The sequence below is a fragment of the Gordonia oleivorans genome (assembly GCF_040044975.1).
Lineage (GTDB): Bacteria > Actinomycetota > Actinomycetes > Mycobacteriales > Mycobacteriaceae > Gordonia > Gordonia oleivorans.
This window is the reverse complement of the sequence record NZ_JBDZDI010000029.1, coordinates 1-53,465: the sequence shown is the minus strand read 5'-3', so window position 1 is coordinate 53,465 and position 53,465 is coordinate 1. Positions and strand designations below refer to the sequence as shown.

Here is a 53,465-nt window from a genome sequence, read left to right as displayed (position 1 = left end):
ACGCCGTCGACCGCATCCTCGACTGGACCCTGTGGCGCCGACGTCACCAGAAACGCGCCCAACAATGCCACCAAAACCGCAGGTCACAACAACAATAAACCCGATCTACGGCTGTAGTACTAGGCCTTCGAGCGCACTCAAAGGCAAGACCCGCTTCGGTGAGACCTCAGTAATCCCGCCCCACCGGCACCACCGAGATGAGTTCCTCACCGGCGGCGAAGCGTCCGATGTTGCGCGCCACCCACGGTGCGAGTTCGCGGGTCAGTCCCGACGCCGGGTTGGCGATGTGCGGGGTGATGATGCAATTGGGCAGCGACCACAGCGGGTCGTCGTCCGCCGGCGGTTCGGGGTCGGTGACATCAAGTGCGGCACCGGCGATTTCGTTGCCGCGCAGCGCCCAGTACAGCGCCTGCTGGTCGATCAGCGGTCCGCGCGCGACGTTGATGACCCACGCATGGCCGGGCAGCGCGGCGAGGCTGCGGGCGTTGATCAGGTGATGGGTTTCCGGTGTCGACGGTGCCGCGAGGATGACGTGATCGGTGGAGGTCCACACCTCATCCATCCGCGACGACGGCAGCGTGGCGTCGGCCCCCTCGACCGGGCGGCCTGACCGATTGACCGCGAGAACCTGTGCGCCGCAAGCCTTCAGACGCGGCATCAGCGATGCGCCGATACCGCCGGCGCCGACGATCGCCACCGTTGCCCCACGCAACGTGCGGACCGCGGTGTCGATGCGGTCCTTGTCCCAGCCGTCGCGGATCGAGGTGTGGATCTGCCGCAGCCCGGTCAGCAACAGCGCCAGGGCGTGTTCGGCCACGTTCTCGGCGTAGAAGCCGGACGCGTTGGTCCAGATCCGCTTCTCGTCGAGCACGCCCGCGTCGACGAACCCTTCGATGCCCGCGGTCTTGAGCGCCACCCATTCGATGGTGTCGGGCAAGTCGGGAAATCCGGTGGGGTCACCGAGCCAGACGAGCACCCGGGCGTCGGCGAGGTCGACGATCCGTGCGCCGGTGGATTCGACGGCGGCCACCACATGCTGGTCACGCACCGGCTCGATGGCGACCGCAAGGTCACTCATGACCGAACTCCGGCGATCTCGCGGGCCGCCGACGTGGCGAGGCGGTCGGCGATCTCGTTGTAGTGATCGCCGTTGTGGCCCTTGACCCAGCGCCAGGTCACCTGGTGGCGCTTCTCCTCCTCGATGAGCCGCTTCCACAGATCGGAATTCTTGACAGGCTTCTTGTCGGCGGTCTTCCAGCCGTTGCGCTGCCATCCGGCGACCCACTTCATGATGCCGTTGCGGACGTAGCTGGAGTCGGTGTACAGGATCACCGTCGACGGCCGGGTGAGCGCCGCGAGGCCCTCGATCGCCGCCTGGAGCTCCATCTTGTTGTTGGTGGTGTCCGGGGCGGAGCCGGAGATCTCCTTCTCGGTGCCCTTGAACCGCAGCACCGCTCCCCAGCCGCCGGGGCCGGGATTGCCGAGGCAGGCGCCGTCGGTGGAGATCTCCACCACGGAGTCGTCGGTTGCCGGGTCGGGTGCGTTGTCCTGCGGGTCACTCGCCATTCCTCAGAGGTTACCCAGCGGGGCTAGGGTGAAACCATGCCCGTCTGGGACCCCGATCGCTACCTCCAGTTCGCCGACTCTCGCACCCGGCCGTTTCTCGACCTGATCGCCCAGGTGCCCGGCGCACCCGCCTCGATCGTCGACCTCGGCTGCGGCCCCGGACACCTCACCCGGCATCTGCGGGCCCGCTGGCCGCAGGCACGTATCCTCGGCATCGATTCATCGGCGGAGATGATCGACGAGGCGATCCGGTCCAACTTCGATGCCTTCGCCAGTTACGACGCGGCCGACGTGACCACGTGGCAGCCGAACGGGCCCGTCGATCTGTTCGTCTCGAATGCGATGTTCCAGTGGGTTCCCAATCAGCTCGAGGTGATCGCCCGTCTGCTGCAGTTCGTCGCGCCGGGCGGCACCTTCGCCGTGCAGGTCCCCAACAACGCCGACTCGCCGACGCATGTGACGCTCGCCGAGGTGGCGCAGCAGGAGCCCTTCGCCCAACACCTCACTCACGCGCGTCGTCTGCCGACCACGGACCCGGCGCTCTACCTGGAGTTCTTTGCCGACCGCGGTTATCTCGTCGACGCCTGGGAGACCACCTACCTCCACGTGCTGCCCGGTGCGGACCCGGTGTTCGACTGGATCTCGGGTACCGGTGCCCGGCCCTATCTGCAGGCGCTGCCCGACGATCTCGTCGCCCCGTTCACCGACGAGGTGAAAGTTCGGTCGCGGGAGGCATATCCAACCCACTCGTGGGGCACCCCGCTACCGTTCCGCCGTACCTTCGCCGTGGCCACCAGGCCCTGATCCGGGCCGGATACCGGTGTAGACGCCCTCCGGACGGAAGCGCAGGCGCGGCTCCCGGTACTCCTCGAGAGCGTGTGCGGTCCACCCGACCATCCGGGCAAGCGCGAAGATCGTCTCGGCGGCATCGGGGCTCATCCGGTAGCGCAATGCGATGGCGGCCAACGCGAAATCGGAGTTGACGAACTGCCGTGGACCGAGGTGATCGACGATGGTCCGCACCGCGGGCATCACCCGCCGGTCTCCGGCGCCCATGGCGCCCAGCCTGTGGATGATCTCCTCTGCCCGAGGATCGGAGTGCCGATAGATCACGTGACCGGTCCCGGGGATCGGGGTTCCGGTGTGCAGTGCATCGGCGAGGGCTGCGGTCGGGTCGTCGAGGGCACCCGCGAGGAATCGGTAGGCCAATGTCGTTGCGCCACCGTGGCTCGGGCCGTCGAAGGCGCCGAGACCGGCCCCGATCACCGCGTAGACACTGCCGCGCGCACTCGCGGCGACGCGTGCGGCGACCGCACCGGCCGAGAGGTCGTGATCGGCGAGCAGCACCAGCGCGGCGTTCAGCAAGGCCAGGGTCCGCCGGGTGGCCGGTTCGTCGGTGAGCCGTGGCCAGAGTCGTTGTGCGACTGCACCTTCGGATGGACCGTCGCCCAGCGCTTCGACGGCGGCGGCGATCACGGACACGGCCTTGGTGGTCACCGCGTCGGGATCGGTCTGATGGCGCAACGGATCTCGTGCTCCGGCGAGGTCGACCGCCAGCCGAATCCGGTCCACTCCCCGCGCCCGGATACCGGCGACGCGTCGCACCGCGACTCCGATGGCCCGCTGATCTGCCGGCGACGACGGGGCGATCCACGGATGGTCCCACAGCAGCGCCGCGACGTCCTCGAACGACGACGTTCGCGACAGGTCGACGACGTCGTGGCCACGATAGTGGAGCCGGTCCCCGTGCAGGAAGGTGAGTTGGGTGCGAATCCGTTCGGCGACACCGGTCGGCGGACGATGGCGGGTGCGGTCGAGGAGCCCGTCGACCTCGTCGACGGGGAACATGCTGCCGTCGTGGCCGTCGATGCGCCGGCTGCTCAGACGCCCACGGCTGACATACGCGTAGACGGTGGACACCTTGACCCCCAGCATCTTTGCCACCTGCTCGGTGGTCAGATAGTCCCGCCCGTCGTGGTGGATGGGCGTCGGATAGCGGCGGGTGTGGGCGCGGGTCACATATTGATTGAATCAACATTGACCGGCCTGCTCAATACGGTTCATCGTCGTGGGTATGACCGAACAACTCATCGCTCCAGCCGGATTGCAGAACGTGATCGTCGCCGACACCGAGATCGGTGACGTCCGCGGCGCCGAGGGTTTCTTCCACTACCGCCAGTACTCGGCGATCGAGTTGGCGCGCACCCGCAGTTTTGAGGAGGTCTGGTACCTGTTCGTCCACGGCCATCTCCCCGACGCCGCCGCGTTGGCCGAGTTCATCACGCGGACAACCGCCCTGCGCACCCTGCCGGACGAGCTCGCCGGCATCCTGCGCACCGCAGCGCTGCTGGGCGGTGAGCGCGAATCCCTCGCCGGCCTGCGAACCGTCCTCTCGGCCACCGGACCTGCAACCGGCGCCCGCCCACTGTGGGATGCCGACCCGCGGCAACGCGTCGACGACGCCCTGCGCGCGACGGCCCTCACCCCAACGATCCTGGCTGCCCTGCATCGCATCCGCGCCGGTTAGAGTCCCCTGGAGCCTCGCGCGGACCTCGGTGTGGCCGCCAACTGGCTGTATCTGATCTCCGGTCGGGAACCGACGGCGCAGGAGGCGCGCGCCATCGAGCATTACCTGATCGCCACGATGGATCACGGGTTCAACGCCTCGACATTCACCGCCCGGGTGATCGCGTCGACCGGCGCGGACGTCTTCGGAGCGGTCTGCGGAGCCCTGGGCGCCTTCTCCGGCCCGCTGCACGGCGGGGCCCCGGATCGTGCGCTCGATGCCCTCGACGAGATCGCCGACCACGGGGATGCGCGTACCTGGGCGGCCGAGCAGGTGGCCGCGCACCGTCGGATCATGGGATTCGGGCATGCCGTCTACCGCACCGCCGACCCTCGTTCGATGATGTTGCGCGACATCGCACTCGGGTTCGGTGGACCGCTGGTCGACCGGGCGGTGGCGGCCGAGGAGGCGATCACCGATGTCCTCGCACGGGCCCATCCGGAGCAGCCGCGGTATGCCAACGTGGAGTTCTATGCGGGTGTCGTCATGGAATGCTGCGGCGTGTCCCGGTCGATGTTCACACCGACGTTCGCGGTCAGCCGCATGGTCGGTTGGTGCGCGAACATCCTCGAGCAGGCGCAGAGCCGCAAGATCATTCGGCCCGCGGCGCGCTATGTGGGCCCGAGTCCCGACGTGCAGCGGCCGTGACGTGCCACACTGAGGCATGGCCTCGCTCCCCCACATCTTCCTGGTTCGCGCGATCAACGTCGGTGGCGCGAAGTTGCCGATGGCCGACCTTCGTTCCGAGGCAACCGAACTCGGCGCCACCGAGGTCCGCACGCATATCGCGTCGGGCAACCTGATCTGCATCCCACCGACGTCACCGGCGGCATTCGCGAGCGCCCTCGAGGAACTGATCGAAGCGCGCCACGGATTTTCCCGTGAGGTCATCGCGCGGTCGGTCGACGAGTTGCGGAATGCGGTGGCGGCCTTCCCCTTCGAGGCGGACGACGAGAAGTTCGCCCACCTCTACTTCCTCACCGGAATCCCCGATCCGGACAAGACGAAAGCCTTCCTCGACACGGATTTCGGCGACGATCAACTCGCCGTGATCGGCGCCGATCTGCACATCTACTACGCCGGCGGCGTCGGCAAGAGCACGCTCAGCTCGCCAAAGATCGCCCGCGGGCTCGGCGTCGCGGGCACCGGACGCAACCTGCGGACGGTGCGGACACTGATCGAGATCGCGGAGGGCACGACGTGATCTCGGATCAGCCCTGAGGGCCATCGGTGATACCACGAACGAGCGCAGCCACCACCGCTCGACGTGTGTCTGCAGAGGTCGGCCAGCCTGGCGCAGCAAGAACACACTGCTGCGCAAGCAGTTCCACATTCATCGACCCCATCCGATCTCGCAGCACCGCCGCCTCTTCGACGCTCAAGAGCGCCAGCATCTCCGCGGCAAGCAGTGCCGCTGCGCCTCGGTGGAGATCAAAGTCTTCCCGTTCGAGGGCCCAAAACGCATCGCCCCACAGGTCGTCGGACCGGAGCGAGGTCCAGTGAATGCACAGCGCGAGGTCCTGCGCATCCTTGTATTCGTACTTCTCCAGCCGATCGAGCCAGGCATGAGCTTTCAACACGGCGTATCCAGGGAGGGTGGGTATTCGAATGCGAAGAGCATCGTTGAGCGCCAAGACGTCTGCAGCGTCGAAGACGTCGGCAAAGCCGTGGACATTCAACTCGATCCTGCCGATCTCGCGCGAGATCGTCCCACGAGGCTCTTCAAGTGCGCCGAAAGGCACAACGTCGGTGGGTATCCCTGCAATCATCATTCTCTGCCACGCACGTTCCGTGGATCCAAAGCGAGCGTGAAGTTCCTCAAAAACTGACCAGTCAGGGATGGCCACGGCAAGATCTGTGTCGTTGGTTGCACGAAACCGGGCACCATCCGCAAGCCGCGCATGGAGGATGTCTCGACAACGCGCACCCACCAGCATGATCTGCGCCGGATCGATAACGTCGGCGATCTCGGCAACCACCCTGGCTATGTCCGCATGCTCGCCACGATAGGCTCGATCTCCTTGATCCATCCCCGCCTCACCCCTTCTGCGGCCTCACGTTGCCGCTCCTCATTGGAGCCCAAGAGATCGGCGTAGACGATCGGTGTCGGCGCGACGGCGAATCCGTCGGCTCTCGTGTGCATCCCCTCAATACCATTCCAGAACCATTTGCGGAGGTGAACATTCGGCGTTGCGCTTTTCCTCCAACGGTTTTCTCGGATGAGGTCTACCGGTACCGGTTGCGTTGGGCTGATGTTGACGTAGGCGGTGAGTGTTGGAGCGCGGTGGATCAGCTCCGGAACAGCGCGCTCTCCACTGAGGAACAGTCGGGTGCCCTTGGGCACAACAGGATTCACCGTGCCCTCACCGTCGAAAATCGTGTCGACCTGGTTCGCATAAGACACGGCCCAGGAATCGAGGAGCGCAACGAGGTTGCCTGGCCTGCGATGCTCACCCCATACCTCGACGAAGGCGGTATCGACCAGATCATCCATCAGGTTCTTGACCAACCCGACCGAAGTACCCGAAAACTCCGAGAGCACGCGCAGCGGCGCATCCACCAACCTTGGATCAGCGAGGATCACTGCAACCACCTGAGACCGCTTGCGGGTGAACAAGGTTGATGACCGTGATCTGGATACCGAGATCTGGTCCAGCAGCTTCGTGGGCCGGCTGCGACCTCGGACGTCGACCACCAGACCGGGTGCGCGCAAGTACGCGTTCCCGGCGCCGTCGGCGAACCAGATATTCAGGGAGCGAAGGGTTTCGGCACTCCGCGGGTGTATGTACGGCGCGATCACCAAGACCTGGGTCCCAGCCTGTCGCTGCCCCTCGGACATCCGACCGATCTCCCCCAATCCCGCCATGGAGAATTCAGTTAGATAGCGTCCTTCGACGGCCATCTTCTCACCGCCGACGATCGTGAGCTTGATCGTCCCGCTCTCGTTCTCCGCCAGATCGCCCAGCGCCGACGAGGTCAGCTGCACCCCATACGTCTCCAGCCAATGCCGCACCGATGTCAGCAGTGCAGCGGGGATCACATCCGACATGCGTTCAGAATAGCGCAGTGTTCACAAAAACTGAACACTCGACAAAACTGAACGCCCGAGGTGGTTCAGGGCACCACTCGATCGATCGTCCCGATGACGGCATTCATATCGTCACGCTGCTGCGCGAACGGCGCTTCCCATAACTGCCGGGGCAGCTCTTCGAGCGCCTTGACGGCGGTCTCGAGTTCCTCGAGTCGTTCGGTCTTCTCGTCGCCGCTCAGCGATGCCGCAGCGATGAGCTGATCGTCGAGTTCGAAGACCTTGTCGTCGAGACGATCTCGCACCGCAACGGTCTCGTCATCGTGCGGGATGGCCGGATTCTGGTGCACGTCGGCAATCGCGTAGCGCACCCGCCGGTGCAGCAACGCCTCCGGGCTGGTGTCCGTCGTCCACGCCTTGGGAGCACGACTCGGTTTGCCGGGGATCAGATCGGTGGACCGGGCGAACGCGCGGATGCGTTTGTCGGAATCCCAGGCGAACCAGATCGCACCACCGAGGGTGAACAACGCGACGGCAACAATGACGACGATGACGATGATCGCGACGGGCGACATGACCTCGACCCTATCCCTCGGCCCGGGCCGCGGGCCGTTCGGCGCGCACGGCGGCCGCATTCACCCGGGTCAGGACGCCATGGAGTTCTTCGAGGTCGGCGAGGTCGACGCCGAGGGCGTCGACGACGGCGGGCGGGATGTCGAGGGCCTTCGTACGCAGGGCGCGTCCGGCGTCGGTGAGGTCGATGTCGACGTTGCGTTCGTCATTGTCGCGCCGACGCCGTTCGATCAGTCCGTTCGCCTCGAGCCGTTTGAGCAGTGGTGAGAGCGTCGCCGAATCCAGTTGCAGCACCGCGCCGATCTCCTTGACGCCGCGCGGGGCGGATTCCCACAGCGCGAGCATCACCAGGTACTGCGGGTGGGTGAGTCCGAGGGGATCGAGGAGTCGCCGGTAGATCCGCAGCACCGAACGGTTGGCCACGGCCAGGGCGAAGCACACCTGCCGTTCCAGTAGCAGCGGATTGTCCGGTTCGGTCATTCTCCCATCGTAGGCTTGCCCGCCACCAGGTCTTCCACGTCGAGGCCCCAGCGACCGAAGCGGGCGTCGAACGCGCTCGCCCGGTCGCGGGCGCGTTGCTTCTTGGCGTCGGAGTAGTGGCGGCGCGCCCACCGCGAACCCGGCCGGGCGAGGCGTACCGCCCCGATCCATCCCACCGGCGGGATGAAGGCGGCCACCGCGGCGGTCGAGTACTTGCCCTTCGCCACGCACACCAGCACGCATGCGATGTGGACGGGTAGCACGACGAGGAGGCCGAGGTGCCCGACCGCGGAGAGGTCGTCCTCGGTGAAGGGATCGATGCCCAGTGCGAGCAGGCCGAGGAGTGCGACGGTCAGGCTCACCACCTGCACCGACAGCTGTCCTTCTTTGGTCCAGTACACGTCGGTGAGGTGCAGGATCAGCGCGAACTCGTCGAGGACGAGGCTGGCGCCGACACCGATGAGGACCGCCGCGATCAGCGATCCCGGTGCGTGCCCGGCCGCCGCGACCGACGTCACCGCGCCGATCAGCAGCAGGATCAGACCGGGGACCGCGTGGTGGATGTGCACGCCGCCCTGAATGTTGTTGCGGAACGGACCCTTACCGGCCCGGATCAACCGCGTGATGGTGCGGGTGATCAGGAAGGTCACCAGAAACGCGACGAACAGCAACGCCAACGGCACCTTCGGCTCATTCCAGAACGAGTCCACCTCGGCGACCTCCTGATCGGTGCGCTCAGGCGCCGGCGGTGATCCCGGTGCGGGCCTGTTCGATCTTGAGGCAGCGGTCTTCGACGTAGAGCAGGCCCGCGTCCTCGGCGATCTGGCGTGCCTCCGGCGAGGTGATGCCCAGTTGCAGCCACAATGCGCCCGCCCCGGCGGCGACGGCCTGCCGGGCGATCTCCGGGGCGTCGGCCGACGGACGGAAGACGTCGACGAACCCGACCTGCTCGGGCACTTCGGCGAGGGTCGGATACACCTGTTCGCCGACGATCTCGGTGGCCGTCGGATTCACCGGGATGATGCGCCAGCCTTTGGCCTGCATGAGGGCGGGAACCTCGTTGGCGGGCTTGTGCGGATTCGCGCTGGCGCCGACGACGGTGATGGTGTCGTAGGTGTTCAGGATCTTCTCGACGATCTCGTCTGTGCTCATGACGACGAGTCTATGGTCGGTTTCATGAGGCGCACCACGACCGAACCGTTCGCCGAGCTGGACCTGGCCGCCCTCGCCGGGACCCGCGCGGTGGTCACCGGAGCGACGAACGGACTCGGCATGGCCACCGCACGAGCACTCGCGCGGGCCGGCGTGTCGGTGGTGATACCCGCCCGGGACGTCGAGTTGGGTCGGGCGCGGGCCGACGAGTTCGGCGGCGACTGTGCGGTGGTACCGCTCGATCTGGCCGACCTGTCGTCGGTGCGTGCGTGCGCCGAGGCCATCGACGGGCCGATCGACTTCCTGATCAACAACGCCGGCATGTTCCCGACCGGTCGCGGCGAGACCGTCGACGGCCACGAGCGAACCATCGGCACCAACTTCCTCGGGCCCTTCGCCCTCACCAATCTGCTTGCGCCCCAGATCCGTCGACGGATCGTGTGCGTGGCCTCCGACGCCCACAAGGTCGCCCGGATCGACCCCGATGATCTGAATCTGTCTGCGGCACAGTGGAGTCCCCCGCGCGCGTATGCGCGGTCCAAGCTCGCGGTGATGTTGTGGGGCCTCGAACTCGACCGCCGATTGCGGTCGGCGGGCTCACCCATCGAGACCATGCTCACCACTCCCGGCTGGGTGGCGTCCAACATCTCCAACAAGCCGCACCTCGGTATCGCGCATCGGATCGTGCAGGGCGGTGCGCGACTACTGGCGAACGACGTCGACGCCGGCGCGGCGACGACGCTGTACTGCCTGACCGAACCGATCGCCACCGGCAGCTACGTCGGCGTCGACGGGTTCGGCGCACTACGCGGTGCGCCGGTGCTGTTCGGCAGGTCGCGCACCGCCTGCGACTTCGGGCTCGCGGGCCGGTTGTGGGATACGGCCGAGAAGGCCACGGGGACCACGCTTTCCGTACAGTAGGTCACCATGCGTCCACTGATCTATTACGTTGCAGTCAGTCTCGACGGATTCATCGCCGACACCGACGGCAACTTTGACGCCTTCGACGCCGAGGGCGATCACATGGCGACCATCCTGTCCGACTTCGCCGACGCGCTACCGAAACCGGCTCTCGACGCGCTCAGCATCACGCCTCCGACAACGGTGTTCGACACCGTCCTGATGGGTAGCGCCACCTATGCCGTGGGCGCGGATGTCGGCCTGTCCAGCCCGTACCCGCATCTGCGGCAGTTCGTCTTCTCGTGCGGTCCCCGACGACGTGACGGTGACCGCCGAGTCGCCCTCGGATGTCGTCGGCCGACTCAAAAGTGAAGAGGGCCAGGGTATCTGGTTGTGCGGTGGTGGCGTGTTGGCGGCCTCGCTCATCGACGACATCGACCGGCTGATCCTCAAGGTGAATCCGATCCTGCTCGGCGCGGGCATCCCGCTGTTCGCCGGCACTCCGATGCTCACCGACGCACTGTCCGGTGTGCGTGGCTTCGACCTCACCCGCAGTCGCGCCTACGAGTCCGGGGTGCTCATCAACGAGTACGAGCGCAGAACAGCGGTGGTCGAGCCCGAACCACGGTGACGACCGCGCGGACCAGCACGCCACCTCCGCGGCGGCGCGGGGATCTTGTCACTGAGTGCGTTTCGTCCCGCTCATCCCCTCGAAGGGGTTCCAGGAGCGCGACTTCGCACGGACGTGCAGGTAGTAGGCGTAGTTCGCGGTGGAGCCGGCGAGCGCTCCCATCGCGGCGGCGACCGGCGTACTCAGCGACGGTGGCAAACCGCCCACTTCCATGACAACCCCGACCGCCACGCCGATGGCGACGAGAGTGAGCCCCTTGCGCCACATCCCCTTGACCGCGAAGTAGATCGGGCCGAACAGAAAGGCCAAGACGTTGAACGCCAACCGCATTCGTCGCCCGAATGGTAGCGCCCGAAACGCTGCGCGTCCGGCGGGATCAGCCGGGTTGCCATGGGCATCGTAGAACGCGAATCGGCTCTCCCAGTGCGATGGGACAGATTGCGAGCGTGGAAATCCGGTGTCGGTCATGGCCTCGTATCCGCGATGGTGGGAATGAACGTGTCGACTCCGCTGTCACTGACCCGCGTCACCTCGACCGGATCGAGTCCGCGCCCCAGCAGCAAGCTGTTGGTCAGCGCCATCCAAGGAACCAGATCACCTGGTGCATCGGCGATTTCGCAGGCGATCAGCGACGGCGGCACCGCGTCGGCGGCGACGAGGTCAAGCCACGTCGCATACGGCACCTTGAGGTATTCGAGGGCCGGTAACCGGCCCAGCGTCTGCGTCATCCCGGTGACGCTGCCGGACGAGGGATCCAACAGTCCGGACTCGAAGCGGACGGACGCGAATCCGGGCTCCTGGAACACGCACGTCCCGGACATCGAGCGGCTGAGATGACCTGTGACCGCAACGGTGTCGGTCGACGCGATGTCGGCGCGGGCGTCACGCAGAGAACGGATGATCGGTTCCCAGGAGGCAAGCGACGTCAGTGAGCGATTCGGCACGAGACCTGTGATATCACGGCGCCGGGACGGCTACGCCGGTCGCCCATCCACCCGAATGACGTCCCGCCTCGGCGCAACGGAGTACAGGAACTTCCGAATCCTCCGCGGTGCCGGCGTATGAAATGACGTGACCCGCATGCACGTCGGATCGGCCGGGCGTCTGGTGAACAGCCACCGGGTACGGGTAGGCATCGAGGTCATCAACGCGTCGGTTCGCTCCCCGGGGATCAGCGTGAATCGATATACGGTCGCGATCCTCACCCCGTTTGCGATCTCCTGGTCGACGTCGATTCGGACGATGTCCGACCACGCCCACTCACGCAGGGCAGGATCGTCGATGGCGCACAAAGTGATCGACGTGTCGGTGATGACCGCGAGAGCCTCTCCGCGCCACCAGGCGAGACCGATCACCACGACGGCGACGAGGAGAAGCGCTCCGCTGATCGCGGCGACGAGGGACATGACGAAGAAGCCCGGATCGGAAGCCGTTGCCATCAAGGTAATCCCGGCGAACGTCATCACGACACCGATCACGAGGTTGACGCCGAACAGCACCGCACCAGTGGGCCGCACCCCTGCCCGGATCACGAGTTCGGTTTCCCCCACGGCATTCACGGTCGCCACCATATCGAGAGCATCTCGGCAACGAGGGATCTCATCGCGGGCGACGAGCGCGATTCCCCGAACGCCGTGTCCCCGGCACCTTCCCGGCCGCCTCCCGGGCCGCCCGTTTGGCGGCCGCCTTCTCCTTGGCCGACCGTTTCGGCGGTGCGTCGGTGGCGCCACGAGACGAGGTGGCCTTGCGGCCGCGGACGATCCCGATGAATTCCTCGGCCGCCTCCGACGTCGGATCGGGCCACAGTAGTCCGACGGTGCTCGTCGGCAGACCCGCGACCGGTCGATAGTCCAGGTCGCGCCGGTGATGTAGCCGGGCCAGCGACTGGGGCACCACCAGCAGTCCGACACCGGCGGCGACGAGTTCGATGGCGTCGGCGGTGGTTTCGGGGCGATGCTCGATCGCGGTCCCGGGACGGTCGGTCACGGCGAGTGGTTCGTCGAGCGGCCACAGCACAGCCTCGTCGGCGAGGTCATCGGGCTGTAGTTCGTCGCCCGCGCTGAACAGATGGTCCTTGCCGAAGACGACCACCGTCGTCTCCTCGTAGAGCGTGATCGTGTGGTGTGGCCCGGGATCGGCGTGGGTGAGCGCGTCGGGCAGGCGGGTGATCGCCATGTCGGCGTCGCCTCGTCCGATCACCGCGGCGGTGTCGGCGACCTCGACCGAATTCATCTCGAGCGGGATGTCCGGGTGGCGCTCACCCCAGATGCGCACCCATTTCCCGGGGGTCGTGCCCGGCACGTAGGCGAGCCGGAACACCGCCGGGCTCGACGGGTCGGCATCTGCGGGCGGATTCACGTCCCGAGGCTACCCCGGAGCTTGACCGCCTCGGAGAATCGCGGCAACGGCGATACGCTGCGAGCATGAGCTCGCAGTCGATGAAACCGGCCACCGCCGCCAAGAAGCTTGACGTCTACCTGCCGGCGACGCCGGAGGAGTTCCGCGCCGGCCCGATCACGCGGGCGCAATTGGCCGCGCTGCAGGCCGACCCGCCGCAATGGTTGCGCGACCTGCGCGCCAACGGTCCGCACCCGAAGAACCTCGTCGCCGCCAAACTCGGGATCTCGAACTCCGGCCTGATCCGGGGCGAGATCACCGAAGCGCTGACGACCGACCAGATCAACGCACTCCTCGACGAAATGCCCGACTGGCTGGCGGCCGAACGTACCAAGCACGTCGAGGTGCTGCGTGAGGAGCGTCGCATCAAGTCGTTGCACGCTGATCGGCGACGCGACGAGGCGGAGACGCCGGACGACGCATGATCCCCACCCGTCGAGTATGTGCATGGCGGCCTCGATCGAGGTAGTTCGCCCTCACGCCAACCGGCGGTTGAGATCCGCCGAGATCTCGGCGACCCTCTTGGACGTCTCGGCGACCTGACGCTTTTCCGAACTCGCCGCTGCCGTGACGGCATCGTGTGCGAACGTCTCGAGCGAGACGTTCGCACGCTCAGCGGCCTCACGCAGCTCCTGAAGCTCGTCGTCGCTGAAGGTGAGGTTGAGTGAGGGCATCGAGGGACCCTTTCCGCGTGGTACCCGGAAGGTACCGAATACGATACCTCCGTTGTGTTCATTCACGCCCGTGACCTGCTGCGTCCGTCGTTCGTTTGGTCGAACGATTGGCCGACACTCGCGGGACGACCCTCTACTGTGGCGACCAGATGATTCTGCACGACCTGATGAAGCACACAAGGCAGGTACCACCAGAGGGAGAACGAGCACATGGACCCGTTGGCGATGGTGCTCCTCATTGTCGCCGCCACCGGATTGTGCCTGAGCCTGCTGTCTCTCATCGGCCTGGATCTGGGGCCGATCGACGTCCACATCGGGGATTCCGGTGTCGGCATGCTCAGTCTGCTCACCCCCGGCGTCACCATCGGCGCCGGCGTCAGCGGACTCATGCTCCTGGGGGACACGGCACCGACGATCGTGGCCCTGGCAGTGGGGGCGGCGGCGATGGCCGCCACCATGGTCCTCATGTACCCGGTGCTGCGGATGTTGCTGCGCGCCGGCAAGGAATCCGAGCCCACCGAACTGGCCGGGCACAAGGTCAGCATGGTCGACGGTCTGGACACGCCGCAGCGACTGGCCCAGGCCGAGGCCATCACGCCCAATGGCTCGCAGCTGATCACGGTGTGTCTGGACCCCGATATGACCGCACGCGGCCTGACCCTCCGACCGGGTGACACCGCGTACCTGGTATCGCCGAAGAACCCCGACGAACAGATCTGGTACGCCACGTCGCTCTGGTCGATCGATCGCCCGACGACGGGTTCTGACTGACCTTCGGGCGATGACATCGGCTCTGCCGAAGCACTACCCGTGACGGCACAACCGCGCCGGACGGTCCGAGATATCAACTCCGAGAAACCAACCCAGAGAAGGAAGCACCGTTGTCCAGCATCATCGTCATCGTCGGGGTGGCCGTCGCCGCACTCGTGGTCCTGATCGTCGCCCTGATCTCGCGCTACCGGGTCCCCGGCGCCGACGAAGCCTTCGTCGTCACCGGCACGGGCAAGGGACAGACCGGCAAGGTCTACCGCGGCACCGGCACATTTGTGCTGCCGGTGGTCCAGAAATCCACCCGTGTCTCCCTGAGCTCAGTCCAGGCCACCCTCAACACCTCGACCCCCGCCAACGATGGCATCGAACTGGCCGTGTCGGCCACTGCCGTCGTCAAGGTCGGCGACGAGCCCGAGGACGTGCTCAAGGCGGGTCAGCGCTTCCGTGACGACACCGACAAGATCAAGGCCTTCGTCACCCAGCAACTCTCGGGTGAACTGCGCTCGATCGTGGGCACCATGACGGCCAAGGCCATCCTGGTCGACCGCAAGGCGCTCATCGACCAGGTGGCCGAGGCCATCAAGACCAACCTGCGCACGCAGGGTCTGGCCCTGGACTCCTTCTCGATCAACGAGGTCTCCGACGCCGACGGACGTTACTTCCAGGACCTGGCCGCCGCCGAGCGCGCCGAACAGTCCCGGATCGCCCATATCGCCCAGGCGAACGCCGAGAGTGCTTCAGCCATCGCGGCGGCCCAGGCCGAGCGTGAGGCCGAGCAGGCGCGCATCGCCAATCAGCAGGCCGTGATCGAACAGCAGCGCCAGCTCGACGTCGAACGCCAAGAGGCCCGCAAGATCACCGAGCGCGCGGCGGCCGAGGCCGATGCCGCCGGCCCGCTGGCCGAGGCAGAACGCCGGCTGATCCAGACCGAGAAGGACAACGAGGTCGCCGCCAAGGCCGCCGAACTGCGCCAGACACAGCTCGACGCCGAGGTCAAGCGCCCGGCCGAGGCCCGCCGCTTCGAGACCGAGCAGAATGCCGCCGCGGAGAAAGCCCAACGCATCGCCGAGGCCGAGGCGCAGGCCCGCACCGTCGAACTGCAGGGTGAGGCTCAGAAGAAGGCCAAGATCGCCGCCGCGCAGGCAGACGCGCAGAGCACCGAGCTCCGGGGTCGTGCCGACGCCGAGGCGACCCGTTTGCGCGGTGAGGCCGAGGCGCAGGCCATCGAGGCCCGTGCCAAGGCGCTGGCCGAGATGGACACCGTCGGTCAGCTCGAACTCATCCTGACCAAGATGCCTGCCATCGTCGAGGCCGCGGCCAAGCCGCTGGCAGGAGCCTCGGTCACCCTCATCGGATCCGATACCGACGGGATCACCCAGTCGGTGGCCAAGAGTGCTGTGGGCGCACTGGATACGATCCGCTCGACGACCGGTATCGATCTGGCCGAGATGCTCGGCGGGATCAGCAAGGCTGCCGTACCGGCTGCGCAACCCAAACCCAGCGGAAGCGGAGGGATTTGAACCCTAATCAGCCCTCCTGGTCAGGTGCTGATATGGCCTCTCACCTGCGGTTTAACATCATCCAAGGTCACCGCGGATCACCCGGTTTCGTGGGCAAGTGTGGGCAGAATGTGGGCAACGACGGTGCGGGTCAGTCTTGGTCGCGCGTTAAGTTATCGGGATGGGCAAGCGTCTGTATGCGTACATCGACGAGACTGGCGACCGCGGCACGAACGTCGGATCGAGCCCGATCTTCGGGATGGCTGCGGTCATCGTGGACGACGCAAGTGCTCGCACGCTGCGCGAGGCCGTCAAACAGCTCCGCTCGGATTTCGGGGTACCTGATGGCAAGGTCATGTCCTGGAAGGAGCACGTCAAGAATCACGACCGCCGGAGGCGTGCGGCCGCAGTCCTCGGCAGCGTTGCAGGACTGACGGTTTGCCTGGCGTATGCGGACAAGTCCGCACTATCACCCAGCTCCTACCGGTCCGACAAGGTGCGCTTCTACAACTACGTCGCGTGGATGACCTACAAGTCGATCCTGTGGTCTGCTCGCAGCCTCGGTGGCAACAGCGCCGAAGTGTGGACCCGATTTGGCCACGTTAAGCATCATGACCACGAAGGCACTAAAGAGTATCTTGAGCGCGAAGCTGAGCGCGACGACCGCGTTCCACACCAGATGGAACAAGGGCTGCGATGGGTGTCCGCCGACCAGTACCTAGAAAGTCAGGCCGCTGACCTGTACGGGGGGTTTATGCGCGCGGCCCTGTGGCCGACGGAATGGAACCTCGTCGAACCTGCCTACTTGCTTGCGGTCTGGCACCAGCTACGGAACTCGCACGACTGCGCGATACCGCTCGGCTTCATGTCAATGCCGGATTACAGCAATCTGTACTCACGGGATTGGTTTCCCTGCGCCACTTGCAAGCGCAAACCGGCCCGCTGAGGGCCTCCAGGGGCCGATCCAATCAAGGAGGGCGGTGGCAGCACCGCAGGCGATCCCTGACAAGCCCTCAGCGGGCCGGTATTTACAAAGTGTGCCTTAGTAGTCCGACAATATCGAGACCAAGGTGAGCTAGTCGGGACGGACGACCTCTCCAGACGGAGGTGATTCGGGCAGGTCAGCGCCAATATTTCGGTTCCGTGGCGGTCGCTGTAAAAAAAACTCCTTGCCCCGCGACCGCAGAGGTCAGGTTGTGGGGGTTGAATGTATTAACCCGTCCCCGCTGACGGCCCGAGGCCCCGCCTGCGAGCTGGAGCTCAGGCCTGAGTCAGGCCTCGACCGTGACCAGCCGGTCACCGACGAGCCGGAACCTGCGCTCACCATGAATGTCGAACCGACCGGACGTCTTGCCCGTCACCTGCGACTCGACGAACGCGAGGTAGTCCTCGGCGGTCTCGGCGTCCGATGCCTCGACGGCCTGCACACACTCGCCGATCGTGCGGCCGTCGTGCGGTGTCCACCGCTGGCGGAACTGGCGTTCATACTCGGCGAGCAGTTCGCGCACGTACACACCGAGAGCGGTGTCGCCCGACGTCTTACGCGCCACGGCCCTGCCACCTCGCATTCGCCGCCCTGCGTGCCTGCACCGACCGCGGGCCCGTCACCTTCGGTACCGGCGTCTCATCCGGCACGGCGAGGTCGATTCGGGCCAGCAGAGAGGCGATCTGGGCGCGGCACGCACGAGCCTCCGACAACATCGGGTGTGCAACCGGCTGGCCCTGGCTGCCCTTCACCACCAGACGGTCGTCGGTGATCATCTCGGCCTCGATGCGGGCGAGGTCATCGGCGGTGGCGCACGCCTGACGCAGGAGCTCGAGCTCGCGGGCGTCCAACTCCATCCCGTCATCAGCAACCTGCACCGTGATCGTCCGCCACAACGCGCGGCCGGCCTTCGCCAACAACGACGGCGGGCGCGGCGGCTTCGAATCGGCCATCAGGCCCTCCGATCAGTCAGAAAAACGGTGGTTGAGCATGTCGCACGCAGGACGGGGAAGGCTATGTGTCTCGGGGCTGCACGGCACGCGGGGCAGGGTGTCCCCCCACCCGGGTGCGGGTTGCGGGCCCTGTGTGGCTGCTGAGCGCCGTTTGCGGGTGTTGGCATTGTCGGTCGAGAGTGGTTGCGCCTGTGTAGGTTTCATGGCTCTCTCGGGTTCTATCGTGACAACGTGCTGGTCAGTGGATTTGGGGGTCCGGCCGGCGGGAGCCGTGACCGAAGCGGCTTCGACCGCCGGCCGGGGTCTGCTGTCGACTGGGCCCTGCAGTCACAGTGCGGCAGCAGGTCTTGGGTCAGCCGGTGAGCACGCGGTGGGTCCGTGCGTGTTCGGCGGCTTGGTGTTCGCGGTATTCGGTTTCGGCTTGGGTGAGGATCTCGCGGGCTCGTGTGACGGTGTTGAGGGTGATCGCGCTGGCGATCTGGTGCCAGCGGCCGGCGCGGGGGTCGCGCCAGGCCTGAATGAACCTGTCGTCAGCGTCGGCGAGGTCTGCGACGGTCGCGCCGGCGGGCACGATGTCGGCGGCCGCGGCGATGGCGGTGCACGCGGTGTCGAACGCGGGGCGAATGCTCTCGATGATCTTGTCACCTGCGGTTCCCGCGACGAGGGCGGCAAACCGTTGGGCCAGTTCGTGTTTGGCGGTGACCTTGAGATCGGCAGGCTGCCGGTTGGGTTGGACGAGTGCGGAGTCGAGGATGTCGCCGGCGTTGGTGGCGGTGAGTTCACCTCGGCGGCACAGGCTGGCGATGTCGGTGGGTTGGGGTGGCGCCCACGCGTTGACGGCGGCGATCGCGTCGGTGATGACGGCGAGTTCGGCGGGCAGGCGCCCACCGAGGGCGGTCACCTGATCGGTGAGGGCGACGAGGTCGCCGGGGCGAACGGTGGCGCTCACTTGGCTGCCTTCGGGTTCCAGCTCGCCGGGTACGCGGCGGCGGCGGCCGTGGGCTTCTTCTTGACCGGGGGCGCGGCCTGGTCGTCGGTGTCAGTGTCGCCGGCGTCGTCAGCGGGCTGGCGTACGCGAGCGACGAGATCGGCCCACTGGTCATCGGTCAGCTCGGAGAGCATCTGCTCGACGCCGGCCAGGAGCGCGGCAACGGGGCTCTTGCCGCTGGGTGGTGCTGTCATGGTGTCTTTCCTTCTCGGTAGTCGATCACGTTGTGGCGGTGGAATATCCACCGTCGGCCGATGCGGCGTCCGTCGAGGTCGGCGGCGATGCGGCGGACGTGGCGGGTATTGCATCCGAGGATCGCGGCCGCCTGGCAGCTGTCGATCTGCTCTGGCTTCGAGTGTGCGGGTGCGGGTCCCGTGGCTGGTCCGTTGGCGGACACGAGCAACCGTTGCCGCAGTGTTCGGGCGGCCGCCGGGACCGGTTGCCCGGCGATCCGGCGGCGACGCTCGAACTCGGCGAGGACAAAGACCAGGAGCCGGGCGTCAGCCTCTGTCAGTTCGGTCACGGTCCCGGGCCCCGGTGCGCTTCGAGTTGTGCGACGGCAGATCAGACAGCAGGGGCAACGGCTCCTCGGGCGGGTGGTCGCCGAACACCTTGCGGTCCAAGCACGTTCGGCACGTCCAGCCGTGGAGTGACCCGGCGTACGCGTGGCACGGCCCACCGCAGTCGACGCACACGAATGGGGTGCTGCGGTCGCGGGGATGGGTCGGGGTGCTCATGCGGTCCTGCCTTTGCTGCGGAGGGAACTACGAGAGCGGCGGCGCCGGCGGGCCTTGAAGCGGTGGCGGGGCCACTGGTCGCCGGCTGGTCGCGCCTTGCCCTGGGACCACGCACTGGTGTCGACGTCGTCATCGAAGGTCATGCGGCTGAGTCCTTTCGGGGTCGGCCGGGGTTGCCCGGCAGAGCGGGGCGTCGGCCGGCGATGACGGCGTTGGTGTCGGACTGGTCGGCCCAATCGCGGCAGGCGTCGAGGACCGGGCAGGTTCGGCACAGTTCGGCAGCTGCCTGGTGTCTGTAGTCGGCGTCGGCGGATTCTTCGTCGCGGCCCTTCGGATCGAATAAGGCCTCACTACCGACGCAGGCGGCCCCGGACAGGCTGGTCGTGCCCTCGAGGATCGCGGCCAGCAGCGACACCTCCCCGGGATCTCGCCGGGCTCGCTGGCTCACTGGTCACCCTCGGTCTGCGTGTCACCGGCGGCGGCGCATCGGACGGACCAGGCGTTGCGGGCGGCGTCGGCCAGCTGTACCCGCATGTCGTAGTCGCTTGCTCGGGTTTCGATGACCTCGAGCAGCGGCGCGACGATGCTCTCGGCGAGGGTCTCGCAGGCCTCGGCGAAGATCAGCATGAGGTGATCGATGTCGCGGACATCGGAGAACAGTTCCGACAGGATCTGTTTGGCTGGCAGGTCGCGGGACACGAGATCGAACGCCAGCCGGGTTCCCCAGATGGCCTTGGCGTTGATGCTCGGCAATCCGAGCATGCCGACGACCATGCCGTCCTGATCGGTCGCGGGGAGTGCACCGACCGTGTCGAGCCACGGCTCGTCGGTGCGGGCTTGGGCGCGTTCGGTGTCGGCTTGGGCGCGCATGTCGGCGAGGCGTTGCGGTTGGGTGTCGCGCGACTGCTCGAGGTGCGCGAGCAGTCGGCGGGCCTCGGTGGCGGCGTGGTGGAGTTCGTCGAGTCGGTCGTCGAGGTCGGTCGGGTCAGCGGATCGGGCGCCGGCCTCCTGCGCGAGGATGTCGGCGGCAGTACGGAGGGCATCGTGGTCGGTCATCGGGTCTCCTTGCGGTCGGGGATGGACGGGTGAGGGATGCCGAGGGTGTCGGCAATGCTGCTCGGGACGATGAGCGCATCCCCAACGACTTCGACAAGTCCGTTCGCGTCGGTGGCAAGCGGCACGACGCCGTCGTTTGTGACTCCCCATGCGACGAGGGGTTCGCGCCACTCTTCGTCTCGGTTGCCGGCCTTGTAGATGACTTCCCATCCGTGGCCGGGGATGAGTTGCGATGGCTTGTCAGCCTCACTGGTGAGCGGCCCGATGGCCTCGACGAGTCGGCCGGTCTTGTAGTCGATGACGAGACCGCGGCCTTCGTCAGACCAGGCGACGACGTCGCGAAGGCTTCGGTCATAGCAGGGGTGGGTGTTCGGGATCATCGGGTCTCCTGGTCGCTTGTTACGAGGCGGATCGGTTCGGGCATTGGGGTGCGTGACCCTGGGTTTCGAGGTGCCATTCGCAGTGATGGCAGCGGCCCAGCGCGGCGCGTTGGTCGGGCGGGATGACCTGAACCAAGCGGGCCTTGGCGAGCGCGGCGGCGACCCGGTCGGTCTGGCCGGGAGAGTCAGGTTTGAGTTCGCCGGGCGGCTCAGAGCGCACCAGGGAGCGGTCACTCGCTCCCTGCTCCCTGGGCTCCCTGGGGTGGGTTTGCGCTCCCTCGTTACCCCCTCTGACCTCCCAGGGAGCGGAAGGGTCCCCAGGGAGCGGTGTATTTGAGTCCGCCCCCTGGGTGGGACGGTCTGCTCCCTGGTCTGCCGACCAGAACCACGGCCCCGGAATCTTCGGCTGATACGCCCGGATCACCTCTCGGCCGGCGCGGCTGTTCTGCCGGGCCTTCGATCGCTTGATCTGATCCTTGGAGTACCCGTTGGCATCGGCGGCCGAATAGACCTCGGTCGCCTTGACCGGGCCGCTCCCGAGGTAGTCGATCAGCCACGCATCTTCGGGGTGACCCTCGTCGTCGGCCGGAGATGCCAGCAGTGCACGCGCGTCGCGTTCGTCGACTCCCAACCATTCGACGCGGGCCACGCCGGTCCCGGCGTCGACGAGCCGATACCGCAGAGACTCCGGCGGTGGCCCCAGATTCGACTTCGTCGACGCGAGCACCCGGACACTCGGATCGTCGGGATCCGCGGCGACGAGCATCCCGGCGCGGGCGGCCCCGACGATGCCGATAGACCCACCACCGCGGTACATAGGGTCACCGCCCTTGGCCTTGTTCAGATGACGCAGCAGCAGCACCGTGCACCCGGTCTCATCGGCCATCGCCGACAGCCTCGACAGCACCCGCCGGACATCCTGATCCTTGTGGGAGTCGGTGCCCGTGGGTAGATACGCCATGAGGACGTCGACGACCAGTAGCCGGGCCTTGACCCTGCGGACCAACTTCGTCAGTTCGTGGATGTCGGCGAGGGTGGGCGGCACCAGCGTGCCGTCGGACAGCGGCACACCCTGCACGGCATGAATCATCGTCACGTCGGCCCCGGCAGCATCGGCACGCGGCCGGACGGTGTCAGCGAGACCGTCCTCTGCGGACAGCAACACCACCGCACCCGGATGCTCACACCTGGTGTCGTCGGGCCAAAGGCCGCCGGTGGTGATCGTGGCGGCGAGACTCAGTGACAGCGTCGACTTACCGAGGGATGGGTCGCCGTCGAGGGTGACCAGCTTCCCGGCAGGGATTCGGCCGGGCCACAGCCATGACACCCGCTCGGGAGTGACGTCGGCCAGGCACACCACCGACAGGCCGGGCCGTTGCTCGACGATCACCAGTTCGGAGAGATCCCGGCCGGCGGCGACGTGGTCGGCGGCGTCCTTGCCTTGGGCGGCCTCGACGATCACCACGTCCGCGGCGATTGTCTCGAGGGCAGCGACGACCTGGGTGGCGTGCTTGCGGCCGGTCTCGTCCTTGTCGGCCACCACCATCACCGTCTTGCCCTTGAGTGGGGACAGATCGGCGAGGTGCACCTTGCCGGCACCTTGGGCGTTGCAGACCGCGGTACCGCCGGCCGATTCGACCGCGTGCACGTCCTTTTCGCCTTCGACGTAGTAGACAACCTCGGCGGCGGCTATGCGGTCGGCGCGATAGAGGCTGCGGCCCTTGGTGTTTCCGGCCTGCCGGAACTTCTTGTCAGGGCTTCGGCGGACCAGACGACCGTCGGGGTATTCGTAGCCGATGCCTCGAGGGTCGTCGTAGAGTCCGGGGTCGCGGCGGCCGCCGGGAAATCCGAGCTCGACGAGGACGTCGTCGGTCGGCTCAGAGTGCGAGTGCACCAGGACGCTGCCCTCGGTGCGCGTGACGACGACGCTACGGTCCTTCGGTGAGTGACCGGGTGCCTGGCAGTTCGCCCGGCCACCCTGGTCGTCGACAATGAGACCCTGCTCCCGGAACGCGTCGAGGATGCGCTCGTACGCGGTGTCACGCATCGGCCACCGCCTTACGCCGGCAGTCAGGGCCGACGCCGAGAGTGCGGGATCGCACCGACGTCAGCGGTGCACCGCACACGAGGCAGCGGACCGCGAGGACGTATCGACCACCGCGGAGTGCGGCGAGCATGAGCTTGTCGGCGGGATCGATGATCGACTCGAGATTGGTAGAATCGGCGATGAGATTCCCGTCTCGTTCGCCCCCGGTGTCCCAGCCGGGGGCGGCATCATTTCTGGGGACTTTCGTTGGCCTGCTGGAGATTCCCACTTCGCGTGGACCTTTCGTGGTTGATGAAGGTGGACCGGCGCGGTGTGGTGTCGAGCTCGCTCGGGTGGATGAGCGCAGGCTCCCAAGCTCGACACCACAACCACTCCGACTATTCGGGCGTATTCAGTTGTCGTTCAATGGCTTTACGCCAAGTGCTGCGTTCGGCGTCGACTCCTTCTGCGCGGCCCACGAGGTAAGCGACGGTGAAGCCGACGACGTACGCGAGGACCAGAATCACGATGGCGGTCACTTCGTCCCCTCGATAAAGCCGCGGTTGGCGATGAGATCAGCGCGTGTTGCCGCTACGGCGACCGACAGGTTGTGCGCCAGTTCCTCGGCGGCGTCGAGGTCGAACGACAGCACGTCGGGCCAGCCTCGAGCGGTCTCCGGGCCGACCATCAGCCGAACCCGGTAATCGAGGCACGGCACATCGAATCCTGGGGCGTTGTCGGCGTAGCGCTCGACCGAGATGTGGACCGGCCGCAGCTCACCACAGGTTTCTTCCTGGGTCGGCGGGAACCCGACCGCCACCGACTCGTCGACATGCTCTGCCCACGGGGCGGTGTGCGCGCCGATCGGCGGCCATGCGAACGCGTCGTCGCGGTCGACAATGATCTTGGTCATGATGGTCATCGCGACACCGCCGGAATCTCGGCAGCGCGGAGGCCAGCGCGAACGATGGCCAGGCCGAACCGGATTGCCGAGATCGGGTCGTCCAGGTCGATGCCTAGTCCTCCTGTTGCGGTGCCAGCGAAAATCCGTGGCTGGAGAAGACTCCCCGCGTCGCTGTCCTCTGGGTCCGGATTGAACCGGTACACGTAGACGGTCAGCGATTCCCCGGCATCGTTGGCCGCGTTCGTTCCGGCCAGAAACGACGCGGTGAGCGGTGTCGTCGCCACGGGGTTGGTAGGTATGGTGGTCATGGTTTCTCCTGATGCAATGTGGTGTTGTTCCGGTGGGACCTGGGCCTCGGAATCGGTTGCCGCCGATCCGGGGCCATCTTCTTTCGGGTGTGCGTGCCGGTACTCGTCGGCGCGGTTCTTCGCGGCGAACGCAAGGTCTCTCGTCATGTCGAACAAGTCGGTGTCGCGGGCGGAATCCATGCGCGCCCAGGCACGTTCAGCGGCGGCGTCGAGACGACGTTGAGTCGCAGCGACCACTTCCTCGTGATGCTCGATGCGCTCGACGGGCCGGGTGAAGCGGGCCATGTCCGGCTCCTCGGCACCGAGCCCCAGGTCCGCGTGGTCGTCGAGGCTGTTCACGCCGCGTCCTGCGGATTGACGGTGTTGGACTCGAGGTACGCGCGGACATCGGCCCAGCGGTAGAGCACGCGACGCCCGTGCTTCACGTACGGAATGCCCGTTCCGTGGTAACGATCTTGCGCCAGGGACGCACTCGTGGTGTGCAGGAACTCCGCCACCTGAGACGGAGTCGCCATTTCGGGAATCGGAGCATGCACGGCAGGCGAACCAGCTTCCATCCTGTTCTCTCCTTATCTGATCGTGAGTGACTTCAAAAGTGAAGTACTGACAGTTCAAGTAGACAGACACATTCCGCTGATGTCAAGCACTTCGGAAAGGAAGTGGCGCCGCGTAGGCTGTGTCACATGCCAAATGAGTTCGCGAAGGTTGTTGGCGCCAACTGCCGTCGGCTGAGAGCGCCAGCATCGATGGAGGAGCTCGCCGACGTCGCTCGCCGATTCGGAATGCGTTGGAACAGTGGGAGTATCGCGAAGATCGAAGCAGGCTCCCACAAGATGACGGTTCAATCCCTCGTCGTGCTGGCCGCTGCCCTGTCAGCACTGCACGACGATCCGCAGATACGCGTTCCTGAGTTGCTCACCACCGACGACGCCGTCGAGATCACCCCCGATGTGTCAGTGGCCAATGGAGAGATCCTGACCGCCATCCTCGCTGGAGAGACCACCCTCGACGAACCTGCGGAGGACTTCATCAGCCGCAAGGTCCGAGACACACTCGCCCAAGCCGAGCGGAGGCCCCCGGCACTTGGACCACTGCCACCCGGATTCACACTCACAGCAGCGATCACGCTGCGCGACAAAAGTACTCAGTCCGAGCGACGCATCGCGCGATCGATGGGCGCGAACTTCGTCTGGTTCGGTGCGTGGTGCCAACACCTCTGGGGAAGATCGTTCACGGAAGAGCGCGACCGTAGGGCAGGCCCTGGGGCGAACGCTCAAAGCCGAGGAAGAGTCACCCGCGACCTGAAGACCGAACTTCAATCAGCAATGGATCGAGAACATGGCGACGATCGAGACCTATAACACCAAGAGCGGCAAGCGATATCGGGTCCGCTACCGCACGCCGGATCATCGCCAGACCGACAAACGCGGTTTCCGAACGAAGCGCGATGCGGAGGCCTTCGCTGCGACGGTTGAGGTCGAGAAGCTGCGCGGCGAGTACGTCGCACCGGCACTCGGTCGCATCACCGTGGGCGAGCTCGCACCAACGTGGTTGGAGCGCAAGGAGTCCGATCTGAAACCGTCTGCGTACCGGCCGCTCGAGGTCGCGTGGAACAAGCACGTGAAGCCACGCTGGGGAACGGTCAGCATCGTCGACGTCGACCTCGACGGTGTCGAGCGATGGATCGCCGACATGGGCCGTACCGTCACCGAGGCTGACGGCACCGTGACCAAGAAGGGATCTGGTGCGACGGTGGTCCTCCGGGCGTACGGCGTCCTGGCCGGCATCCTCGATTCGGCGGTGAAGGCTCGCCGTCTCGCGTCGAATCCCGCGCGCACACCGGAGAACCTGCCACGCAAACGGCCGAAGCCGCGCACGTACCTCAGCCACGACCAGGTGGCCGCGCTGGCCGCCGAGGCGAAGTACCCGGCCCTGATCCGACTGCTGGCGTACACAGGCCTGCGCTGGGGTGAGGCGATCGCGCTTCGCGTCGACCACCTCGATCTCCCCCGCAAGCGGATCACCGTCCTCGAGAACGCCGTGCAGGTGGACCAGGAGCACATCGTCGGCACCCCGAAGTCCGGCGAGTCTCGGACGGTGTCGGTTCCTGAGTTCCTCGTCTTCGAACTGGCCGCACTGACGAAGGATCGGCCCGGGGACGCGCTGCTCTTCGACGACGGGTACGGCCGCTACCTTCGGCGGCCGGTGTCGTTCAGCGGCTGGTTCGCCGGTGCCGTCGAGCGCTCGGGTGTTCCGAGGGTGACGATCCACGACCTTCGGCACACCGCGGCGAGCCTCGCGGTGTCGGCCGGCGTCAACGTCAAGGCCCTGCAGCGCATGCTCGGACACGCCTCGGCGGCGATGACACTCGACGTCTACAGCGACCTCTTCGACGACGATCTCGATGCCGTGGGAATCGCGCTCGATCACGCCCGATCGACAGCGAGTGTGGGCAAATCGTGGGCAGAAGCACCCGCCGACACCTCGGCCGGATAGCAGAAAAGCCCCTGACCTGCATTGACAGGCTGGGGCTCTTTGCGGAAGCGGAGGGATTTGAACCCCCGGTGCTGTTTAGGCACGCTCGCTTTCAAGGCGAGTGCATTCGGCCGCTCTGCCACGCTTCCCTGCGCAAAAGGGTACGTGAGAGGTCACACGGGGACCGAATCGGCTCCCGGCCCGAGCAACGCGTTCCGAGCGGAGACAGAGGTCGGGTACGGCGACTACCATCGCAACCACCCGCGGTAGGAGTCGACATGGGTCTGATGGACATGTTCCGCACGGTCAGCAACCCCGTGCGCGGTAGCGCGCAGGTGGTCTCGACGTCACGGCCGCCCTACACCGCCCACACCGCCAGCTGCGGCATGCACCTCGTCGTCTCGGTCCCGGGATACGCCGCCTTCCCCGTCGACGACCAGTTCCTGGTGAAGGTGGACAAGTGGCCCGCGCCGGGAACGATCCTCCCCATCGTGGCCGATGCGACCAACCCCCGATGCTTCACCATTCTCTGGGACGAGGTCGCGTCGTGGCAGCAACGTGGCGCCGCAACGGCCCGGCAGATCGCCGATCAGATGAACCGAACCGGAACGGCCACACCACATTCCGCAGGCGCGGCGTCGGTGATGATCAACGGACGACCGGCCTCGCCCGAGGAGATCGGCCGGTTCGAGGCGGCGACCGGGATGGACCTCAACCGCGACGGTGTCGTCGACGGAGCGGCGGACAGTGACGCACGGCTGGATGCCCTGGAGCGGCTCGCCGCCCTGCACGCCAGTGGCGCGCTGACCACCGCGGAGTTCGAGGCGGAGAAGCGGCGCCTGCTCGGAACGTGAATCCCGCTGGGGCGCAATCGCTCACGCGGCACGTTCGCACCCACGCCCGCAGTGCAATGACCGCGCGTACGCGCAGGTAGCGCGCGACCGAACAGGCACCGCGTCACCGACCGGACGCGCAGTCCGGGACTGCCGGCCATCACCGATGTGCCACCATCGACTCATGCGCGCGGTCACCGTCTCCGACTCCGGCGAACTGAGTATCGCCACCATCGACGATCCGGTCGCCGGACCCGACGAGGTGGTCATCGACGTTGTGTCGGCCGGCGTGAACCGCGCCGACCTGCTGCAACGACGCGGCCTCTATCCACCACCCCCCGGGGCGCCCGACACCCTGGGACTCGAGGTGTCCGGACGCATCCGGGCGGTCGGCTCCGATGTCGTCGGCTGGGCGCCCGGCGACGAGGTGTGCGCGTTGCTCGCCGGCGGCGGCTACGCCGAGCAGGTGGCCGTGCCCGCCGCCCAGGTCCTGCCGGTCCCGGCCGGGGTGTCGGTGGCCGACGCCGCCGCCCTGCCCGAGGTGGCCTGCACCGTCGTCTCCAACGTCATCGAGGCCGCCCACCTGGTCCCCGGCGAACTCCTGCTCATCCACGGCGGGTCGAGCGGGATCGGCACGCATGCCATCCAGTTGGCGCGAGCCCTCGACGCACGGGTCGCGGTGACCGCCCGCACCGCCGACAAACTCGACCGTTGCCGCGAGCTGGGCGCCGACATCACCATCAACTACGCCGAGCAGGACTTCGTCCAGATCATCTCCGAGCATGGCGGCGCGGACGTCATCCTCGACATCGTCGGCGCAAAATACTTGGCGCGCAACGTTTCTGCGCTTCGAACGGGTGGGCGGCTGGTGATCATCGGGATGCAGGGCGGCACGAAAGCCGAACTGTCGATCGCAACACTGATGGCCAAGCGGGCCTCGGTCATCGGCACCACGTTGCGCTCCCGGCCGGTGGACGGCAACGACGGCAAGGGACACGTGGTCGCGCGCACCCGGGAACTGACGTGGCCGCTGATCGAGGCCGGAAAGGTCGTCCCCGTCATCGACAGCGTCTTCGGCCTCGACGACGCCGACGCCGCCCATCAGCGCCTGGAGCGCGGCGAGTCGATCGGGAAGGTCCTGCTGCGGGTGTCGGACTGAGAAGTCAGTCGCAGGCCTTGCGGATCCGCTCGAAGGCATCGCCGATGGATTCGTACTGCTCGGGTGCGACCACGTCGACGACGAGGCGTTTGATCAGACCGTCGCGCACGCTCAACTGCCGGTCGAGTTCCACCCGCCCGGCCTCGGTGATCCGCACCAGCCGGTGACGGGCGTCGGCCTGCGACGCCACCCGCTCGAGGATTCCGTCGTCGATGAGTCGGCTCACGATGCGCGAGACGGTACTGACGCCGGCGTGCAGGGTGGCAGCCAGTTCGCTGATACCGATCGCGTCGCGGGGCGCGAGGATCTCCAGCAGGCGCATGTCGGTCGCCGAGAAACCGGCTGCGGCGAACCCTGCGGTGACCTGGGCCATCAGTGCCCAACCACCGTCGACGAAGTTGTGCCAGACCTGCTGCTGACTCTCGGTGAGACGGCACGGATCACCTGTGGGCGCGTGGCCGCGCCCCGACTCGGGCTCCCGCATATTCACTGTGTCGAAGATAGTGCGGTGTGCGTCGATTTACGAAACGGTGTGGGTCGTCCGACCGACACCCCGACCGACACACTGTCGGACACCGCGATAATTCAGGCGAGGGAGCCGAGTGTCCTGACCAGATGATCCACTTCGTACGGGGTGGAGTACGGCCCGAGGCCCACGGTGACCGCACCACCGAAGTCGCCGGCACCCATCCGCGTCAGCGCCCGGCTGGGAAGGTCGGCCAACGCGCAGATCCCGTTGTCGGCGAGCCGGCGGACCACGGTGTCGGCACCGACCCCGTCGACGGCGAAGCTGACGAGCGGGACGCGGTTGTCGCTCTTGCCGATGACCGAGACGTGATTGAGCTGGTCGAGTGTGGTCACCAGATAGAACCCGAGTCGCTGCAGGTACTCCGACACGCCGTCGAGGGCCGCGACGACGCGTCGGCGGCGTTTGCCGAACGCGTCCGGGTCCAGGGCGGCCAGATGCTCCACCGACGCCACCAGACCTGCGAGCAGTGCGCCCTGGTGTTCGCCCACCTCGAGACGTTCGGGTCCGACGGCATGGGGATCGGACGAGAGTGACGAGAGGTTGTCCATCGCCCGTGGGTCGGCGAACACCATCGCCGCCATCCGCGGACCGCCCCACCGTTCGGCCGACACCACCAGGACGTCGGCACCGAGCTCGGTGATGTCGAGGGGCACATAGGGCGCGGCGCTGGTGGCGTCGACGACCAGCCGCGCACCGACCGCCCTCGTGCGTTTGGCGATGTCGGCGACGTCGGTGAGGGTGCCCAACGTCGACGACGCCAACGGGACGGCGACGACGGCGGTGCGATCGTCGATGAGGTCGTCGTACTGCCAGGTGGGCAGCTCGCCGGTCTCGACGTCGATCTCCGCCCAGCGCAGCTGGCCACCCACCCGACCGAGGGTGCGCACCCACGGCAGGATGTTCGCTTCGTCGTCCTGGCGGCTGACGACGACATTGCCCGACAGCCACGTGTTGGGTTTGATCGCCTCGGCCAGCGTCCACAGCAACATCGACCGGGACGGGCCGAGGACCACGCCGGAGGCCTGAGCGGCCACCATGTCGGCGATCGCCCGACGCGCACCGTCGAGGGCGTCGGCGGTGGCGCGGGCGGCGGGATACCGGCCCGACGGCGCCGCTCCGAGCTGGCGAAATCCCGTCGACACCGCACTGGCGACCGAATCCGGGATCACCATGCCGGCCTGCGGATCGAGACGGATCCAGCCGTCACCGAGCGACGGGAACAGTCCGCGCGCATGGGCGACATCGAAGGCCATGGGCCCCACCATAGACGGGCGTCATCGCGTCTCAGCGAGGTATCGCCGACGGGTATCGCCCCGACCCGTCGACGGCTTGGGCACAATGGGGGCATGGTCATCGACGGCACACCTGCGAGCCCCTTCGGTAGTCCCGATCACGACGGCGCGTCCGAACCCGGCAACGATTCCATCGTGGTGGTGGGTGCGGACGCTCCCCTGGGCACCGCCGCCGCCTCCGCCGAGTCGTCGGACGACGGCACGAGCGTCGCCGACATGGTGGAGCAGCCCGCGAAGGTGATGCGCATCGGCACCATGATCAAGCAGTTGCTCGAGGAGGTGCGGGCGGCACCTCTCGACGAGGCGAGCCGCAACCGGCTCCGCGAGATCCACGAGTCGTCGATCCGTGAGCTCGAGGACGGGTTGGCGCCGGAGCTGCGTGAGGAACTCGAGCGTCTGGCGCTGCCCTTCACCGACGACACCACCCCGTCGGACGCCGAACTCCGCATCGCGCAGGCACAGCTCGTCGGCTGGCTCGAAGGCCTCTTCCACGGCATCCAGACCGCACTGTTCGCCCAGCAGATGGCCGCCCGGGCGCAGCTCGAGCAGATGCGGCAGGGTGCGTTGCCGCCGGGAATGATGCCGGCTTCGGGGAGCGGCCACGGGAGTACCGGGCAGTACCTGTAGAGAACCTCTGTGCCGGGCGCCCACATGAGCGCTCTGTATGCTCAAGCCTCGTGTCAGCGGAAGTGATCGAGGGGCAGGTGCCACCGCCCCCGCCGGGCGCGGGGTCTCGGTCGATGAGCCGGGCCTTCGGCGACCTGGCCGAAGGTATGCGGTCGCGGGAGCTGTGGCTGCATCTGGGGTGGCAGGACATCAAACAGCGGTATCGCCGCTCGGTGCTGGGTCCCCTGTGGATCACCATCGCCACCGGCGTGACCGCGGTGGCGATGGGCCTGCTCTACGGCGAGCTCTTCCACATGGACATCAAGACGTTCCTGCCGTACGTCACGCTCGGGTTCATCTTCTGGAACTTCATCCAGAACTCCATCCTCGAGGGGGCGGAGGTCTTCGCCAAGAACGAAGGCCTGATCAAGCAGCTACCCGCGCCGGTGAGCGTGCACGTGTACCGGATGGTGTGGCGGCAGCTGATCATCTTCGCCCACAACATCGTGATCTACATCGTGATCCTGATCGTCTTCCCGCAGCCGGTCAATTGGACTGTGGTGCTGGTGATTCCGGCGATCATCCTGTACGTCATCAACGGCGTGTGGGTGTCGATCGTGTTCGGCATCCTCTCCACCCGGTTCCGTGACATCGGGCAGTTGCTGACGACGGCGGTGCAGTTGGTGTTCTTCATGACGCCGATCATCTGGACGACGCAGAGCCTGAGCCAGGTCGGCGGGGAGAATCCGCGCCTGCGGCTGGTGGAACTGAACCCGATGTATCACTACCTCGACATCGCGCGGGGGCCCCTGCTCGGCCAGTCGGTGGCGTTCTATCACTGGGCGATCGTCATCGGCTGCACCGCGATCGGGTGGCTCGCCGCGTTGGCGGTCATGCGTAACTACCGGGCCCGCGTGGCGTATTGGGTGTGATGGCGATGAGCAATACCAGTTCGGTGCGCGTGGACACGTGGGATGCGTGTGTGGACTTCCCGATCTTCGATGCGAAGACCCGGTCGTTGAAGAAGTCGGTGATGGGTGCGGCCGGCGGGGTGATCGGCGCCAACGACTCCAACGTCATCGTCGTCGAGGCCCTGAAGAACATCAACCTGCACCTCGAGCACGGTGACCGCGTCGGTCTGGTCGGCCACAACGGTGCCGGCAAGTCGACGTTGCTGCGTCTGCTGTCCGGGATCTACGAGCCGACGCGTGGGGCCTGCCGGGTGACCGGACGGGTGGCCCCGGTGTTCGACCTCGGCGTCGGCATGGATCCGGAGATCTCCGGCTACGAGAACATCATCATCCGCGGCATGTTCCTGGGACTGACGCGCAAGGCGATGCTGCGCAAGATCGACGAGATCGCCGACTTCTCCGAACTCGGCGACTACCTGCAGATGCCGCTACGAACCTACTCGACGGGTATGCGGGTGCGACTCGCCCTCGGCGTGGTCACCAGCATCGATCCGGAGATCCTGATCCTCGACGAGGGCATCGGCGCGGTGGACGCCGAATTCATGAAGAAGGCCCGAATCCGGTTGCAGGCCCTGGTCGAACGGTCCGGCATCCTGGTGTTCGCCAGCCACTCCAACGAGTTCCTCGCCCAACTCTGCGACCGTGCGCTGTGGATCGATCACGGCGAGGTCCGGATGGACGGCGGAATCGAAGAGGTCGTCGGCGCCTACGAGGGTCCCGACGCCGCCGCACACGTCCGCGACGTGCTGGCCGGGATGAAGCGCGACGAGGCCTCCGGCAGTGACACCTCCGACGGGGGCGCCGACGGGGACGCACCGGCATGAGCACCGACACCGTGGTCGCGGTGGTGGTCACCCACCGCCGCGCGGAACTGTTGTCGGCGTCGCTGAAGGTCCTCGCCACGCAGTCACGTCCGGTCGACCACATCGTCGTCGTCGACAATGCCGCCGAGGCCGTCGTCGCCGATCTTGTTGCCGCACAGCCAGTTCGGACGACCTATCTCGGATCGAAGCGAAACCTCGGCGGCGCAGGCGGATTCGCCCTCGGCATGCTGCACGCGCTGGCGCTCGGGGCCGACTGGGTATGGTGCGCCGACGACGACGGCCGACCCGAGGGCAGTGAGGTTCTCGCGACGCTGATGGACTGCGCGATCACGCACGACCTCGCCGAGGTCTCCCCGGTGGTCGCCAACATCGACGACCCGGACACCCTCGCCTTCCCGCTGCGCCGGGGAGTCGTGTGGCGGCGCAAGCGATCCGAGTTGTTCGAACCCGGCAACCCCGACGACGACCTACTGCCCGGCATCGCGTCGCTGTTCAACGGCGCACTGTTCCGCGCAAACACCCTCGAGATGATCGGCGTGCCCGACCTGCGGTTGTTCTTCCGTGGCGACGAGGTGGAGATGCACCGTCGGCTGCAGCGGTCGGGCCTGGATTTCGGCACCTGCCTGACCACCGCCTACCTGCACCCGTACGGCACCGACGAGTTCCGGCCGATCCTCGGTGGGCGCATGCACACCCAGTATCCGGATAACCCGACCAAACGCTTCTTCACCTACCGCAACCGCGGCTACCTGATGAGTCAGCCGGGCATGCGCAAGCTCCTCCCCCAGGAGTACGCCCGTTTCGGCTGGTACTTCCTGGTGCAGCAACACGACGTCAAAGGCTTCGCCGAATGGCTGCGGCTGCAGCGACTCGGCCGCCGCGAACGGTTCATCCGGCCGGACTGACCGGCGACACGGCCTGCCCGCGTTCTTGGGCTTCGCGGTGTTCTTGCGCTTCGCGGCGGCGTTTGTTGCGTTCGCGTTCCTGGCGTCGGCGGGCGTGTTTGGCCTCCACCCGACTCATGCGTCGGGTGGGGTGCAGGATGCGCGCCGTCTCCGCCGGTCCCGCATCGGTGGGGGCCGGTGCGGCGGGTGGTGTGGGTGGCGCCCGGAACCGGATCCGCGCCAACCCGGGAAACAGGTCTTCCAGGGTGAACGGATTACCGAGTATCACCATGCCCTCGGGAGTGAGGAACTCCGTGCGCAACCTGCCGCCCGGGTCGCGGTACTGCTCATCGAGCCAGCCGGCCCCAAACGTCTTGAGCAGGTGCGCAAACCGTGACTTCGCGTTCAGGTTGTCCGGCACCGTCGCACCACCCGCACCGGGGTTGCGGTGATCGAACTCGGCGACGTGATCGACCTCGGCACTCATCGCCGATCGATCCTCGCCCGGGGTGACCGTCCACCCATCCCGAATCCGCACAAACCGATCCAGCACCGACGACGGCCGATACGGATTCCCCGGCGCGGTCGCCGACACCTCGATACCGCCATCGGGACCGACAACCACATGGCGCCCGATCAACCGCCGCACCACGGCATCGGGCCGGGTGATCAACCCGAACGCCTGCACATCCGAGACCACACCCTGCCCGAAGATGAACGCCGCAGAACCAGCGGGCGCAGGCGCATCGCCGGCACCATCACCGGTATCCGACTGCGCGGCAGCCACATTCGCGCCGCTTGCCGCAGCACCGTCGACGAGTTCACCGTCAACAGTGGACTGCTCAGCGGTGGACGGCTCGGCGGGCGACTCGGCTGGTTCACCGTCGGCGACGCACTGCTGCACCCCACGACCCGACCCGGATGCACCCTCGGTGGACACGTCCTCGACATCAATGGACACGGAATCAGCCTGCGCTGCTGCGCGTTCGGCCGCTGCAGCCCGCTCTTGTGCCGCGACCCGCTCGGCCGCCGCGGCTTCTTCGGCCGCCGCGTAGGTGGCCTCGTCACACACCACATGCACCATCACTGCCGCCGCAGCCGGCGGCACCGTCCCCGCCTCCGGGATCACCGCCGTGCACTCCTCGCCGCGGCCGCACAGACACTCGAACGCCGTCCCCGACAACAACGCGAAACACGCATCCGAAGAGCGTTGCCGACGCGTCCGCGGATCCTCGGCACACACCGCATCAGCCAACCGAGAAATCCCGGCCATCGCGATCGCCACATTCTCCGCGGTCATCGTCGCCGTGATCGAGGCCATCCCATCCGGACGTGGCCGAGCGATCACCGACCGCTTGTCACCGGCGCGCCGACACCGTTCCCGCACCGCATCCGGATCATGACGGAACACGATCCGATCCACCATCGTCGCCAACTGCGCCCGCGACCACGCCCCGCCATGCCGCGCCAACTCCTCGGCCACCTCGGCATCGACCGCCGCCGCCGTGTCGCACCCGTCGAGCAACTCGGTGCACGCCACCACCACCGACACCAACTCCGGCACAATCCGACCCTGCCGCAACTGCTCGAACACCTTCGGCACCCGCTCATGCATCACATCGGCATGCTCCACCAGCACCTCAGCCGCCCGTTGCGAGATGCTCAGCAACTGCCCGACCCGCGCGCCGATCAACGCCGTAGTATCCGCCAACAGAAAGTCATGAACCTCATCGGCCGGCCGTAACTGCCGCACCCGCTGCGCGATCTCACGCACCGCCACGTACTTGTGATACGCCAGAAAACACACGCCGCGCTGCAACGTGATCAGATGCCCCGACCAGCCATTCACCGCATCATCACAGACACCGATCACCGGACCCACCGGCCCGTCCCCGCCCTCGGCGCGATACTCGGCGATCACCTTGGCCACCACCACATCCCCGACCGCCGCATCCAGCAACGCCGGCCAACACGACTCCCCCAACCAGAAATCCGCGGCCGACCACCGCCGACCCGTCCCCTCGCTCATCCTCTCGTTCAACGCCTCGGTCATGCGGTGTCACCCCCTCGGACATCTCAATGCGAATACATATGTGTTCGCGGTTATGTTCTATTATATCGAGCCCACCGACAGAACCACCACGATTCGATCCTCAAAATCGAACTTATGTTCGTATTCTGATACCGGCCGCGCGGGCGGCAAGACGCCTCGCGATCCCCCAACCCCCTCCGAGAAACTAGAACGTGTTCTACTCTGGGTAAGCCGGTCCACGAGAACCAAAGGGGCACACCGATGCGTTTCACCTTCGCCGAGGCGATGACCGACCCCGCCTACTACGCGCCGCTCGCACAGGCCGCCGAGAAGGCCGGGTATGCGGGATTCACCATCCCCGACTCCCTCGCCTACCCCGAGGAGTCGGACGCGAAGTATCCCTACACTCCCGACGGCAATCGGGAGTTCCTCGAGGACAAGGCGTTCATCGAGACCTTCATCCAGGCGGCGGCACTCGGCGCGGTCACCTCCGCCATCCGCTTCACCCCGTTCGTCCTGAAGCTTCCGGTACGCCCACCGGCACTCGTGGCCAAGCAGGCCGCGTCGGTGGCCTACCTGACCGGCAATCGGCTCGCGCTCGGCGTCGGCACCAGCCCGTGGCCGGAGGACTACGACATCATGGGCGTGGACTTCCGCCGGCGCGGCAAGCGGATGGACGAATGCATGGACATCATCCGCGGCCTCACCTCCGGCGAGTACTTCGAGTTCCACGGCGAGTTCTACGACATCCCCAAGATCAAGATGGCACCGGCGCCCACCGAACCCATCCCGCTGCTCGTCGGCGGTCACGCCGACGCCGCGCTACGACGGGCGGTGATCCGCGGCGACGGCTGGATGCACGGCGGCGGACCGGCCGAGGAACTCGACGCCCTCCTCGACACCATCGCCGACATCCGCAAGGCGGAGGGAAAGACCAACGATCCCTTCGAGATTCACGTCATCTCCCTCGACGCCTACACCGTCGACGGCGTGAAGAAGCTGGAGGACAAGGGGATCACCGACGTCATCGTCGGATTCCGGCTGCCCTACGTCGTCGGTCAGGACACCGAACCACTACAGAAGAAGATCGATCACCTGAACTGGTACGCGGACAACGTCATCGCCAAGGTCAACGGCTGAGTCCCGGCAGAGTTCTCTGCGCTCATCGATCCCGCTCCATCAGTATCACCTGCGAATTGGTGAACGGGATCTGTTGCACCACATGTAGTCCCGAGTCTGACAGCTCCCGGTGGAGCGCAGTGTCGACGAATCGCTCGCGACGGAAGGTCCACACCTGCATCCCGCCCGGGAACGTCTGCGCGGCGGTATCGCGGTCCCGATCCCCGATCACCCACATCACCGAACATCCTGCGGCGAACTCACGGTAGCGCTCGACCGGTCGATCCTCGTCCCACAGCGACCCCGATACCGCGGCACCCCTGCGCGCTCCGATATCGCGCAGGCCCACAAAGGAATCGGGTTTTCCACGCAGTACCGCCCTCATCGACACCGGACTCCACCCCGGGCTCGGACCGAACGCCACGCAGTCGCCCGGATGCGCGTGCGTCTGCACGTACTCGGCAACCTGTGAGAAGTCGGTCTCGCCGGTGCGCCCATAGGGACCGCGTTGGGCGAGGTACGACGGCACCATGAGTGCGATGAGAAGCCCGACGAGCACCGCCTGCCACACGCGACGATCCCCCGTCATCGCCCGCACCGCCCAGGCAACGACGATCGCAAAGCCGGGGACCGCGAAGATGAGGTAGCGCGGGGTGTAGGTCGGCGACGCCAACCACGAATAGATCACGATCACACCCGTCGGGATCAACCACCAACTCGCAGCGGCAATCAGGATCGGCCACGGCTGCGCGGCAGACCGGAACGCCGCAACCGCGACTCCCGCCACCACCACCACACTCACCCCGATCAGGTACGGCCAGGAGCCATCGGGGATCTCGAACAGGATCAGGGTCTCGAGCCGATCCAACGTCATCGGGGGCAGCCAGTCGATCTGGCGGCGTTGACCGAAAACCCACCAGGCGAACGGAGTCACGGCAACCACGACGGCAACCATGGCGAACACCGCCGCCCGGGGAATTCGACGGCGTAACACCAGAATCATCACGATCTGGGCCGGGATCACCGTGATCGACAGAAAGAACCAGACCACCATCGCGATCCCCGTGACCGAGTAGGCGATCCACCACCACCTGCCACGATCCAGGGCGATCAGCAGCAACAGCATCGCCGCCACCGTCAGCGCCATCGCGCCCGCGTACCCACGCGCTTCCGAACCGGCCCACATCACCCGCGGCACGGTCAACAACGCCAGTGCGCAGAGCACACCGAAAGCGTTGTCCCACACGATCCGTCCGAGAACGACCACGAGTCCCGCAGCCACCCCGACGGCCAACGCGGACGGTAACCGAACGGAGAACTCGGAGAAACCGAATACCAGCGTCCACGCCCGCATGAACAGGTAGTACGCCGCGTGCACACCGTCGATGGTGTCGACGAGATGGAAGATCTGCGGGACAGTGCGATTCACCGACGAGATGGTGGCCGCCTCGTCATACCACAGCGATGGCCGCCACGATCCCCACGCCGCGACCAGGGCGCCGATCAGACCCACCAGCAGGGGCACACCGGCACCGCGCAGTCGAGTCATGCTCGGTCAGTCACCGTCGAACAAGCGCTGCCAGTTCTCGCGACTGCTCAGCGCGGGGGCAGCATCGCGCCATTGGGAGGCCACCTCGGGACCGCGTCGGTAGAGCTCCCAACAGACCTCCGCCAATTCCCGGGTCAGTCGTCGCAGGGTGTCGGCGTCGCGGCGCCGCACACGCACCCCCGTCTGCGACCCATCGGTCACCACCACCCAGGAGAACAAGGCGACGTGCCACCAGGTGGCGTCCAGTTTGGCCATCGACACCGGACCCGGAATCACCCGGCCCACACTCTGTTTCACGGCCCGCTTGAGCAGCACGCGGTCCAGCTTGCCTTTTTGTGGCTCCGGCGGCCGCGCGACGATCGGCGAACGGATCTCGCGTCCCACCTCTGCGGCGGGACGGACCTTGGTCTCCGGATAGTGTGATCTCAGCTCGGCGAGTTCGGCGAGCTTTCCCTGACCACCGTCGGCGAGGACCGAGGGTCCGACCAGGAAGTCACGCAGGGCGAGAATGAATGTCGCGGCCAGCCCGTACTCCATGCAGCTGATCTGACGACCGATCTCCCGCAGCGAGACCGTCACGGCTTCACGCGGATCCACGCGCCCATGGAGGGCGGCGACGATGAACGCATTACGCCACGAGAAGTACCGGGACCAATCGTCGTAGTCCTTGAGATGGAAATCCGCGTGCCAAACACCGGAATTGGGCAAGGTCACGGTACCGAATCCCTGCCTTCGGGCGCGGATGCCGTACTCCACGTCATCCCATTGGAAGAACATGGGAAGCGAGAGACCAAGCGATACAGCAGCTTCCGCGGGTATCAGACACGACCACCAGGCGTTGTACCCGGCATCGACCCGGATTTCCTGTTGCTTCTCGAGGGCGTTGATGCCGTTGCGGCTGTACGCGCCCTTCATACCCGCCTTGTAGCGACCCAGTCGGTCCCACTCGCTGGTCATGTGGACGCGGTAGGTCTCCGACAGCAGCAGCATCTGCGAACCCACCAGCATCGGCTCGACGGTGCTCGCGGCGAAGGTGGACAGCCGAAGCAGTGACTCCGGTTCCGCCAGGATGTCGTCGTCCATCAGCAGCACGTCGGTGTCACAGACGCCGCCGCGGGTGAGCTCGAACAATCCGCGGTTGAACCCGCCGGCCCCACCCAGATTCGGCTGCGTCAGATAATGCAGCTTGTCGCCGAGCGCCGCCTTGATCCGTTCGAAGTCCGCATGCGAATCCACTCGATCAGTGCCCTGGTCGACGAGGTAGACCGCAGCAATCTTGTTGTGCACCACATCCTCTGACGCCAGGGCCAAGGCTGTCGCGGTCGCCTCGGATGGCCGGTTGTGCGTGCAGATCACCACCGAGATGGGCCGGACCCGCTCCGGTCGCGGCGCCGACCACGTCACGTTCGCCAGTCGCGCGCCCCCGCCGATGGCGGTGGCATCGAACCAGATGGCACCCCCGTCGACAAAGCGTCGCACCGCGAGGTCGAGGCACACCCGACCCGTCCCGGTGATCTCGATGATCTCCACCGGACGGTCCCGTCCGCTGGCGTCGGATGCGTGCACCTCGAAACGCAGGATGGCATCGTCGGCAACCTCGTGATCGAATTCGAGGCGTACCTCCGTGATCGCGGAATACCGCTGCCAATAACTCGCGGCAAATCGCCCGAAATACGTATTCGTGCTGAGTGTCACGCCCGCATCCATCCGGACCTCGGTCCGCTCCGTTCGTACCGCCGCGATGTCCGCGTCGACGTACATCCCGGGATTCACACGGGAATTGGGTCCGGCGAACACGGTTCGCTGGACCACCATCAGGTCGTCGTTGTGCATCAGGCCTCTGCTGTCGTACGGATCGATTCGATGATTCGGCGCGATTCCCGTCGAGACTAACTCACAGCGACCTACCAGCCGGAAATCACGCGCGCGTAATCAGATGATCCAGTGCCGTTTGCGCCGCGTGAAATCCGCACATTCCGTGCACACCACCACCGGGCGGCGTCGCCGACGAGCACAGATACACCCCGGGGACTCCGGTGGCGTACGGCGTCGTCGTCAGCCGGGGCCGCGCGACCAGGTGCATCAGGTCGTTGGGTCCACCGCCGATGTCACCACGCACGTAGTTCGGATTGTCCATCTCGAGTTCATCCGGGGTTCGCGTCCGGACGTCGACGACCCGATCGGCGAAACCCGGCGCGAATCGCTCGATCTGCGCGGTCACCAGCTCGGTGACCGGTCCCCGGTATCCGCTGGGCACATGCGCATACGCCCACAGTGGCCGCAGTGAGCCCGACGCGCGACCCGGGTCGGCCAGCCACTGCTGCCCCACCAGGACGAACGGCCGCTGCGGCATCCGCCCACCCAGCACGCTCTGCTCGGCGTCGGCGATCTCGGCCGAGGTTCCGCCGAGGTGCACGGTGCCGGCCCGGTCACAGCCGGGCGCCGTCCAGCCCACCTCACCGTCGATCACATAGTCGACCTTGAAGGCCGCGGTCCGGTGGGTGACCGCGCGGAACGTCCGGCCGATGCGCGGCGGGATGGCCGTGCCCAGCAGATCCGTCGCGAACTCGGGAGCCGTGTCCAGGATCACGACGTCGGCATCGGCGATATCGGACATACGGTCGATCCGACGGCCCGTCACGACCTCGCCACCGAGCTCGCGCAGCAGCCCGGCCATGGCCGCCGCGATCGCCGACGATCCGCCCTCGGCCACCGGCCACCCGGCGCGATGGCCGGCGGCGACGAGCATCACCCCGGCCGCCGACGATCCCGGCCGGTCCAGCCGCGTGAACCCGTGTGCGGCCATCCCGGTGAACAAGGCCCGAGCGCCCGGTGTCCGCATCGTCCGCGCCAACACGGTCGCCGGGGCGAGCGCCCGCACACCGAATCGGGTCAACGTGACCGGATGTCGCGGCACGTGCAGGAACGGCCGGAGAATGTCGGTGCCGATGTCGTCGAAATGCCGCGCGAGTGGGCCGAACAGACGCTTCCAGCGCGGACCGTCGACGCCGAGCCCGGCGGCCGTCACCTCGATGTCGCGATACAGCAGCGCCGCGGTGCCGTCGTCGAGGGGATGGGCACAGTCGATCTCCGGCCACCGCCATCGCAGTCCGTGCCGGTGCAGCGGCAATGACGCCAGGAACGGTGAGGTGACCCCGAGGGGATGGAAGGCCGAACAGTGATCGTGGACGACGCCGGGAACCATCAGCTCACCCGATCGCGTACCACCACCGATCTCGTCGGCGGCCTCGAACAGCGTGACCGCCAGCCCCGCCTGCGCCAGCCGAACCGCGGCGGCCAACCCGTTCGGCCCGGAACCCACGACCGCGGCGGTGCGCGGCGATCCCCCGACCACGGCTCGCTACCGGATCTTGAAGATCACGGCCCGCTGGACCACGAAGTTGATGATCGTCGCCAGCCCCTGCGCGATGACGTAGGCGACGAGGCTGTAGATGAACTCCTCCGGCCACAGATGCGACAGCCAGACGTAGACGCCGACGTTGACGAAGAAGGTGACGCCGTAGAGCACGGCCACCGCGATGAACCGGGCCATGCTCGGTTCAGCACGGAACGTCCACCGCCGGTTGAAGTAGTAAGCGGTGGTGGTGCCGCAGATGAAGCCGATGGCCTTGGCCAGACCGGGCGGCAGTCCCGCGAGGTACTGCAGCAGCGCGGTGAGACCGAAGTCGATGACCCCGGACCCGGCGCCGGTGATGACGAACCGGATGATCTGTGTCATCAGCGGGACGTCGGTGGAGGCCTCCCCGTCGTCGAGGGGCAGCTCCGGGGGCATCGGCGCATGACGCGTCGCGAACTCGTCGTGCGTGTGCTTCGGCTCGTCGGAACTCTGGTCCACCACGCGCATCACCCTAGGTCATGGCGCTGAGAATTCACGTGGCAGCCGGGTCAGAATTCTTCTTCCACATCGGAGTCGCGGGCCGCCTTCTCACCGCGATCCAGGCTCGCGAGGTCGGTCATGTCGGCCTCGGTCAACTCGAAATCGAACAGGTCGGCGTTCTCGAGCTGGCGTCCCTTGTGTGCCGACTTGGGCACCACACCGATGCCCTGCTGCACCGACCAGCGCAACGCGATCTGGGTGGGCGACTTGCCGTACTTGCGGGCCAGCCGGATGACGACGGCGTCGGCGAGCATGCCCTCCTTGCGGCCGGTCGGATGCCACGCCTGCGCATGGATTCCGTTGTGCTGCATGAACTCTCGCAGGTCGTCACGCGCCAGTGCGGGTGAGCACTGAATCTGGTTGAGCTCCGGCCACTTCCCCGTCTCGTCGTAGAGCGCCTGCAGATGATGCGTCTTGAAGTTCGAGACGCCCGGCACCCGGATGAATCCCTCCTCGGCCAGGGTCAGCAGGGCCTTCCACGATTCGACCATCTTGCCCAGACTCGGGCACGGCCAGTGGATGAGGTAGACGTCGAGGTAGGCCACCCCGAGCCGCCGGGCACTGTCCTTGGCCGCGTTGATCGCCTCGTCGAATCCCTGATCACCGCCGCCGAGCTTGGTCTGCACCACGACATCGGCGCGGTCGATGCCCGACTCCTCGATCCCCATCCCGACGCTGCGTTCATTGGAATAGCGCGACGCCGTGTCGAGCAGCCGGTAGCCGGCGCCCAGCGCATGCGAAACGGCATGCGCGCAGGGCATCCCGAGCATGTCGTAGGTGCCGAGGCCGACCAGCGGCAGCGAAAAACCGGACGCGAGCGTGACCGAAGGGATCTCCACCGTCTAAGAATATGGGCCAACCGTCCATCGGCGTCGGCTAACAAGGCCCGATGTGCGGCGCTATGGTCGAGATCATGGCCGTGTTCCGTCGAGGTGCGCCGAGAACCCTCGGGTTTTCCGTGGCGCTGATCGTGTCCCTGATCCTCGCCGGACTGGTCCCGGCCTTCCTCGTCCCCACCGAGGCCCGCGCCGACGGTCCACCGCCCACCGCGACGCCGATCGATTCGGGTCTCGACGCGGCCGGCTATTCCGGTCCCATCGGTGCGCCCGGCACCCTGATCGCGCAGGTCCCGCTCGCGAGTCCGCTCACCCTGCCGTCGGCCGGACGCGCCTACCGCATCCTCTACGCCTCCCGCGACGTGCACGGCCGGCCCGCGGTGAGTTCCGGCGCGGTGTTCCTGCCGAAACGCGCCGCACCCGCCGGCGGCCACCCGGTGATCGCGTGGGCGCACGGCACCACCGGACTGGGCGACGACTGCGCCCCGTCGGTGCAGCCGCGAGGCGCCCGCGACACCACCTACCTCGATCATTGGCTCGATCAGGGCTACGCCGTCGTCGCCACCGACTACGTCGGGCTCGGCACCCCGGGGCTGATGAACTATCTGAGCGGGGTGGCGCAGGCACAATCCGTCGTCGACTCGGTGATCGCCGCGCACCAGATGGGCCTGCCGTTGTCCACGAAGTGGGCCATCGTCGGGCAGTCGCAGGGTGCGAGTGCCGCACTCAATGCCGCGCGCCGCGCCAGCGCACTGTCGGCCGGCTCCGGGTTGGACTACCGCGGCGTCGTCGCCACCGGAACGCCCGCCAACATCGAGCAGATCGTCTCCCTCGCCCCGCCCGCACCCGTCGCGCTACCCGCGGCCCTGACCGTCTACACGGCCTACATCTTCGCCGGATTCGCCGACGCCCGACCCGACATCGACATCGCGCAGGTCCTCGGTCCGAAGGGCCGCGAACTCGTCGCCGACGCGCGCACCGTCTGCGACCCGGAGATGACGCCGCTGGCGTCCGGGGTTCGGCTGGATCAGTTCCTGTCCCGGCCGGTCAGCTCCATCCCAGGTATCCGCGAGGCGTTGACGGACTACATGGGCACCCCGTCGTCGGGCTACGACCGACCCATCTTCCTCGGCCAAGGCCTACTGGACTCCGACGTCCCGGCCCCGTCCGCGCTGTCGCTGTACGCACAGATGGTGGCGGCCGGTCAGCCCGTCGAACTGCACGTCTACCCCACGAAGGATCACTCCGGCACGGTGCTGGCCTCGATCCCCGACTCCACCCCGTTCCTCGCCCGAATCATGCGATGACGGATCAGGCGATGAGGGCGGCGGCACCGTGAGGACCTACGACGACGTCATCATCGGGGCCGGGCACAACGGGCTGACCGCCGCGGCCTACCTCGCGCGCGCCGGCCGCAGCGTCCTGGTCCTGGAATCCGCCGATCACGTCGGGGGTGCGGCGGTGTCGGCGATGCCGTTCCCCGGGATGACCGCCCGCCTGTCGCGCTACTCCTACCTGGTGTCGCTGATGCCGGCCCGGATCATCACCGACCTCGACCTCGACGTCACCCTGATCCGGCGCCGGTACTCCTCGTACACACCGCTGCCGGCCGACCCGACGCGCGGTGTCCTCGTCGACACGCACGACGACGCCGCCACTGCGCGTTCCTTCGCCCAGGCCACCGGCAGCGACACGGAATTCGGTGCGTGGCAATGGTTTTACGAGCGGATGGGTGAGATCGCACGCGCGGTGTTCCCCACCCTCATCGAGCCGCTGCGCTCGGCGCAGGAGATGACCGATCTCGTCGTCGACGGCGACTCGTCGCGCGCCGAACTCTGGGAGATGCTCACCGAACGCCCCCTCGGCGAACTGATCGAGAGGTACTTCGACGACGACCTGATCCGCGGCATCGTCGCCACCGACGGCCTGATCGGCACCTTCGCCGACCTGCACGACACCTCCCTGCGGCAGAACATCTGCTTCCTCTATCACCTCATCGGCGGCGGCACCGGCGACTGGGATGTGCCGGTCGGCGGCATGGGTGCGGTCTCCGGCGCGCTGTATCAGGCCGCACTGGCCGCCGGCGCCGACATCCACACCACCAGCACCGTCGTCGGGATCGACCCGGGCGACGGGATCGTCGAATACCTCACCACCGATCACGGCAGTTCCCGGCAACGCGTGGCCACCGTCCGGGGCGAGATGGTGCACGGGGCGTGCGCGCCGGACGTGCTCAACACCATGCTCGACGAACCCCTCACCACCGAATCGGGTACCGCGGGTGCCCAACTCAAGATCAACCTGCTGCTCGACCGGCTACCCGAACTGCGGGACCCCACGACGTCGCCGACCGCCGCGTTCGCCGGCACCTTCCACATCAACGAGTCCTACGATCAGTTGCGCACGGCCTGGCAGCAGGCCCGCAATGACGAGGTGCCGGCCCTGCCGCCGTGCGAGATCTACTGCCACACCCTGTCCGATCCGTCGATCCTCGGTCCCGAACTGGCCGGCAAACACACGTTGACCCTGTTCGGCCTGCACATGCCGCCGGCGGTGTTCGCCGCCGGTGGCGCCGCCGCACAGGCCGTCGAGGCGACCCTGGCGTCGTTGAATTCGGTTCTGGCCGAACCGGTTCAACGGGTCATCGCCCACGATGTCCACGGCAATCCCTGTCTGGAGGCCAAGACCCCGCTCGACCTCGAGACCGCACTGGGTCTGCCCGGCGGCAACATCTTCCACCGCTCACTGCAGTGGCCCTGGGCGCCCGAGGCCACCGAGGTGGGCACCTGGGGTGTCCAGACCCGCCACCCACGACTGCAACTGTGCGGTGCCGGCGCCCGCCGCGGTGGTGGCGTCAGCGGAATCCCCGGACGAAATGCCGCGGCCGCCGTCCTGGGATGGTGAACGCCGCGGGCCGCAAAACCGATGCGGGTACTCTCTTGAGCGATGTCTACAGATGAATTGCTGCCGATCACGACCCGTGAACTGGTCGGATGGTCACGCACCACACCGGTCCTAGGCCACGTGCTCTCGACGCCGTATCCCGAGGTCATCGCCGAGGCGGTGGCGCGCGTCGCCGACGACAACGCCGATAAACCCGACTACCTCAAGCGCGGTGTGATCGCCCGCGGACTCGGACGCTCCTACAACGAGTCCGGGCAGAACTCCGGCGGCCTCACCGTCGACATGACGCCGCTGACGCGGATCTACTCCCTCGACGAGGACACCGGCATCGTCGACGTCGACGCCGGACTGTCCATCGATGCCCTGATGCGGGTCGTCGTACCCCGCGGTTTCTGGGTGCCGGTCATGCCCGGAACGCGGCAGGTCACCATCGGTGGCGGTATCGCCCACGACATCCACGGCAAGAATCACCACGCGACGGGCACCTTCGGCGATCACATCGTCGAGATGCACCTGCTGGTCGCGGACGGGCGGATCCTGATCCTGACGCCCGAGGGATCGGCGGATGATCCCGACGGCACCCTGTTCTGGGCCACCGTCGGCGGTATCGGCCTGACCGGCATCGTGCTGCGCGCCAAGATCGCCCTCAAGCGCACCGAGACCGCGTACTTCCTCGCCGACACCTTCACCACCGCGAACCTCGACGAGACCATCGACCTGCACCTCGAGCAGCGCTACGAGGACGGCTTCGAATACGCCTCGGGGTGGTTCGACACCATCAGCGGCGGATCGAAGCTGGGTCGCGGTTCCTTCAGCCGCGGCAACCTGGCCACCCTCGACGAGTTGCCCGCAAAACTGCGCGACAAGGCACTGAAGTTCGACGTCAAGCCGCTGATCTCGCTGCCGAATGTCTTCCCGCGCGGCCTGGACAACAAGTTCGACTTCTCGCTGATCGGCGAGCTGTACTACCGGATGGGCTCCAACAAGCGCGGCATCATCGAAAGCCTGCCGCAGTTCTATCACCCGCTCGATCTGATCGGGAACTGGAACAACGCCTACGGCCGCGGTGGCGCGTTCACCCAGTACCAGTTCATCGTGCCGACCGGCAACGAGGGCGACTTCAAGCAGCTCATCCTCGACATCCAGGCCTCCGGGCACGTCAGCTTCCTCAACGTGATCAAGCTGTTCGGCGACGGCAATCGCGCGCCGCTGTCCTTCCCGTTCCGGGGCTGGAATGTGTGCCTGGACTTCCCGGTCCGCAAGGGGCTCGCGGAGTTCCTCAACGACCTCGATCGGCGCGTCATGGAGATGGGCGGGCGCCTCTACACCGCGAAGGATTCGCGCACCTCGGCGGAGAACTTCCACAAGATGTACCCGCAGATCGACGAGTGGATCGCCACCCGCCGCACCATCGACCCGACCGGTGTGTTCATGTCCGACATGGCCCGGCGCCTCGAGCTTGCCTGACCCGATCCGATCTGAAAGCAGAGAAACCTTGTTCAACGCCGTAGGCGCCCCCCAGTCCATCCTCATCCTCGGCGGCAGCTCCGAGATCGGCCTGGCCATCGCGAGTGAGTTCCTCACCCGCGGCCCGGCGCGGGTCGTTCTCGCCGTCGTCCCCGGCGATCCGACCGCCGAGGCGGCCGTCGCCACCATGAAGACCGCCGGCGCCTCCGAGGTCGAACTGATCGACTTCGACGCGCTGGCACCCGACACCCACGCCGCCGTCATCGACAAGGCGTTTGCCGGTGGCGACATCGATCTCGCCATCGTCGCCGCGGGTGTGCAATTCGACGACGAGGCCGTCTGGCAGGACCAGAAGAAGGCGGTCACCGAGGTGACCATCAACTACACCGCCGCGGTCAGCGTCGGCGTGCTGCTCGGCGAGAAATTCCGCGGGCAGGGACACGGACAGATCGTTGCGATGAGTTCGGTTGCCGGAGAACGTGTTCGGCGGTCCAACTTCCTCTACGGCTCATCCAAGGCCGGTCTGGACGGCTTCTACCTCGGCCTCGGCGAGGCACTCGCACCCGAGGGCATCGGCGTCCTCGTCGTCCGGCCGGGCCAGGTGCGTACCCGGCTGTCGGCCAACGTCGCCGAGGCACCGCTGACCGTCAACAAGGATGACGTCGCGCGGGCGGTCGCAAAGTCGGTCGATGCCGGCAAGGAGATCGTGTGGGTCCCCGGAACGTTCCGCTTCATCATGATGGTGCTGCGCCACGTCCCGCGGAAGGTGTTCCGCAAGCTGCCGGTATAGAGCGGTCTAGAGGTGCCATCTCAGCTCGTCTCCGAGGCGTGAGAGCGATCCCGACGTCACACGACCACTGGACTCGATCACTCGTTCCTACCGTTGAGTGATCGCCAACTGGCCTCGGCCTGCGGGAATCTACCGGATCCTGGCGCCGTGGTTCGATGGTTCGCATGGGCAGAATGAAATCCTTCTTGAACTCGTCGAATCGGGTTTGGTTCGCTGATGGCCCCACTGGTATCAAACCCACAGAAGGGTCGGCCTACTGGTGGTCACTTGACGATGGAAGCGATCTATGGCTCACCACCGCACATGAGGCTGACGTACATCGGAACGAGTATGCGTGGCGTGAATTTCCCAGCGATCCCGTAATCATCCTCGAGACAGTGATCCGGCGTGCGTCAGCGGACGAATCGGTCAGACTGCCTGCCTCCGTCTCCCGCTATCTTGGAATCAGAGACCGGCCTGCTGAGCAGTATCTTGACGACTTTCACATTGTTCCTGTAGAGATCAATCAGGAATTGTTCCTGGGCGTCGGAATTTCGTTCGATTCGCACAATTATATTGCGAGTGTGTTCAATGCGAATTGGGTCTGCGCGCTGTACCCCGGCCCAGAACGCTTCCTGCGGCTGTCAGTTACCGTCTCCTGACCGCCCGCTGGGAGGCAGCGGGGCAGCATCGCAGCGCGGTGGTGAGCAGGGAACGAATCCACGAACTAGCCCTGTGCGGCAGCAACTTTCACCACAAAGTCGCTGTGACCCACGTCCCTGAACCAGCCGGTCAGCGTTCCCCTGCCGAACACCGTTCAGCGGTACCGGATCCGAGCTTTCACGCCCCACAATCGGGTGAAGGCGCTCCAACCATGCACCAGGTGAGCGTGCCTCCGGTGTCGCCGAGTCCGTCGGTGAGCAGGATCGTCGTGTTCGACGCATCGGTGGAGAGTCGGGCGGTGAACGTCTGTCCGGCGTGCAATCCGACGCCGGTCCCAGACTTGTTGATCTGCGTGGTCAGGGTGCCGACGATGTGGGTGTCGGAGTCGGTATCGCGACGTTCCCAGGTGAAGTTCCACTTCTCGTCGTCGATCGCGGACGCCCCCATCAGAAGTGTTCCGGTGAGTGTGGTGTCCAGGGACGACTCGTGGCGTTGCCAGTGACCGGCGAAGGCCGAGATGCCGGTCCCGTGGCCGGGCGGGAGGGTGTGCGTGGGGTCTGTCGTCGACGTTGTGGTGTCGGCGGGCCTTGTAGCGATGGGCCTCGTGGCAGTCGTGTCGGTCGTCACCGTGGCGGTGACAGTATCGGCGACCTCGGTGGGCGCTGCCGCAGAGGTGTGAATGGTGGTCGACGTCGGGTCGTTGGGCGAACTCAACGCCCCGCATCCGGTGAGCAGCAGGGCGGTGGCCAGCGATGCCGTGGCGCCGGCGACGGTGAAGCGAGTCCTCGTGATCGTCCTTCCGGGTGGTGGATGGGCCTCGCGAGTTATTTCGCACACCTAACGATGCCCATTACCGACGTCCCCTCTCCGAATGACTGTCGCGTCTTGCTACAACTGACTGCGTGACTGCGCAGACCCGAGAGCGGCAGACCCGAGTGCTGCGACAGATCAGACCCCTCCTCTCCGATCTCGCAGACCTCGTCATCGCCGTGACCCTCGGAGTGGTGATTTCCGTCGTCGGCCTCAAGGTCATCGACGCGGTCCAGTGGCCGGCGTTCAACTCCTCCAACGTGACGCGTGCACTGACCACGGTCGGCCAGGTCATCGCGGTGATCGTGCTGGTCGGAGCCGCCCTGCTGTATCGGTACGGCCGGTCCCGATGGCTGACCACCGTGCTGTCGACGGCCGGTGTGGCGGGCCTGGTGACCGTGACGCTGGGCATGCCGTTGGGTGCGACCCGGCTGTATCTATTCGGGTTGTCGGCGGATCAGCAGTTCCGCACCGAATACCTGACCCGGATGACCTCGAGCCCGCATCTGGCCGACATGACCTACCTCGATCTGCCGCCCTACTACCCGGCGGGCTGGTTCTGGTGGGGCGGTCGGTTCGCCGCCGCGCAGGGCATGCCCGGCTGGGAGGCGTACAAGCCGTGGGCGATCCTCACCATCGCGGTCGCCGCGGCCGTCGGTGTCGTGTTGTGGAACCGGATGGTCGGCGCGGATCGTGGCGCGGCGATCGCGCTCGCCGTCACCGTCGTGACGCTGATGGAGGCCTCCCCCGAGCCGTACGCCGCGGTGTTGGTCCTCATCGGTGTGCCGATGCTGATCCCAATGCAGTACGCATTGCGGGGTCGAAGCCGGATGGCCGACGGGCCGACCGGGTCGCTGCGGGCGGGGACGAGTTGGCCTGCGGTGATCGCTGCCGGGCTGTTCCTCGGACTCTGTGCGACGTTCTACACGCTGTACGCCGGGCTGTTCGCCGGTGTCGCCGTGTTGATGGCGCTGGTGCTGATCGGGTTCGGGTGGGTCCGGGCGGGCAACAAGGCGCTGCCGTCGGCCGAGGTGTCCGCGGCGCGGCGGGCCGTGATCGTCGCGGTGGGTGTGCGTCTGATCGTGATGGCTGCCGTGTCGGGGATCGTCGCGTTGCTTGTCTGGACGCCCTACCTGTTGGCGCGGGTGAGCAATGCGCCGTCCAGCGGCGGGACCGCCGAGCACTATCTGCCCGGGCGCGGCGCGGTTCTGCCACTCCCGATGCTCCACCTCACCATCGTCGGCGTCATCACCATGATCGGGCTGATCTGGTTGCTGCTGCGGTTCCGCGAGCGCACCATCGCGCTCGCCCTGGGTGTGACGGTGGTCGGGATCTATCTGTTCTGCCTGCTGTCGATGATCCGCACGGCCGTCGGGTCGACGCTGCTGTCGTTCCGGCTCGAACCGATCCTGGTGGCCGTGCTGGCCGCCGCCGGTGTCCTCGGTGTCGCCGAATTGTCACGGTGGGCGGTCGGCCGGTTCGGTGATATCCGGACGTTGATCGGAGTCGTCGCGGCCGCCACTGCAATCGCTGCGGCACAGGGCATTCCCGAGTACCTGTCGGGTGAGATCACCACCGCCTACACCGACACCGACGGCTATGGCGTTCGCGCCGACCAGCGTCCGGCCGGTGCCGAGTCCTTCTTCCCGGAGATCGACCGGAAGATCACCGCGCAGACCGGCCGTCCGGCCACCGACAATGTGGTTCTCACGGCCGATTACGGATTCCTCTCGGTGTATCCCTACTGGGGTTTCCAGGGATTGACGTCGCACTACGCGAATCCCTTGGCCGAGTTCGACAAACGGGCCGCGACCATCGCCAAGTGGGCACAGGTCACCACGCCCGACGAGATGATCGATCAGCTCGACCACGCCGCCTGGCCCGCACCGAATGTCTTCCTGTTCCGCTACTCCGCGGACGGCTACGCTTTGCGGTTGGCGCAGGATGTGTATCCGAACGATCCGAATGTGAAGCGCTACACCGTCACCTTCGATCCGAAGGCCTTCGACGATCCTCGTTTCGAGGTCACCGAGATCGGGCCGTTCGTGTTGGTGGTTCGTCAGTGACACCAAGGAGGTGATCGTGCCGGCCGAGAAGTTCGACCTCAGTCATGTCGACGGCGCGTCGTCACGGGCCTGGTTCGTCGGCACCCATGCCGTCAATTGGGTTGTCCTCCAGGATGAGTCCGGACTCACCCTGATCGACGGCGGCTACCCCGGCCAGGCCGATCTGGTGGTCGAGTCGATTTCCCGGATCGGCGCACGCCCCGAGGACATTCGTGGCGCCTTGCTCACCCATGCGCACGTCGACCACATCGGCGGGGTGGCGAAACTCGTGCAGCGGTACGGCTTTCCGGTGTTCGTCGATCCCGCAGAGGTGGGCCACGCCCATCGCGATCACCTCCAGCAGGCGTCGCCGCTCGACATCGCGTCGGTGGCGTATCGGCCGAGGGTGTGGCGATGGCTGGCCGAAGTGACCCCGCTGGGAGTGTTGAGCCGCAAGGGAATCGACTCGGCGGAGGCCTTCCCGGAGCGCCTTGACCTACCCGGATCGCCGGTGCCGGTGGCCTCACACGGCCACACCGACGGCCACAGCGCCTACCTCGTCGCCGACGGGGCTGCATTGGTGTCCGGCGATGCGCTGGTCAGCGACCATCCGATCTCCGGAATCCATGGCTGCCAATGCATTCCGGACGTCTTCCAGCATGATGTGGCCGCGGCCCGTCGTAGCGTCGAGGCATTCACCGAGTTGAATGCGACGGTACTGTTCCCGGGACACGGACCTCGAGTCGACGGTTCGGTGGCCGACATGGCGCGAGAAGCGCTGTCGCGCTGACCGTCGACCCGAGGTCGGCGTCCCAATTCACTATGGAGTTCTCAAGGAACCGATGCGGTCCCGGCCGGAGCCGGGTGCGGGTTGGTTGGTCTGTTATCTATCTGTGGGCGAGGGTCTTACCCCGTTGGTCGAGCGCCTCCCATTCGCCGGTCGAGCTCCTTTGCCAGCCGGTCGAGCCGTTGTTTCGCCGGTCGAGCCGGTGAGGAGCGCTAGCCGCCGCGTTGAGCTCCGTCGAAACGACGAGCCGTGTCCAGACCTCCGCAAGGCAAGGCTGGAACCGGATCCTCATGCCACACCCGGCAATCCATCCAATGTCATGGTCCTGCGGTGATAGGATCGCAACCATCGTCGTTGTGGGTCAACACTTTCCGGTGGGATCAACCAGGGGTGGTGGTCGGCTCCCATGATGACGTCCCATCCGTTATGGTGGACGTCG

General features: G+C 66.6%; 62 protein-coding genes, 1 tRNA gene and 1 pseudogene. 26 read left to right on the top strand and 38 right to left on the bottom strand.

Annotation, left to right across the window (positions count from 1 at the left end; genetic code table 11):
• Window positions 1-166: 166 nt before the first annotated feature.
• Both ABLE92_RS24590 and rnhA read right to left on the bottom strand, forming a co-directional pair.
• Complete coding sequence (locus ABLE92_RS24590) at window positions 167-1,078, bottom strand: D-isomer specific 2-hydroxyacid dehydrogenase family protein (RefSeq protein ID WP_348807428.1); 912 nt, start codon at window positions 1,076-1,078, stop codon at window positions 167-169.
• On the bottom strand, window positions 1,075-1,566 hold the full coding sequence (gene rnhA, locus ABLE92_RS24585; RefSeq protein WP_348807427.1) for a ribonuclease HI: 492 nt from the start codon (window positions 1,564-1,566) through the stop codon (window positions 1,075-1,077). Before rnhA ends, ABLE92_RS24590 begins: the two co-directional genes overlap by 4 nt.
• A 36-nt stretch (window positions 1,567-1,602) precedes the next feature.
• Between rnhA and ABLE92_RS24580 the strand changes: the two genes are divergently transcribed.
• On the top strand, window positions 1,603-2,370 hold the full coding sequence (locus tag ABLE92_RS24580) for a methyltransferase domain-containing protein (RefSeq protein WP_348807426.1): 768 nt from the start codon (window positions 1,603-1,605) through the stop codon (window positions 2,368-2,370).
• Here ABLE92_RS24580 and ABLE92_RS24575 read toward each other — a convergent pair.
• A complete protein-coding gene (locus ABLE92_RS24575; protein ID WP_348807425.1) occupies window positions 2,329-3,585 on the bottom strand; it encodes a citrate synthase in 1,257 nt (418 codons plus the stop codon). The two genes, ABLE92_RS24580 and ABLE92_RS24575, sit on opposite strands and share 42 nt — an antisense overlap.
• Window positions 3,586-3,640: 55 nt before the next feature.
• On the opposite strand from ABLE92_RS24575, the pseudogene ABLE92_RS24570 reads away from it, so the two are divergent.
• Window positions 3,641-4,780, top strand: a pseudogene (locus ABLE92_RS24570) (citrate/2-methylcitrate synthase).
• A gap of 16 nt (window positions 4,781-4,796) precedes the next feature.
• Window positions 4,797-5,336, top strand: a complete 540-nt coding sequence (locus tag ABLE92_RS24565; RefSeq protein ID WP_348807424.1) for a DUF1697 domain-containing protein — start codon at window positions 4,797-4,799, stop codon at window positions 5,334-5,336.
• Window positions 5,337-5,343: 7 nt separating this feature from the next.
• Here the strand turns inward: ABLE92_RS24565 and ABLE92_RS24560 are convergent, their stop codons facing one another.
• From ABLE92_RS24560 to ABLE92_RS24535, 6 genes are all read right to left on the bottom strand, one after another.
• The gene (locus ABLE92_RS24560; RefSeq protein ID WP_348807423.1) at window positions 5,344-6,162 is read right to left on the bottom strand and encodes a hypothetical protein; all 819 of its coding nucleotides are present in this window, start codon (window positions 6,160-6,162) and stop codon (window positions 5,344-5,346) included.
• Window positions 6,117-7,181, bottom strand: coding sequence for a type IV toxin-antitoxin system AbiEi family antitoxin (locus tag ABLE92_RS24555; protein WP_348807422.1), 1,065 nt, complete (start codon window positions 7,179-7,181; stop codon window positions 6,117-6,119). The genes ABLE92_RS24560 and ABLE92_RS24555 overlap by 46 nt, the downstream gene beginning before the upstream one ends.
• Window positions 7,182-7,246: 65 nt before the next feature.
• Window positions 7,247-7,735 (bottom strand): hypothetical protein, encoded by a 489-nt coding sequence (locus ABLE92_RS24550; protein ID WP_348807421.1) that lies wholly within the window; start codon window positions 7,733-7,735, stop codon window positions 7,247-7,249.
• Between the two features lie 10 nt (window positions 7,736-7,745).
• Window positions 7,746-8,213: a MarR family winged helix-turn-helix transcriptional regulator gene (locus tag ABLE92_RS24545; RefSeq protein WP_348807420.1), complete on the bottom strand. Its 468-nt coding sequence runs from the start codon at window positions 8,211-8,213 to the stop codon at window positions 7,746-7,748.
• Window positions 8,210-8,923, bottom strand: a complete 714-nt coding sequence (locus ABLE92_RS24540; protein WP_348807419.1) for a hypothetical protein — start codon at window positions 8,921-8,923, stop codon at window positions 8,210-8,212. Before ABLE92_RS24540 ends, ABLE92_RS24545 begins: the two co-directional genes overlap by 4 nt.
• A 25-nt stretch (window positions 8,924-8,948) precedes the next feature.
• A complete protein-coding gene (locus tag ABLE92_RS24535; RefSeq protein ID WP_348807418.1) occupies window positions 8,949-9,365 on the bottom strand; it encodes a CoA-binding protein in 417 nt (138 codons plus the stop codon).
• 24 nt (window positions 9,366-9,389) lie between these two features.
• Here ABLE92_RS24535 and ABLE92_RS24530 point away from each other — a divergent pair, with 24 nt between their 5' ends.
• Genes ABLE92_RS24530 through ABLE92_RS24520 form a run of 3 tightly spaced genes read left to right on the top strand, consistent with a single transcriptional unit; the run spans window position 9,390 to window position 10,896 of the window.
• On the top strand, window positions 9,390-10,286 hold the full coding sequence (locus ABLE92_RS24530; protein ID WP_348807417.1) for an SDR family NAD(P)-dependent oxidoreductase: 897 nt from the start codon (window positions 9,390-9,392) through the stop codon (window positions 10,284-10,286).
• A gap of 6 nt (window positions 10,287-10,292) precedes the next feature.
• Window positions 10,293-10,637: a dihydrofolate reductase family protein gene (locus tag ABLE92_RS24525; RefSeq protein WP_348807416.1), complete on the top strand. Its 345-nt coding sequence runs from the start codon at window positions 10,293-10,295 to the stop codon at window positions 10,635-10,637.
• Window positions 10,519-10,896 carry a dihydrofolate reductase family protein gene (locus ABLE92_RS24520; protein ID WP_348807415.1) on the top strand — a complete coding sequence of 126 codons (378 nt, stop codon included), beginning with the start codon at window positions 10,519-10,521 and terminating at the stop codon, window positions 10,894-10,896. Before ABLE92_RS24525 ends, ABLE92_RS24520 begins: the two co-directional genes overlap by 119 nt.
• A gap of 48 nt (window positions 10,897-10,944) precedes the next feature.
• Here ABLE92_RS24520 and ABLE92_RS24515 read toward each other — a convergent pair whose 3' ends face one another.
• Genes ABLE92_RS24515 through ABLE92_RS24500 form a run of 4 tightly spaced genes read right to left on the bottom strand, consistent with a single transcriptional unit; the run spans window position 10,945 to window position 13,254 of the window.
• Window positions 10,945-11,364, bottom strand: a complete 420-nt coding sequence (locus ABLE92_RS24515; RefSeq protein ID WP_348807414.1) for a DUF2628 domain-containing protein — start codon at window positions 11,362-11,364, stop codon at window positions 10,945-10,947.
• Complete coding sequence (locus ABLE92_RS24510) at window positions 11,361-11,840, bottom strand: hypothetical protein (RefSeq protein ID WP_348807413.1); 480 nt, start codon at window positions 11,838-11,840, stop codon at window positions 11,361-11,363. The genes ABLE92_RS24515 and ABLE92_RS24510 overlap by 4 nt, the downstream gene beginning before the upstream one ends.
• Window positions 11,841-11,870: 30 nt before the next feature.
• The gene (locus ABLE92_RS24505) at window positions 11,871-12,455 is read right to left on the bottom strand and encodes a hypothetical protein (RefSeq protein WP_348807412.1); all 585 of its coding nucleotides are present in this window, start codon (window positions 12,453-12,455) and stop codon (window positions 11,871-11,873) included.
• Between the two features lie 40 nt (window positions 12,456-12,495).
• Window positions 12,496-13,254: a LysR family transcriptional regulator substrate-binding protein gene (locus ABLE92_RS24500; protein ID WP_348807411.1), complete on the bottom strand. Its 759-nt coding sequence runs from the start codon at window positions 13,252-13,254 to the stop codon at window positions 12,496-12,498.
• An 80-nt stretch (window positions 13,255-13,334) separates the two neighbouring features.
• Between ABLE92_RS24500 and ABLE92_RS24495 the strand changes: the two genes are divergently transcribed.
• Window positions 13,335-13,718 (top strand): DUF5997 family protein, encoded by a 384-nt coding sequence (locus ABLE92_RS24495; RefSeq protein ID WP_348807432.1) that lies wholly within the window; start codon window positions 13,335-13,337, stop codon window positions 13,716-13,718.
• A gap of 51 nt (window positions 13,719-13,769) precedes the next feature.
• Here ABLE92_RS24495 and ABLE92_RS24490 read toward each other — a convergent pair whose 3' ends face one another.
• Window positions 13,770-13,967, bottom strand: a complete 198-nt coding sequence (locus ABLE92_RS24490) for an antitoxin Phd (protein WP_348807410.1) — start codon at window positions 13,965-13,967, stop codon at window positions 13,770-13,772.
• Window positions 13,968-14,177: 210 nt separating this feature from the next.
• Between ABLE92_RS24490 and ABLE92_RS24485 the strand changes: the two genes are divergently transcribed.
• From ABLE92_RS24485 to ABLE92_RS24475, 3 genes are all read left to right on the top strand, one after another.
• Window positions 14,178-14,738 (top strand): hypothetical protein, encoded by a 561-nt coding sequence (locus tag ABLE92_RS24485; protein WP_348807409.1) that lies wholly within the window; start codon window positions 14,178-14,180, stop codon window positions 14,736-14,738.
• A gap of 110 nt (window positions 14,739-14,848) precedes the next feature.
• The gene (locus ABLE92_RS24480) at window positions 14,849-16,258 is read left to right on the top strand and encodes an SPFH domain-containing protein (RefSeq protein ID WP_348807408.1); all 1,410 of its coding nucleotides are present in this window, start codon (window positions 14,849-14,851) and stop codon (window positions 16,256-16,258) included.
• Window positions 16,259-16,418: 160 nt separating this feature from the next.
• Window positions 16,419-17,183 (top strand): DUF3800 domain-containing protein, encoded by a 765-nt coding sequence (locus ABLE92_RS24475; RefSeq protein WP_348807407.1) that lies wholly within the window; start codon window positions 16,419-16,421, stop codon window positions 17,181-17,183.
• A 325-nt stretch (window positions 17,184-17,508) separates the two neighbouring features.
• Here the strand turns inward: ABLE92_RS24475 and ABLE92_RS24470 are convergent, their stop codons facing one another.
• The 14 genes from ABLE92_RS24470 to ABLE92_RS24405 form a co-directional block, all read right to left on the bottom strand.
• Window positions 17,509-17,787: a hypothetical protein gene (locus ABLE92_RS24470; protein WP_348807406.1), complete on the bottom strand. Its 279-nt coding sequence runs from the start codon at window positions 17,785-17,787 to the stop codon at window positions 17,509-17,511.
• Window positions 17,777-18,175, bottom strand: coding sequence for a P27 family phage terminase small subunit (locus ABLE92_RS24465; RefSeq protein ID WP_348807405.1), 399 nt, complete (start codon window positions 18,173-18,175; stop codon window positions 17,777-17,779). Before ABLE92_RS24465 ends, ABLE92_RS24470 begins: the two co-directional genes overlap by 11 nt.
• Window positions 18,176-18,527: 352 nt before the next feature.
• Window positions 18,528-19,124 (bottom strand): hypothetical protein, encoded by a 597-nt coding sequence (locus ABLE92_RS24460; protein ID WP_348807404.1) that lies wholly within the window; start codon window positions 19,122-19,124, stop codon window positions 18,528-18,530.
• Window positions 19,121-19,357 (bottom strand): hypothetical protein, encoded by a 237-nt coding sequence (locus ABLE92_RS24455; RefSeq protein WP_348807403.1) that lies wholly within the window; start codon window positions 19,355-19,357, stop codon window positions 19,121-19,123. The genes ABLE92_RS24460 and ABLE92_RS24455 overlap by 4 nt, the downstream gene beginning before the upstream one ends.
• Window positions 19,354-19,686, bottom strand: a complete 333-nt coding sequence (locus ABLE92_RS24450) for a helix-turn-helix domain-containing protein (RefSeq protein ID WP_348807402.1) — start codon at window positions 19,684-19,686, stop codon at window positions 19,354-19,356. Before ABLE92_RS24450 ends, ABLE92_RS24455 begins: the two co-directional genes overlap by 4 nt.
• Window positions 19,687-20,039: 353 nt before the next feature.
• Window positions 20,040-20,348 carry a WhiB family transcriptional regulator gene (locus tag ABLE92_RS24445; protein ID WP_348807401.1) on the bottom strand — a complete coding sequence of 103 codons (309 nt, stop codon included), beginning with the start codon at window positions 20,346-20,348 and terminating at the stop codon, window positions 20,040-20,042.
• Entirely contained in the window at window positions 20,345-20,956 is a 612-nt protein-coding gene (locus ABLE92_RS24440) for a hypothetical protein (protein ID WP_348807400.1), read from the bottom strand. The genes ABLE92_RS24445 and ABLE92_RS24440 overlap by 4 nt, the downstream gene beginning before the upstream one ends.
• Complete coding sequence (locus tag ABLE92_RS24435; RefSeq protein WP_348807399.1) at window positions 20,953-21,336, bottom strand: hypothetical protein; 384 nt, start codon at window positions 21,334-21,336, stop codon at window positions 20,953-20,955. The genes ABLE92_RS24440 and ABLE92_RS24435 overlap by 4 nt, the downstream gene beginning before the upstream one ends.
• A 19-nt stretch (window positions 21,337-21,355) precedes the next feature.
• Complete coding sequence (locus ABLE92_RS24430; protein ID WP_348807398.1) at window positions 21,356-23,383, bottom strand: AAA family ATPase; 2,028 nt, start codon at window positions 23,381-23,383, stop codon at window positions 21,356-21,358.
• The gene (locus tag ABLE92_RS24425) at window positions 23,376-23,651 is read right to left on the bottom strand and encodes a DUF6011 domain-containing protein (RefSeq protein WP_348807397.1); all 276 of its coding nucleotides are present in this window, start codon (window positions 23,649-23,651) and stop codon (window positions 23,376-23,378) included. The genes ABLE92_RS24430 and ABLE92_RS24425 overlap by 8 nt, the downstream gene beginning before the upstream one ends.
• Before the next feature lie 109 nt (window positions 23,652-23,760).
• Window positions 23,761-23,901: a hypothetical protein gene (locus ABLE92_RS24420; protein WP_348807396.1), complete on the bottom strand. Its 141-nt coding sequence runs from the start codon at window positions 23,899-23,901 to the stop codon at window positions 23,761-23,763.
• On the bottom strand, window positions 23,898-24,284 hold the full coding sequence (locus tag ABLE92_RS24415; protein ID WP_348807395.1) for a hypothetical protein: 387 nt from the start codon (window positions 24,282-24,284) through the stop codon (window positions 23,898-23,900). The genes ABLE92_RS24420 and ABLE92_RS24415 overlap by 4 nt, the downstream gene beginning before the upstream one ends.
• Entirely contained in the window at window positions 24,281-24,913 is a 633-nt protein-coding gene (locus ABLE92_RS24410) for a hypothetical protein (RefSeq protein ID WP_348807394.1), read from the bottom strand. The genes ABLE92_RS24415 and ABLE92_RS24410 overlap by 4 nt, the downstream gene beginning before the upstream one ends.
• On the bottom strand, window positions 24,910-25,089 hold the full coding sequence (locus tag ABLE92_RS24405; RefSeq protein ID WP_348807393.1) for a helix-turn-helix domain-containing protein: 180 nt from the start codon (window positions 25,087-25,089) through the stop codon (window positions 24,910-24,912). Before ABLE92_RS24405 ends, ABLE92_RS24410 begins: the two co-directional genes overlap by 4 nt.
• A gap of 168 nt (window positions 25,090-25,257) precedes the next feature.
• On the opposite strand from ABLE92_RS24405, the gene ABLE92_RS24400 reads away from it, so the two are divergent.
• Together ABLE92_RS24400 and ABLE92_RS24395 are read left to right on the top strand one after the other, a co-directional pair.
• Window positions 25,258-25,935 carry a hypothetical protein gene (locus ABLE92_RS24400; RefSeq protein WP_348807392.1) on the top strand — a complete coding sequence of 226 codons (678 nt, stop codon included), beginning with the start codon at window positions 25,258-25,260 and terminating at the stop codon, window positions 25,933-25,935.
• On the top strand, window positions 25,913-27,070 hold the full coding sequence (locus tag ABLE92_RS24395; protein ID WP_348807391.1) for a site-specific integrase: 1,158 nt from the start codon (window positions 25,913-25,915) through the stop codon (window positions 27,068-27,070). The genes ABLE92_RS24400 and ABLE92_RS24395 overlap by 23 nt, the downstream gene beginning before the upstream one ends.
• A 42-nt stretch (window positions 27,071-27,112) precedes the next feature.
• On the opposite strand, the gene ABLE92_RS24390 is transcribed toward ABLE92_RS24395, so the two are convergent.
• Window positions 27,113-27,198: transfer RNA gene (locus ABLE92_RS24390), tRNA-Ser, on the bottom strand.
• 129 nt (window positions 27,199-27,327) lie between these two features.
• Between ABLE92_RS24390 and ABLE92_RS24385 the strand changes: the two genes are divergently transcribed.
• Both ABLE92_RS24385 and ABLE92_RS24380 read left to right on the top strand, forming a co-directional pair.
• The gene (locus ABLE92_RS24385; RefSeq protein WP_348807390.1) at window positions 27,328-27,903 is read left to right on the top strand and encodes an SHOCT domain-containing protein; all 576 of its coding nucleotides are present in this window, start codon (window positions 27,328-27,330) and stop codon (window positions 27,901-27,903) included.
• A 163-nt stretch (window positions 27,904-28,066) separates the two neighbouring features.
• On the top strand, window positions 28,067-29,041 hold the full coding sequence (locus tag ABLE92_RS24380; RefSeq protein WP_348807389.1) for an NAD(P)H-quinone oxidoreductase: 975 nt from the start codon (window positions 28,067-28,069) through the stop codon (window positions 29,039-29,041).
• A 4-nt stretch (window positions 29,042-29,045) separates the two neighbouring features.
• Here ABLE92_RS24380 and ABLE92_RS24375 read toward each other — a convergent pair whose 3' ends face one another.
• Both ABLE92_RS24375 and ABLE92_RS24370 read right to left on the bottom strand, forming a co-directional pair.
• Window positions 29,046-29,525 carry a MarR family winged helix-turn-helix transcriptional regulator gene (locus tag ABLE92_RS24375; RefSeq protein WP_348807431.1) on the bottom strand — a complete coding sequence of 160 codons (480 nt, stop codon included), beginning with the start codon at window positions 29,523-29,525 and terminating at the stop codon, window positions 29,046-29,048.
• Window positions 29,526-29,626: 101 nt separating this feature from the next.
• Window positions 29,627-30,823, bottom strand: coding sequence for an aminotransferase class V-fold PLP-dependent enzyme (locus ABLE92_RS24370; RefSeq protein ID WP_348807388.1), 1,197 nt, complete (start codon window positions 30,821-30,823; stop codon window positions 29,627-29,629).
• A gap of 93 nt (window positions 30,824-30,916) precedes the next feature.
• Here ABLE92_RS24370 and ABLE92_RS24365 point away from each other — a divergent pair, with 93 nt between their 5' ends.
• From ABLE92_RS24365 to glfT1, 4 genes are read left to right on the top strand one after another with little or no spacing between them, the layout of a single operon-like run.
• Window positions 30,917-31,489 (top strand): bacterial proteasome activator family protein, encoded by a 573-nt coding sequence (locus tag ABLE92_RS24365; protein ID WP_348807387.1) that lies wholly within the window; start codon window positions 30,917-30,919, stop codon window positions 31,487-31,489.
• A 50-nt stretch (window positions 31,490-31,539) separates the two neighbouring features.
• Window positions 31,540-32,400, top strand: coding sequence for a galactan export ABC transporter permease subunit Wzm/RfbD (wzm, locus tag ABLE92_RS24360; RefSeq protein WP_348807386.1), 861 nt, complete (start codon window positions 31,540-31,542; stop codon window positions 32,398-32,400).
• Window positions 32,401-32,405: 5 nt separating this feature from the next.
• Window positions 32,406-33,263, top strand: coding sequence for a galactan export ABC transporter ATP-binding subunit Wzt/RfbE (gene wzt / locus ABLE92_RS24355; RefSeq protein ID WP_348807385.1), 858 nt, complete (start codon window positions 32,406-32,408; stop codon window positions 33,261-33,263).
• Window positions 33,260-34,168 (top strand): galactofuranosyltransferase GlfT1, encoded by a 909-nt coding sequence (gene glfT1 / locus ABLE92_RS24350; protein WP_348807384.1) that lies wholly within the window; start codon window positions 33,260-33,262, stop codon window positions 34,166-34,168. Before wzt ends, glfT1 begins: the two co-directional genes overlap by 4 nt.
• On the opposite strand, the gene ABLE92_RS24345 is transcribed toward glfT1, so the two are convergent.
• On the bottom strand, window positions 34,152-36,200 hold the full coding sequence (locus ABLE92_RS24345) for a DUF222 domain-containing protein (protein WP_348807383.1): 2,049 nt from the start codon (window positions 36,198-36,200) through the stop codon (window positions 34,152-34,154). The genes glfT1 and ABLE92_RS24345 overlap by 17 nt on opposite strands.
• A 240-nt stretch (window positions 36,201-36,440) precedes the next feature.
• Between ABLE92_RS24345 and ABLE92_RS24340 the strand changes: the two genes are divergently transcribed.
• Window positions 36,441-37,319 carry a TIGR03619 family F420-dependent LLM class oxidoreductase gene (locus ABLE92_RS24340; RefSeq protein WP_348807382.1) on the top strand — a complete coding sequence of 293 codons (879 nt, stop codon included), beginning with the start codon at window positions 36,441-36,443 and terminating at the stop codon, window positions 37,317-37,319.
• Between the two features lie 22 nt (window positions 37,320-37,341).
• On the opposite strand, the gene ABLE92_RS24335 is transcribed toward ABLE92_RS24340, so the two are convergent.
• The 5 genes from ABLE92_RS24335 to ABLE92_RS24315 form a co-directional block, all read right to left on the bottom strand.
• The gene (locus ABLE92_RS24335; protein WP_348807381.1) at window positions 37,342-38,847 is read right to left on the bottom strand and encodes a glycosyltransferase family 39 protein; all 1,506 of its coding nucleotides are present in this window, start codon (window positions 38,845-38,847) and stop codon (window positions 37,342-37,344) included.
• A 6-nt stretch (window positions 38,848-38,853) separates the two neighbouring features.
• Window positions 38,854-40,680, bottom strand: a complete 1,827-nt coding sequence (locus ABLE92_RS24330) for a glycosyltransferase (RefSeq protein WP_348807380.1) — start codon at window positions 40,678-40,680, stop codon at window positions 38,854-38,856.
• 85 nt (window positions 40,681-40,765) lie between these two features.
• Window positions 40,766-42,169 (bottom strand): phytoene desaturase family protein, encoded by a 1,404-nt coding sequence (locus ABLE92_RS24325; RefSeq protein ID WP_348807379.1) that lies wholly within the window; start codon window positions 42,167-42,169, stop codon window positions 40,766-40,768.
• A 39-nt stretch (window positions 42,170-42,208) separates the two neighbouring features.
• The gene (locus ABLE92_RS24320; protein WP_348807430.1) at window positions 42,209-42,640 is read right to left on the bottom strand and encodes a GtrA family protein; all 432 of its coding nucleotides are present in this window, start codon (window positions 42,638-42,640) and stop codon (window positions 42,209-42,211) included.
• Window positions 42,641-42,753: 113 nt separating this feature from the next.
• On the bottom strand, window positions 42,754-43,584 hold the full coding sequence (locus ABLE92_RS24315) for an aldo/keto reductase (RefSeq protein ID WP_348807378.1): 831 nt from the start codon (window positions 43,582-43,584) through the stop codon (window positions 42,754-42,756).
• A gap of 74 nt (window positions 43,585-43,658) precedes the next feature.
• Here ABLE92_RS24315 and ABLE92_RS24310 point away from each other — a divergent pair, with 74 nt between their 5' ends.
• The 5 genes from ABLE92_RS24310 (at window position 43,659) to ABLE92_RS24290 (ending at window position 49,383) form a co-directional block, all read left to right on the top strand.
• Window positions 43,659-44,888 (top strand): alpha/beta hydrolase family protein, encoded by a 1,230-nt coding sequence (locus tag ABLE92_RS24310; RefSeq protein WP_348807377.1) that lies wholly within the window; start codon window positions 43,659-43,661, stop codon window positions 44,886-44,888.
• A gap of 28 nt (window positions 44,889-44,916) precedes the next feature.
• Complete coding sequence (locus ABLE92_RS24305) at window positions 44,917-46,485, top strand: phytoene desaturase family protein (protein WP_348807376.1); 1,569 nt, start codon at window positions 44,917-44,919, stop codon at window positions 46,483-46,485.
• 42 nt (window positions 46,486-46,527) lie between these two features.
• Window positions 46,528-47,952 carry a decaprenylphosphoryl-beta-D-ribose oxidase gene (gene dprE1, locus ABLE92_RS24300; RefSeq protein WP_348807375.1) on the top strand — a complete coding sequence of 475 codons (1,425 nt, stop codon included), beginning with the start codon at window positions 46,528-46,530 and terminating at the stop codon, window positions 47,950-47,952.
• A 28-nt stretch (window positions 47,953-47,980) separates the two neighbouring features.
• The gene (gene dprE2, locus ABLE92_RS24295) at window positions 47,981-48,742 is read left to right on the top strand and encodes a decaprenylphospho-beta-D-erythro-pentofuranosid-2-ulose 2-reductase (protein ID WP_348807374.1); all 762 of its coding nucleotides are present in this window, start codon (window positions 47,981-47,983) and stop codon (window positions 48,740-48,742) included.
• Window positions 48,743-48,915: 173 nt separating this feature from the next.
• The gene (locus ABLE92_RS24290) at window positions 48,916-49,383 is read left to right on the top strand and encodes a hypothetical protein (protein WP_348807373.1); all 468 of its coding nucleotides are present in this window, start codon (window positions 48,916-48,918) and stop codon (window positions 49,381-49,383) included.
• Between the two features lie 178 nt (window positions 49,384-49,561).
• On the opposite strand, the gene ABLE92_RS24285 is transcribed toward ABLE92_RS24290, so the two are convergent.
• The gene (locus ABLE92_RS24285) at window positions 49,562-50,221 is read right to left on the bottom strand and encodes a hypothetical protein (RefSeq protein ID WP_348807372.1); all 660 of its coding nucleotides are present in this window, start codon (window positions 50,219-50,221) and stop codon (window positions 49,562-49,564) included.
• Window positions 50,222-50,319: 98 nt separating this feature from the next.
• Here ABLE92_RS24285 and ABLE92_RS24280 point away from each other — a divergent pair, with 98 nt between their 5' ends.
• Together ABLE92_RS24280 and ABLE92_RS24275 are read left to right on the top strand one after the other, a co-directional pair.
• Entirely contained in the window at window positions 50,320-52,260 is a 1,941-nt protein-coding gene (locus ABLE92_RS24280; RefSeq protein ID WP_348807429.1) for a galactan 5-O-arabinofuranosyltransferase, read from the top strand.
• Window positions 52,261-52,270: 10 nt separating this feature from the next.
• Window positions 52,271-53,029, top strand: a complete 759-nt coding sequence (locus tag ABLE92_RS24275; RefSeq protein WP_348807371.1) for an MBL fold metallo-hydrolase — start codon at window positions 52,271-52,273, stop codon at window positions 53,027-53,029.
• Window positions 53,030-53,465: the final 436 nt, after the last annotated feature.

Excerpts from the sequence above, each read along its gene's own strand:
- ABLE92_RS24590 (WP_348807428.1), bottom strand. The coding sequence starts at position 1,078 with ATGAGTGACCTTGCGGTCGCCATCGAGCCGGTGCGTGACCAGCATGTG.
- rnhA (WP_348807427.1), bottom strand. The coding sequence starts at position 1,566 with ATGGCGAGTGACCCGCAGGACAACGCACCCGACCCGGCAACCGACGAC.
- ABLE92_RS24580 (WP_348807426.1), top strand. The coding sequence starts at position 1,603 with ATGCCCGTCTGGGACCCCGATCGCTACCTCCAGTTCGCCGACTCTCGC.
- ABLE92_RS24565 (WP_348807424.1), top strand. The coding sequence starts at position 4,797 with ATGGCCTCGCTCCCCCACATCTTCCTGGTTCGCGCGATCAACGTCGGT.
- ABLE92_RS24560 (WP_348807423.1), bottom strand. The coding sequence starts at position 6,162 with ATGGATCAAGGAGATCGAGCCTATCGTGGCGAGCATGCGGACATAGCC.
- ABLE92_RS24555 (WP_348807422.1), bottom strand. The coding sequence starts at position 7,181 with ATGTCGGATGTGATCCCCGCTGCACTGCTGACATCGGTGCGGCATTGG.
- ABLE92_RS24550 (WP_348807421.1), bottom strand. The coding sequence starts at position 7,735 with ATGTCGCCCGTCGCGATCATCGTCATCGTCGTCATTGTTGCCGTCGCG.
- ABLE92_RS24545 (WP_348807420.1), bottom strand. The coding sequence starts at position 8,213 with ATGACCGAACCGGACAATCCGCTGCTACTGGAACGGCAGGTGTGCTTC.
- ABLE92_RS24535 (WP_348807418.1), bottom strand. The coding sequence starts at position 9,365 with ATGAGCACAGACGAGATCGTCGAGAAGATCCTGAACACCTACGACACC.
- ABLE92_RS24530 (WP_348807417.1), top strand. The coding sequence starts at position 9,390 with ATGAGGCGCACCACGACCGAACCGTTCGCCGAGCTGGACCTGGCCGCC.
- ABLE92_RS24525 (WP_348807416.1), top strand. The coding sequence starts at position 10,293 with ATGCGTCCACTGATCTATTACGTTGCAGTCAGTCTCGACGGATTCATC.
- ABLE92_RS24520 (WP_348807415.1), top strand. The coding sequence starts at position 10,519 with ATGTCGGCCTGTCCAGCCCGTACCCGCATCTGCGGCAGTTCGTCTTCT.
- ABLE92_RS24515 (WP_348807414.1), bottom strand. The coding sequence starts at position 11,364 with ATGACCGACACCGGATTTCCACGCTCGCAATCTGTCCCATCGCACTGG.
- ABLE92_RS24495 (WP_348807432.1), top strand. The coding sequence starts at position 13,335 with ATGAAACCGGCCACCGCCGCCAAGAAGCTTGACGTCTACCTGCCGGCG.
- ABLE92_RS24490 (WP_348807410.1), bottom strand. The coding sequence starts at position 13,967 with ATGCCCTCACTCAACCTCACCTTCAGCGACGACGAGCTTCAGGAGCTG.
- ABLE92_RS24485 (WP_348807409.1), top strand. The coding sequence starts at position 14,178 with ATGGACCCGTTGGCGATGGTGCTCCTCATTGTCGCCGCCACCGGATTG.
- ABLE92_RS24475 (WP_348807407.1), top strand. The coding sequence starts at position 16,419 with ATGGGCAAGCGTCTGTATGCGTACATCGACGAGACTGGCGACCGCGGC.
- ABLE92_RS24465 (WP_348807405.1), bottom strand. The coding sequence starts at position 18,175 with ATGGCCGATTCGAAGCCGCCGCGCCCGCCGTCGTTGTTGGCGAAGGCC.
- ABLE92_RS24455 (WP_348807403.1), bottom strand. The coding sequence starts at position 19,357 with ATGACAGCACCACCCAGCGGCAAGAGCCCCGTTGCCGCGCTCCTGGCC.
- ABLE92_RS24440 (WP_348807400.1), bottom strand. The coding sequence starts at position 20,956 with ATGACCGACCACGATGCCCTCCGTACTGCCGCCGACATCCTCGCGCAG.
- ABLE92_RS24435 (WP_348807399.1), bottom strand. The coding sequence starts at position 21,336 with ATGATCCCGAACACCCACCCCTGCTATGACCGAAGCCTTCGCGACGTC.
- ABLE92_RS24430 (WP_348807398.1), bottom strand. The coding sequence starts at position 23,383 with ATGCGTGACACCGCGTACGAGCGCATCCTCGACGCGTTCCGGGAGCAG.
- ABLE92_RS24415 (WP_348807395.1), bottom strand. The coding sequence starts at position 24,284 with ATGACCATCATGACCAAGATCATTGTCGACCGCGACGACGCGTTCGCA.
- ABLE92_RS24405 (WP_348807393.1), bottom strand. The coding sequence starts at position 25,089 with ATGGCGACTCCGTCTCAGGTGGCGGAGTTCCTGCACACCACGAGTGCG.
- ABLE92_RS24400 (WP_348807392.1), top strand. The coding sequence starts at position 25,258 with ATGCCAAATGAGTTCGCGAAGGTTGTTGGCGCCAACTGCCGTCGGCTG.
- ABLE92_RS24395 (WP_348807391.1), top strand. The coding sequence starts at position 25,913 with ATGGCGACGATCGAGACCTATAACACCAAGAGCGGCAAGCGATATCGG.
- ABLE92_RS24385 (WP_348807390.1), top strand. The coding sequence starts at position 27,328 with ATGGGTCTGATGGACATGTTCCGCACGGTCAGCAACCCCGTGCGCGGT.
- ABLE92_RS24380 (WP_348807389.1), top strand. The coding sequence starts at position 28,067 with ATGCGCGCGGTCACCGTCTCCGACTCCGGCGAACTGAGTATCGCCACC.
- ABLE92_RS24375 (WP_348807431.1), bottom strand. The coding sequence starts at position 29,525 with ATGCGGGAGCCCGAGTCGGGGCGCGGCCACGCGCCCACAGGTGATCCG.
- ABLE92_RS24370 (WP_348807388.1), bottom strand. The coding sequence starts at position 30,823 with ATGGCCTTCGATGTCGCCCATGCGCGCGGACTGTTCCCGTCGCTCGGT.
- ABLE92_RS24365 (WP_348807387.1), top strand. The coding sequence starts at position 30,917 with ATGGTCATCGACGGCACACCTGCGAGCCCCTTCGGTAGTCCCGATCAC.
- wzt (WP_348807385.1), top strand. The coding sequence starts at position 32,406 with ATGAGCAATACCAGTTCGGTGCGCGTGGACACGTGGGATGCGTGTGTG.
- glfT1 (WP_348807384.1), top strand. The coding sequence starts at position 33,260 with ATGAGCACCGACACCGTGGTCGCGGTGGTGGTCACCCACCGCCGCGCG.
- ABLE92_RS24345 (WP_348807383.1), bottom strand. The coding sequence starts at position 36,200 with ATGACCGAGGCGTTGAACGAGAGGATGAGCGAGGGGACGGGTCGGCGG.
- ABLE92_RS24340 (WP_348807382.1), top strand. The coding sequence starts at position 36,441 with ATGCGTTTCACCTTCGCCGAGGCGATGACCGACCCCGCCTACTACGCG.
- ABLE92_RS24335 (WP_348807381.1), bottom strand. The coding sequence starts at position 38,847 with ATGACTCGACTGCGCGGTGCCGGTGTGCCCCTGCTGGTGGGTCTGATC.
- ABLE92_RS24330 (WP_348807380.1), bottom strand. The coding sequence starts at position 40,680 with ATGCACAACGACGACCTGATGGTGGTCCAGCGAACCGTGTTCGCCGGA.
- ABLE92_RS24320 (WP_348807430.1), bottom strand. The coding sequence starts at position 42,640 with ATGCCCCCGGAGCTGCCCCTCGACGACGGGGAGGCCTCCACCGACGTC.
- ABLE92_RS24310 (WP_348807377.1), top strand. The coding sequence starts at position 43,659 with ATGGCCGTGTTCCGTCGAGGTGCGCCGAGAACCCTCGGGTTTTCCGTG.
- dprE1 (WP_348807375.1), top strand. The coding sequence starts at position 46,528 with ATGTCTACAGATGAATTGCTGCCGATCACGACCCGTGAACTGGTCGGA.
- ABLE92_RS24290 (WP_348807373.1), top strand. The coding sequence starts at position 48,916 with ATGAAATCCTTCTTGAACTCGTCGAATCGGGTTTGGTTCGCTGATGGC.